General features: G+C 70.9%; 54 protein-coding genes and 2 pseudogenes (1 of these 56 running past the window's edge). 22 read left to right on the top strand and 34 right to left on the bottom strand.

The window, feature by feature from the left end:
- The 3 genes from ACFHWS_RS05095 to aspS all read right to left on the bottom strand — a co-directional run.
- Positions 1 to 689: the 5' portion of an MFS transporter gene (locus ACFHWS_RS05095; protein WP_416556754.1), read on the bottom strand. 586 nt of this gene lie to the left of the window's left edge; 689 of the gene's 1275 nt are visible here — the first part of the coding sequence; it begins with the start codon at positions 687 to 689; its stop codon lies off the left edge, out of view.
- Positions 686 to 1315: a helix-turn-helix domain-containing protein gene (locus ACFHWS_RS05090; RefSeq protein WP_416556755.1), complete on the bottom strand. Its 630-nt coding sequence runs from the start codon at positions 1313 to 1315 to the stop codon at positions 686 to 688. The genes ACFHWS_RS05095 and ACFHWS_RS05090 overlap by 4 nt, the downstream gene beginning before the upstream one ends.
- Positions 1316 to 1459: 144 nt before the next feature.
- Complete coding sequence (gene aspS, locus ACFHWS_RS05085; RefSeq protein WP_416556756.1) at positions 1460 to 3280, bottom strand: aspartate--tRNA ligase; 1821 nt, start codon at positions 3278 to 3280, stop codon at positions 1460 to 1462.
- Between the two features lie 150 nt (positions 3281 to 3430).
- Here aspS and ACFHWS_RS05080 point away from each other — a divergent pair, with 150 nt between their 5' ends.
- The gene (locus tag ACFHWS_RS05080) at positions 3431 to 4684 is read left to right on the top strand and encodes a cation:proton antiporter (protein ID WP_416556757.1); all 1254 of its coding nucleotides are present in this window, start codon (positions 3431 to 3433) and stop codon (positions 4682 to 4684) included.
- A 31-nt stretch (positions 4685 to 4715) separates the two neighbouring features.
- On the opposite strand, the gene ACFHWS_RS05075 is transcribed toward ACFHWS_RS05080, so the two are convergent.
- Positions 4716 to 5411 carry a hypothetical protein gene (locus ACFHWS_RS05075; protein WP_416556758.1) on the bottom strand — a complete coding sequence of 232 codons (696 nt, stop codon included), beginning with the start codon at positions 5409 to 5411 and terminating at the stop codon, positions 4716 to 4718.
- 254 nt (positions 5412 to 5665) lie between these two features.
- On the opposite strand from ACFHWS_RS05075, the gene ACFHWS_RS05070 reads away from it, so the two are divergent.
- From ACFHWS_RS05070 to ACFHWS_RS05040, 7 genes are all read left to right on the top strand, one after another.
- On the top strand, positions 5666 to 6349 hold the full coding sequence (locus ACFHWS_RS05070; RefSeq protein WP_416567720.1) for a hypothetical protein: 684 nt from the start codon (positions 5666 to 5668) through the stop codon (positions 6347 to 6349).
- 130 nt (positions 6350 to 6479) lie between these two features.
- A complete protein-coding gene (locus ACFHWS_RS05065; RefSeq protein WP_123601150.1) occupies positions 6480 to 6782 on the top strand; it encodes an urease subunit gamma in 303 nt (100 codons plus the stop codon).
- A gap of 8 nt (positions 6783 to 6790) precedes the next feature.
- On the top strand, positions 6791 to 7222 hold the full coding sequence (locus ACFHWS_RS05060; RefSeq protein WP_416556760.1) for an urease subunit beta: 432 nt from the start codon (positions 6791 to 6793) through the stop codon (positions 7220 to 7222).
- On the top strand, positions 7219 to 8955 hold the full coding sequence (locus ACFHWS_RS05055) for an urease subunit alpha (protein ID WP_416556761.1): 1737 nt from the start codon (positions 7219 to 7221) through the stop codon (positions 8953 to 8955). The genes ACFHWS_RS05060 and ACFHWS_RS05055 overlap by 4 nt, the downstream gene beginning before the upstream one ends.
- Positions 8956 to 8994: 39 nt before the next feature.
- The gene (locus tag ACFHWS_RS05050) at positions 8995 to 9681 is read left to right on the top strand and encodes an urease accessory protein UreF (protein ID WP_416556762.1); all 687 of its coding nucleotides are present in this window, start codon (positions 8995 to 8997) and stop codon (positions 9679 to 9681) included.
- Positions 9671 to 10429: an urease accessory protein UreG gene (ureG, locus tag ACFHWS_RS05045; RefSeq protein ID WP_416556763.1), complete on the top strand. Its 759-nt coding sequence runs from the start codon at positions 9671 to 9673 to the stop codon at positions 10427 to 10429. The genes ACFHWS_RS05050 and ureG overlap by 11 nt, the downstream gene beginning before the upstream one ends.
- Positions 10429 to 11211 carry an urease accessory protein UreD gene (locus tag ACFHWS_RS05040; RefSeq protein WP_416567719.1) on the top strand — a complete coding sequence of 261 codons (783 nt, stop codon included), beginning with the start codon at positions 10429 to 10431 and terminating at the stop codon, positions 11209 to 11211. Before ureG ends, ACFHWS_RS05040 begins: the two co-directional genes overlap by 1 nt.
- Here the strand turns inward: ACFHWS_RS05040 and ACFHWS_RS05035 are convergent.
- The 4 genes from ACFHWS_RS05035 to ACFHWS_RS05020 form a co-directional block, all read right to left on the bottom strand.
- Positions 11196 to 13583 carry an ATP-binding cassette domain-containing protein gene (locus ACFHWS_RS05035; protein WP_416556765.1) on the bottom strand — a complete coding sequence of 796 codons (2388 nt, stop codon included), beginning with the start codon at positions 13581 to 13583 and terminating at the stop codon, positions 11196 to 11198. The two genes, ACFHWS_RS05040 and ACFHWS_RS05035, sit on opposite strands and share 16 nt — an antisense overlap.
- Positions 13584 to 13595: 12 nt before the next feature.
- A complete protein-coding gene (locus ACFHWS_RS05030) occupies positions 13596 to 14006 on the bottom strand; it encodes a VOC family protein (RefSeq protein ID WP_416556766.1) in 411 nt (136 codons plus the stop codon).
- 5 nt (positions 14007 to 14011) lie between these two features.
- Positions 14012 to 14449, bottom strand: a complete 438-nt coding sequence (locus tag ACFHWS_RS05025; protein WP_416556810.1) for a helix-turn-helix transcriptional regulator — start codon at positions 14447 to 14449, stop codon at positions 14012 to 14014.
- 64 nt (positions 14450 to 14513) lie between these two features.
- Positions 14514 to 15392 (bottom strand): maleylpyruvate isomerase N-terminal domain-containing protein, encoded by an 879-nt coding sequence (locus ACFHWS_RS05020; protein WP_416556767.1) that lies wholly within the window; start codon positions 15390 to 15392, stop codon positions 14514 to 14516.
- Positions 15393 to 15756: 364 nt separating this feature from the next.
- On the opposite strand from ACFHWS_RS05020, the pseudogene ACFHWS_RS05015 reads away from it, so the two are divergent.
- The 5 genes and pseudogenes from ACFHWS_RS05015 to ACFHWS_RS04995 all read left to right on the top strand — a co-directional run.
- A pseudogene (locus ACFHWS_RS05015) lies at positions 15757 to 15969 on the top strand (hypothetical protein); the annotation flags it as partial.
- A 163-nt stretch (positions 15970 to 16132) separates the two neighbouring features.
- Entirely contained in the window at positions 16133 to 17689 is a 1557-nt protein-coding gene (locus tag ACFHWS_RS05010) for an ABC transporter substrate-binding protein (protein ID WP_416556768.1), read from the top strand.
- Positions 17686 to 18726 carry an ABC transporter permease gene (locus ACFHWS_RS05005; protein ID WP_416556811.1) on the top strand — a complete coding sequence of 347 codons (1041 nt, stop codon included), beginning with the start codon at positions 17686 to 17688 and terminating at the stop codon, positions 18724 to 18726. The genes ACFHWS_RS05010 and ACFHWS_RS05005 overlap by 4 nt, the downstream gene beginning before the upstream one ends.
- Positions 18723 to 20702: a dipeptide/oligopeptide/nickel ABC transporter permease/ATP-binding protein gene (locus ACFHWS_RS05000; RefSeq protein ID WP_416556769.1), complete on the top strand. Its 1980-nt coding sequence runs from the start codon at positions 18723 to 18725 to the stop codon at positions 20700 to 20702. Before ACFHWS_RS05005 ends, ACFHWS_RS05000 begins: the two co-directional genes overlap by 4 nt.
- 3 nt (positions 20703 to 20705) lie before the next feature.
- Positions 20706 to 21491 (top strand): ATP-binding cassette domain-containing protein, encoded by a 786-nt coding sequence (locus tag ACFHWS_RS04995; RefSeq protein ID WP_416567718.1) that lies wholly within the window; start codon positions 20706 to 20708, stop codon positions 21489 to 21491.
- Between the two features lie 2 nt (positions 21492 to 21493).
- On the opposite strand, the gene ACFHWS_RS04990 is transcribed toward ACFHWS_RS04995, so the two are convergent.
- From ACFHWS_RS04990 to ACFHWS_RS04980, 3 genes are read right to left on the bottom strand one after another with little or no spacing between them, the layout of a single operon-like run.
- Positions 21494 to 22252: a class I SAM-dependent DNA methyltransferase gene (locus ACFHWS_RS04990; protein ID WP_416556771.1), complete on the bottom strand. Its 759-nt coding sequence runs from the start codon at positions 22250 to 22252 to the stop codon at positions 21494 to 21496.
- Between the two features lie 19 nt (positions 22253 to 22271).
- Positions 22272 to 23495 (bottom strand): ATP-grasp domain-containing protein, encoded by a 1224-nt coding sequence (locus ACFHWS_RS04985; RefSeq protein WP_416567717.1) that lies wholly within the window; start codon positions 23493 to 23495, stop codon positions 22272 to 22274.
- On the bottom strand, positions 23492 to 24271 hold the full coding sequence (locus ACFHWS_RS04980; protein ID WP_416556773.1) for a class I SAM-dependent methyltransferase: 780 nt from the start codon (positions 24269 to 24271) through the stop codon (positions 23492 to 23494). The genes ACFHWS_RS04985 and ACFHWS_RS04980 overlap by 4 nt, the downstream gene beginning before the upstream one ends.
- A 254-nt stretch (positions 24272 to 24525) precedes the next feature.
- Here ACFHWS_RS04980 and ACFHWS_RS04975 point away from each other — a divergent pair, with 254 nt between their 5' ends.
- Complete coding sequence (locus ACFHWS_RS04975; RefSeq protein WP_416567716.1) at positions 24526 to 25647, top strand: pyridoxal-phosphate dependent enzyme; 1122 nt, start codon at positions 24526 to 24528, stop codon at positions 25645 to 25647.
- A gap of 6 nt (positions 25648 to 25653) precedes the next feature.
- Here the strand turns inward: ACFHWS_RS04975 and ACFHWS_RS04970 are convergent, their stop codons facing one another.
- From ACFHWS_RS04970 to ACFHWS_RS04955, 4 genes are all read right to left on the bottom strand, one after another.
- Positions 25654 to 26883 carry an MFS transporter gene (locus tag ACFHWS_RS04970; RefSeq protein ID WP_416567715.1) on the bottom strand — a complete coding sequence of 410 codons (1230 nt, stop codon included), beginning with the start codon at positions 26881 to 26883 and terminating at the stop codon, positions 25654 to 25656.
- A complete protein-coding gene (locus ACFHWS_RS04965; protein ID WP_416567714.1) occupies positions 26883 to 27968 on the bottom strand; it encodes a mandelate racemase/muconate lactonizing enzyme family protein in 1086 nt (361 codons plus the stop codon). Before ACFHWS_RS04965 ends, ACFHWS_RS04970 begins: the two co-directional genes overlap by 1 nt.
- A 59-nt stretch (positions 27969 to 28027) precedes the next feature.
- A complete protein-coding gene (locus tag ACFHWS_RS04960) occupies positions 28028 to 28828 on the bottom strand; it encodes a class I SAM-dependent methyltransferase (RefSeq protein ID WP_416567713.1) in 801 nt (266 codons plus the stop codon).
- An 83-nt stretch (positions 28829 to 28911) separates the two neighbouring features.
- The gene (locus ACFHWS_RS04955) at positions 28912 to 29115 is read right to left on the bottom strand and encodes a hypothetical protein (protein WP_348650086.1); all 204 of its coding nucleotides are present in this window, start codon (positions 29113 to 29115) and stop codon (positions 28912 to 28914) included.
- A 68-nt stretch (positions 29116 to 29183) separates the two neighbouring features.
- Here ACFHWS_RS04955 and ACFHWS_RS04950 point away from each other — a divergent pair, with 68 nt between their 5' ends.
- The 5 genes from ACFHWS_RS04950 (at position 29184) to ACFHWS_RS04930 (ending at position 34347) form a co-directional block, all read left to right on the top strand.
- Positions 29184 to 30131 (top strand): helix-turn-helix domain-containing protein, encoded by a 948-nt coding sequence (locus tag ACFHWS_RS04950; protein WP_416567712.1) that lies wholly within the window; start codon positions 29184 to 29186, stop codon positions 30129 to 30131.
- Between the two features lie 230 nt (positions 30132 to 30361).
- On the top strand, positions 30362 to 31543 hold the full coding sequence (locus ACFHWS_RS04945) for an agmatinase family protein (RefSeq protein WP_416567711.1): 1182 nt from the start codon (positions 30362 to 30364) through the stop codon (positions 31541 to 31543).
- A 52-nt stretch (positions 31544 to 31595) separates the two neighbouring features.
- Positions 31596 to 32633 (top strand): aliphatic sulfonate ABC transporter substrate-binding protein, encoded by a 1038-nt coding sequence (locus ACFHWS_RS04940; RefSeq protein WP_416556780.1) that lies wholly within the window; start codon positions 31596 to 31598, stop codon positions 32631 to 32633.
- Positions 32630 to 33502 (top strand): ABC transporter permease, encoded by an 873-nt coding sequence (locus ACFHWS_RS04935; RefSeq protein ID WP_282230397.1) that lies wholly within the window; start codon positions 32630 to 32632, stop codon positions 33500 to 33502. The genes ACFHWS_RS04940 and ACFHWS_RS04935 overlap by 4 nt, the downstream gene beginning before the upstream one ends.
- A complete protein-coding gene (locus ACFHWS_RS04930) occupies positions 33499 to 34347 on the top strand; it encodes an ABC transporter ATP-binding protein (protein ID WP_416567710.1) in 849 nt (282 codons plus the stop codon). Before ACFHWS_RS04935 ends, ACFHWS_RS04930 begins: the two co-directional genes overlap by 4 nt.
- 43 nt (positions 34348 to 34390) lie before the next feature.
- Here ACFHWS_RS04930 and ACFHWS_RS04925 read toward each other — a convergent pair.
- Together ACFHWS_RS04925 and ACFHWS_RS04920 are read right to left on the bottom strand one after the other, a co-directional pair.
- A pseudogene (locus tag ACFHWS_RS04925) lies at positions 34391 to 34782 on the bottom strand (VOC family protein).
- Positions 34783 to 34799: 17 nt separating this feature from the next.
- Complete coding sequence (locus tag ACFHWS_RS04920) at positions 34800 to 35282, bottom strand: winged helix-turn-helix transcriptional regulator (RefSeq protein ID WP_416556782.1); 483 nt, start codon at positions 35280 to 35282, stop codon at positions 34800 to 34802.
- A gap of 56 nt (positions 35283 to 35338) precedes the next feature.
- Here ACFHWS_RS04920 and ACFHWS_RS04915 point away from each other — a divergent pair, with 56 nt between their 5' ends.
- Complete coding sequence (locus ACFHWS_RS04915; RefSeq protein ID WP_281554496.1) at positions 35339 to 35872, top strand: PaaI family thioesterase; 534 nt, start codon at positions 35339 to 35341, stop codon at positions 35870 to 35872.
- Positions 35873 to 35903: 31 nt separating this feature from the next.
- Here ACFHWS_RS04915 and urtE read toward each other — a convergent pair whose 3' ends face one another.
- The 8 genes from urtE to ACFHWS_RS04875 form a co-directional block, all read right to left on the bottom strand.
- Complete coding sequence (gene urtE / locus ACFHWS_RS04910) at positions 35904 to 36596, bottom strand: urea ABC transporter ATP-binding subunit UrtE (protein ID WP_282234643.1); 693 nt, start codon at positions 36594 to 36596, stop codon at positions 35904 to 35906.
- A gap of 5 nt (positions 36597 to 36601) precedes the next feature.
- Complete coding sequence (gene urtD, locus ACFHWS_RS04905) at positions 36602 to 37423, bottom strand: urea ABC transporter ATP-binding protein UrtD (RefSeq protein ID WP_416556784.1); 822 nt, start codon at positions 37421 to 37423, stop codon at positions 36602 to 36604.
- Positions 37420 to 38628 (bottom strand): urea ABC transporter permease subunit UrtC, encoded by a 1209-nt coding sequence (gene urtC, locus ACFHWS_RS04900; RefSeq protein ID WP_416567709.1) that lies wholly within the window; start codon positions 38626 to 38628, stop codon positions 37420 to 37422. The genes urtD and urtC overlap by 4 nt, the downstream gene beginning before the upstream one ends.
- Positions 38625 to 39500: an urea ABC transporter permease subunit UrtB gene (urtB, locus tag ACFHWS_RS04895; RefSeq protein ID WP_416567708.1), complete on the bottom strand. Its 876-nt coding sequence runs from the start codon at positions 39498 to 39500 to the stop codon at positions 38625 to 38627. The genes urtC and urtB overlap by 4 nt, the downstream gene beginning before the upstream one ends.
- A gap of 33 nt (positions 39501 to 39533) precedes the next feature.
- Positions 39534 to 40709 carry an urea ABC transporter substrate-binding protein gene (urtA, locus tag ACFHWS_RS04890; RefSeq protein WP_282230390.1) on the bottom strand — a complete coding sequence of 392 codons (1176 nt, stop codon included), beginning with the start codon at positions 40707 to 40709 and terminating at the stop codon, positions 39534 to 39536.
- A 281-nt stretch (positions 40710 to 40990) separates the two neighbouring features.
- Positions 40991 to 41908 (bottom strand): acyl-ACP desaturase, encoded by a 918-nt coding sequence (locus tag ACFHWS_RS04885; protein WP_416567764.1) that lies wholly within the window; start codon positions 41906 to 41908, stop codon positions 40991 to 40993.
- A 140-nt stretch (positions 41909 to 42048) separates the two neighbouring features.
- The gene (gene hisS / locus ACFHWS_RS04880; RefSeq protein WP_416556787.1) at positions 42049 to 43389 is read right to left on the bottom strand and encodes a histidine--tRNA ligase; all 1341 of its coding nucleotides are present in this window, start codon (positions 43387 to 43389) and stop codon (positions 42049 to 42051) included.
- Between the two features lie 13 nt (positions 43390 to 43402).
- Entirely contained in the window at positions 43403 to 44152 is a 750-nt protein-coding gene (locus ACFHWS_RS04875; protein ID WP_416556788.1) for an MBL fold metallo-hydrolase, read from the bottom strand.
- 305 nt (positions 44153 to 44457) lie between these two features.
- Between ACFHWS_RS04875 and ACFHWS_RS04870 the strand changes: the two genes are divergently transcribed.
- Together ACFHWS_RS04870 and ACFHWS_RS04865 are read left to right on the top strand one after the other, a co-directional pair.
- Positions 44458 to 45411 (top strand): peptidylprolyl isomerase, encoded by a 954-nt coding sequence (locus ACFHWS_RS04870; protein ID WP_416556789.1) that lies wholly within the window; start codon positions 44458 to 44460, stop codon positions 45409 to 45411.
- A 35-nt stretch (positions 45412 to 45446) separates the two neighbouring features.
- Positions 45447 to 46277 (top strand): peptidylprolyl isomerase, encoded by an 831-nt coding sequence (locus ACFHWS_RS04865; RefSeq protein WP_416556790.1) that lies wholly within the window; start codon positions 45447 to 45449, stop codon positions 46275 to 46277.
- A 91-nt stretch (positions 46278 to 46368) separates the two neighbouring features.
- On the opposite strand, the gene ACFHWS_RS04860 is transcribed toward ACFHWS_RS04865, so the two are convergent.
- The 9 genes from ACFHWS_RS04860 to ACFHWS_RS04820 all read right to left on the bottom strand — a co-directional run bounded on the left by ACFHWS_RS04860 (position 46369) and on the right by ACFHWS_RS04820 (position 56380).
- Complete coding sequence (locus ACFHWS_RS04860) at positions 46369 to 48840, bottom strand: RelA/SpoT family protein (protein ID WP_416556814.1); 2472 nt, start codon at positions 48838 to 48840, stop codon at positions 46369 to 46371.
- 181 nt (positions 48841 to 49021) lie between these two features.
- Positions 49022 to 49585, bottom strand: a complete 564-nt coding sequence (locus ACFHWS_RS04855) for an adenine phosphoribosyltransferase (protein WP_416556791.1) — start codon at positions 49583 to 49585, stop codon at positions 49022 to 49024.
- A 79-nt stretch (positions 49586 to 49664) separates the two neighbouring features.
- On the bottom strand, positions 49665 to 50873 hold the full coding sequence (gene secF, locus ACFHWS_RS04850) for a protein translocase subunit SecF (protein WP_416556792.1): 1209 nt from the start codon (positions 50871 to 50873) through the stop codon (positions 49665 to 49667).
- Position 50874: 1 nt separating this feature from the next.
- Positions 50875 to 52788, bottom strand: a complete 1914-nt coding sequence (gene secD, locus ACFHWS_RS04845) for a protein translocase subunit SecD (protein ID WP_416556793.1) — start codon at positions 52786 to 52788, stop codon at positions 50875 to 50877.
- A gap of 184 nt (positions 52789 to 52972) precedes the next feature.
- Positions 52973 to 53317 carry a preprotein translocase subunit YajC gene (yajC, locus tag ACFHWS_RS04840; RefSeq protein WP_416556794.1) on the bottom strand — a complete coding sequence of 115 codons (345 nt, stop codon included), beginning with the start codon at positions 53315 to 53317 and terminating at the stop codon, positions 52973 to 52975.
- A 145-nt stretch (positions 53318 to 53462) separates the two neighbouring features.
- Positions 53463 to 54569, bottom strand: a complete 1107-nt coding sequence (gene ruvB, locus ACFHWS_RS04835) for a Holliday junction branch migration DNA helicase RuvB (RefSeq protein ID WP_416556795.1) — start codon at positions 54567 to 54569, stop codon at positions 53463 to 53465.
- Positions 54566 to 55168 (bottom strand): Holliday junction branch migration protein RuvA, encoded by a 603-nt coding sequence (ruvA, locus tag ACFHWS_RS04830; protein WP_289212706.1) that lies wholly within the window; start codon positions 55166 to 55168, stop codon positions 54566 to 54568. Before ruvA ends, ruvB begins: the two co-directional genes overlap by 4 nt.
- Complete coding sequence (gene ruvC / locus ACFHWS_RS04825) at positions 55165 to 55692, bottom strand: crossover junction endodeoxyribonuclease RuvC (protein ID WP_416556796.1); 528 nt, start codon at positions 55690 to 55692, stop codon at positions 55165 to 55167. The genes ruvA and ruvC overlap by 4 nt, the downstream gene beginning before the upstream one ends.
- 115 nt (positions 55693 to 55807) lie before the next feature.
- Positions 55808 to 56380, bottom strand: a complete 573-nt coding sequence (locus ACFHWS_RS04820) for a DUF4352 domain-containing protein (protein ID WP_416556797.1) — start codon at positions 56378 to 56380, stop codon at positions 55808 to 55810.
- Positions 56381 to 56540 lie beyond the last annotated feature (160 nt).

Genomic DNA, 56540 nt, shown 5'->3' with positions numbered 1-56540 from the left:
AGCAGAATCCGGGACCGCCGCAGCAGCCCCAGTGCGCCGAGCACAACGGACGGCACCTGCCGGACCGAAGCGGTGAGCGTCAGTGCCCCGCCCGCCGGCCGCACCTCGACCAGCAGCAGCGCCAGGCCGACCAGGCCGACGACCTGCAGCACCCCGGCAACCACGACCGGCCCGATCAACGCGCTGACCGGACCGACCGGCCCAAGCGCCACCAGCGCACCGCTGACCAGGGCGCCGGCGGCGATCGCTAGACCGCCCACAACTCCCCCGTGGCTCAACCCACCTTCGTATCGTGCATCGGGGTCGGTGGCGAGCATGGCGTCGACGTACCAGGAATCCAGCGGCCCGCTCTCCAATGCCCGGTAGAGGCCCTGCAGCAGCATCACGGCGAAGAACAGGGCGAAGGAGTCCGCGACGACCAGCAGCGCCAGCGCCAGCAGGTTCGCCGCCGCCGCGCCGATCAGCACCGGCTTGCGACCAACCGCGTCGGCCAGGCCGCCGGTGGGCAGCTCCAGCAGCAGTACGGCGAACCCCTGCGCGGCGACGACCAGGCCGATCTGCGGCAGCGTCAGTCCGCGCTCCAGCATCAGCAGCACCGTGACGGGGATCAGCAGTCCGGTCGGTGCCCAGCGCAGGCCGTGCAGGATCAGGTAGCGCCGGCGCACCTGCCGGGCGGCCAGGGCGGTCACGGCTGGTCTCCGACCAGCTCATTCCCGGCCGACCCGGCCCGGTCCGCGCCACCGCCCTTGGCCACGCGTGGGAAGGCGTACATGTACAACATCACCTGCTCGGCCGGCCCGTCACCCGGGCCGGGATCGGTGCGGTACCGCTCGATGACCTCGTCGAGGTCGGCGTTGAGTCGCCGCAGCTGGTCGACGGTGAGGGTCAACCGGGTGTCGGAGTACTCCGCGGCGTCACGCCATTCGGTGGAGTAGCCGTCCCGGGCGGTGTGCCAGTCCTCCGCCCAGCGGACGAACTGCTGCACGAAGTAGCTGTTCAGCCAGTCGGCCGCGGCGCGGGCGTCTGGGTCGTCATCGAAGGACGTGTTGCGCCACGAGCTGACCTGGTGCACCGCCCGCCACCACCGCTCCCGGCCGGTGCCCCGGGCCGGCTCCTCGCGGACCAGCCCGGCGTCGGCGAGCTTGCGCAGGTGGTAGCTGGTGGCGCCGGTGTTGGTGCCCAGTTCGTGAGCGAGGCTGGTGGCGGTCGCCGGGCCGTCCAGGCGCAGCGCGCCGAGCAGCCGCAACCGCAGCGGGTGGGCCAGGGTGCGGACCTGGTCCCCGGTTAGCCAGACCGTCGACTGTTGCTCTTCCATATTCTGCACAATAAACCTGCAAATAAAGTGTGCACAATATATGTGCATAGTTTCTCTGGAACCGGTGGGGGCATGGGCCGCAGACATGCGTGGGCCCGGGGTGCACGTGCACCCCGGGCCCACGGCCGAAGGACAGTTACCCGGTCAGGACGGCTCCACCAGGGCTGCCACCCCGGCCGTTCCGGCTGCTGGGGTCGGCGCGACACCGGCCGGTGGCTTCGGCCTGGCGTCCACCCCGGCCTCGACCCGCTGCTGCGCCGTGATCGGCGTCGGCGCCTGGGTCAGCGGGTCGAACCCGCCACGCGTCTTCGGAAACGCGATCACCTCACGGATCGAGTCCACGCCGGCCAGGAGCATGCAGATCCGGTCCCAGCCGAACGCGATGCCGCCGTGCGGCGGCGGGCCGTACTTGAACGCCTCCAGCAGGAAGCCGAACTTGTCGGCCGCCTCCTGTTCGCTGATGCCCAGCAGGTCGAACACCCGTCGTTGCACGTCGGCCCGGTGGATACGGACCGAGCCGCCGCCGATCTCGTTGCCGTTGCAGACGATGTCGTACGCGTACGCCAGGGCCTCCCCGGGCGCGCCGTCGAAACGGTCCAGCCACTCGTCGGTCGGCGAGGTGAACGGGTGGTGCACCGCCGTCCAGCCGCCCTCCTCCGTCGGCTCGAACATCGGCGCGTCCACCACCCAGCAGAACGCCCACGCGCTCTCGTCGACCAGGTTGGCCCGCTGGGCGATCTCGATGCGGGCCGCGCCGAGCAGCTCCTGCGCCTCCCGCCGGTTGGTCGAGGCGGCGAAGAAGATCGCGTCGCCGGGCTTGGCGCCGACCGCGTCGGCCAGCCCGCCCAGGTGCTCGGCCGACAGGTTCTTCGCCACCGGGCCGCGCGGCTCACCGGTTTCGGCGTCCAGCACCACGTACGCCAGGCCCCGCGCACCGCGCGCCTTGGCCCAGTCCTGCCAGCCGTCCAGCTCCTTGCGGGTCTGCGCGGCACCGCCAGGCATCACCACCGCCCCGACGTAGCCGCCCGCGTCGATCGCCCCGGCGAACACCCGGAACGCCGTGCCGCGCAGGTAGCCGGTCAGCTCGGTCAGCTCCACGCCGTAGCGCAGGTCCGGCTTGTCGGAACCGTACCGGTCCATCGCCTCGTGCCAGGTGATCCGCGGCACCGGTCCGGTGATCTCGTGCCCGGCCAGCTCCCGCCACAGCGCGCCGACAATCGACTCGCCCAGCTCGATCACGTCGTCCTGGGTGACGAACGACATCTCGATGTCCAGCTGGGTGAACTCCGGCTGCCGATCGGCCCGGAAGTCCTCGTCGCGGTAGCAGCGGGCGATCTGGTAGTACCGCTCCATCCCGGCGACCATCAGCAGCTGCTTGAACAACTGCGGCGACTGCGGCAGGGCATACCAGGTGCCGGGCTGCAGCCGCACCGGCACCAGAAAGTCGCGGGCCCCTTCCGGCGTGGACCGGGTCAGCGTCGGGGTCTCGATCTCCACGAAGTCACGGTCGTGCAGCACCGTACGGGCGATCTGGTTGGCCCGCGACCGCAGCCGCAGCGCCCCGGCCGGACCGCTGCGACGCAGGTCCAGGTAGCGGTACCGCAGCCGGACGTCGTCGCCGGCGTCGACCTGGTCGTCGATGGGCAGCGGCAGCGGCGCGGCCTCGGACAGCACGGTCAGCTCGGTCGCGGTGACCTCGACCTCGCCGGTGGCCAACTCCGGGTTGTCGTTGCCCTCCGGGCGGCGGTCCACGACACCGGTCACCCGTACGCAGAACTCGTTACGCAGCGCGTGGGCCAGCTGCATCTCCTCGCGGAACACCACCTGCGCCACGCCGGAGGCGTCGCGTAGGTCGACGAAGATGACCCCGCCGTGGTCGCGCCGGCGGGCCACCCACCCGGCAAGCGTCACCGTCGTGCCGGCGTGCGTGGCGCGCAGGCCGCCGGCGTCATGGGTACGAATCACGGCACGGAACTCCTCATCGCGGGTATGGGACTGCTTCCGCATTGTGTCAGCCCGTCCGGTACCGGTCCGCGCCGATCCCGACCCCGCCGGCACGTACCATCACCGGGCCCGACACCATCGCCACCGCTCGCCGCCGGTCCCGGAGTTCACATGCTGCTGCTGAGTTTCGCCGCCGTACTGCTACTCGCCGTGCTGGTGTCGGCGCTGGCCCACCGCACCATCCTGTCCACGGCGGCGTTGTTCCTGGTCGCCGGCTTCCTACTCGGGCCGCAGACCACCGGCGTGCTGGACGTGCAGGCCGACTCGTCGATCGTCAACACCCTCGCCGAGCTGGCGCTGTTCGCCGTGCTGTTCACCGACGGGATGCGGGTCGGCTGGCAGGACCTGCGCTCCGCCTGGCGGCTGCCCGGCCGGGCGCTGGGCTGGGGGCTGCCGCTCACCTTGTTGATCACCGCGGTGCTGGCCCACTACGTAGCCGGGCTGGGCTGGGCGGAATCGCTGCTGATCGGCGCGGTGCTGGCCCCGACCGACCCGGTGTTCGCCGCCGCGCTGGTCGGCAACGAGAAGGTGCCGTACCGGCTGCGGCATCTGCTCAACGTCGAGTCCGGGATCAACGACGGCCTCGCGTTGCCGTTCGTGATCCTGTTCCTGGCGATCGCCACCGGCTCCGGCGACCTGCACCTGAACGAGCTGGCCACCGAACTCGCCGTCGGCCTGGCCATCGGAGTCGCCGTTCCCGCACTGGCGATCGCCCTGGAACGGACCCGGTGGTTCTCCGCGTCGGCCCTGTACGCACCGCTCAACGGGGTGGCGATCGGGCTGCTGGTGCTGGCTCTCGGCCAGGCCACCCACGGCAACCTGTTCCTGGCCGCGTTCGCCGCCGGCAGCACCATCGCCACCTTCGGCCCTCGTCAACGGGCCGCCTTCGAGCACTTCGGCGAAAGCGTCTCCGAGCTGCTGAAGCTGGCTGCCCTGCTGGTCTTCGGCGCGCTGATCTCGATCGAGTTCCTCGGCGAGATCTCCTGGCCGGGGTGGGTCTTCGCAGTGTTGGCCATCTTCGTCGCCCGGCCGGTGGCGCTGGCCATCGCATTCATCCGCTCCGGGTTGGCGCCCCGGGAGCAGGCGGCGGCCATGTGGTTCGGGCCGAAGGGCTTCGCCTCGGTGGTGTACGGCCTGATCGTGCTCAAGTCCGGCATCGACGCCGCCGACGAGGTGTTCCATCTGGTCGCCCTGACCATCGTGATCTCGATCCTGCTGCACTCGTCGACCGACGTGGTGATCGCCAACGCCTTCGACGACGAACGGGAGACGCCGGCCTGGCACGACCGCTTCCGGCGTACCCCCGACACCCCCGACCCGCCTGCGGCTGCCGGCACCGACCAGGACGGGGGCCATCCGAACTGACGACGGATGGCCCCGTCATGGAATCATGGACTCATCCCGGAATCTTCCAGGCATCCATCCGCAGGCTGACCGCTCCGTCAGCGGACACTCCAGTGATCTCCAACTTGACGACAAGCTGCGCAATGCCCGAGTTGATGGCCGCCGCACGGCTCGTCCAGAGGCAGAGCACCACGCCCTGGCGGACCGGCACCTGGGCCTCGGCACCGAGGGGCGCGATGCGGATCTGTTCCGAGCAGTCGTGCGGGGTGAGTCCCGACTCGGCTACCTGGCTGCCACGTACGTCCTGGCCGAGCACCAGGTTCGCCGGTGCGTTGCTGTAGCCGCCGCGTAGCGTGATGTCCGCCACGGCCGCCGGAGCATCGGCCAGTGGCTCGTCCAGATCGGCGTGCATGCTCCTGTTGTTGCCGGACAGTCGCAGCGTCAACGTCTGCTGCGAGTAGTGGACCACGTACTGAGTCTGCGCGTCGAGCGGCGGCTGCGCGGTCGGATCAACTGACGGATCACCGCCGGGCGGCGTGGTGGGCTCCGACCATTCCGGCGTCGCGGGCCCGTCGGGAGTCGCCGGCGCCTCGATCGTCGGCGCGCTGCCCGGCCCCGGCTCCTCGTCACCACCGGCCGACGTTGCCATCGCATCGACACGGTCCGCCGTCCGCAGGGCGATCACGATCGACGTGGCGGCGAACACGAACGCGGCCGCCGCGAGCACTACCGCCCCCGCGACCAGCAACCGCTGGAGCCTGCCGGCCACTTGACCCGGCCGGCGAGCACCGGGAGCCTTTGGCGCATTATCTCCGGAAATCGACATCTGATTCCTCCATACATCCTCGTCCAGGCACTCTCGACAATCACTCGGGGACCCCATGGGCGCACACACGATCCGTTGTCGACACGCCTGGAGGGCCACCGATCCACTTGATTGATCGAGTAAGGTAATGGTGGCATGCTGCCGCAATCATCTTCCGCTACCCCGATGGACGAACCATGCCCGACAATGGCAAATCTGCAGGTGAAGGCCCCTCCCGACCGCATCGGCCAGTGCGGAAAATATCCGAACGGCTGGCGCTGGCCGGCCTCGTGGTCGCCATACTTGGGGTGATCGTCGCAGTGTTCGACTGGCGCTTTCCGGTCGGGCAGCAGGAGACGCCTGCGCCGACCGCGTCCCCTGGCGCCCCAGTGACGGTGCCGGCGGCCACGTCGCCCGACGCCACCCAAGGCGACTCCCCAGGCACGACCAGGGTCGAATATCTTTCCGCACTCCAAGCCCACGCTGGCACCACCAATTTGGTGGAACTTCCACGGGAGCTACGGGAGAGCGCCGGATTCGAGCGCGCAATCGTGATCAAATGCCCGAGCAACCAGAGCAATGACAAGATCACCAAGGTCACCTATCAACTTCTCGGCCGATTCGACACCTTTCAGGCGACTGTTCGGCCACATTTCGACAGCCAACCGGAGGCCCAGATGCACGTCGAGGTCCTGGTTGGCGAACGTGCCCGTGACGGTGGCCTGGTGTGGGACGTCGGCGGCAGGCAGTATCAGGCGACCGCCGAACAGCCGGGCCCGATCAGCGCGGTCGTCGAGGGCATGCAGGAGCTGGAAATCCAGGTCCAGTGCCAGTTGCCGGACGGGGTAGCGATCCTGGTGGACGCTGCCCTGCACGAATGACCGCCGCCGCCCACCGCCGCAGGTCCCGCCGCCGACCCAGTGAGCCCGATACGCGTACGTAACGTGATTGAAATGTCAGAATGCCAGCATCTGCCACGACCCAGGTCTCGATCGCTCATGGAGGTCCGGCTTGTTTCTCACCCGGCACGAGCAGGAGCGACTGCTCATCCACGTCGCAGCCGACGTGGCCTGGAAGCGCCGTGAGAGGGGCATCCGGCTCAACCACCCGGAGGCGACCGCGGTGATCACCGCCTTCCTGTTGGAAGGTGCCCGGGACGGCCGCAGCGTGGCGGAGCTGATGGAGGCCGGGCGCACCGTGCTCGGCCGCGAGGACGTGCTCGACGGAGTGCCGGAGATGCTCCCCGAGGTGCAGGTGGAAGCCACCTTCCCTGACGGGACGAAGCTGGTCACCGTACACGAGCCGATCTCCTAGGAGCGAGATTGACTGCACCTTCCGCGCCGTCGGGCACCGACGGCGGCACAGTCGTTCCCGGTGAGCTGATCCCCGGCGACGGGCCGGTCACCCTCCATCCCGGCCGTCCGGTGCTGACCCTGCCGGTGGTCAACACCGGCGACCGGCCGGTGCAGGTCGGCTCGCACTACCACTTCGCCGAGGCCAACCCGGCGTTGGACTTCGACCGGTCCGCCGCGTGGGGGCACCGGCTGGCGGTGCCGGCCGGCACCTCGGTGCGCTTCGAGCCCGGCGTCGACCGGGAGGTCACCCTGGTGCCGTTCGGCGGCCGACGGATCGTCGCCGGGCTGCGCGGCGAATGCGCCGGCGAGCTGGACGGACGCGCCCCGGCCGACGCTGCGGGCACCGGGCGCGGCCCGGCCGACCAGGCGGGCACCGGCGAGACGGGAGACACGGCGTGAGCACCCTGGACCGACGGCGGTACGCCGCCCTACTCGGCCCGACCACCGGTGACCGGATCCGGCTGGCCGACACCAACCTGCTGATCGAGGTCGAGGAGGACCGCTGCGCGCCGCCCGGCGGCGACGGCACCCCGGCGTACGGCGACGAGGTGGTCTTCGGCGGCGGCAAGGTGATCCGCGAGTCGATGGGCCAGTCCCGGGCCACCCGGGCCGAAGGGGCACCCGACACGGTGATCACCGGCGCGGTGGTGCTGGACCACTGGGGCGTCGTCAAGGCCGACGTCGGCCTCCGCGACGGCCGGATCGTGGCGATCGGCAAGGCCGGCAACCCGGACACGATGGACGGGGTGCACCCCGACCTAGTGATCGGACCGGGCACCGAGATCATCGCCGGCAACGGCAAGATCCTCACCGCCGGGGCGATCGACAGCCACGTACACCTGATCTGCCCGCAGCTGCTGGAAACCGCCCTCGCGAACGGGATCACCACCATCATGGGCGGCGGCACCGGGCCGGCCGAGGGCAGCAAGGCGACCACGGTCACCCCCGGTCCGTGGCACCTGGGCATGATGCTCGCCGCGCTCGACCCGTGGCCGGTCAACGTGCTGCTGCTCGGCAAGGGCAACACGGTCAGCGAAGAAGCCATGTGGGAACAGCTGCGCGGCGGTGCCGGCGGGTTCAAGCTGCACGAGGACTGGGGCACCACCCCGGCCGCGATCGACGCCTGCCTGCGGGTCGCCGACGCCTCCGGCGTGCAGGTGGCGATCCACACCGACACCCTCAACGAAGCCGGGTACGTGGAGTCCACCCTGGCCGCGATCGCCGGCCGGTCGATCCACGCGTACCACACCGAAGGCGCCGGCGGCGGGCACGCGCCGGACATCATGCGGGTCGCGGCCGAGCCGAACGTGCTGCCGTCGTCGACCAACCCGACCCGCCCGCACACCGTCAACACCCTCGACGAGCACCTCGACATGCTGATGGTCTGCCACCATCTGAACCCGAGCGTGCCGGAGGACCTGGCGTTCGCCGAGAGCCGGATCCGGCCCAGCACGATGGCCGGCGAGGACATCCTGCACGACCTCGGCGCCATCTCGATGATCGGCTCCGACTCGCAGGCGATGGGCCGCATCGGCGAAGTGATCATGCGGACCTGGCAGACCGCGCACGTGATGAAGGCCCGACGTGGGTCGCTGCCCGGCGACGGGCCGGCCGACAACATGCGGGCCCGGCGGTACGTCGCCAAGTACACGATCTGCCCGGCGGTGGCGCACGGCGTCGAGGGCGAGATCGGCTCGGTCGAGCCGGGCAAGCTGGCCGACCTGGTGCTGTGGGATCCGGCGTTCTTCGGCGTACGGCCGCATCTGGTGATCAAGGGCGGCATGATCGCCTGGGCGCAGATGGGCGACGCGAACGCGTCCATCCCGACCCCGCAGCCGATGCTGCCGAGGCCGATGTTCGGCGCGTACGGCGCCGTGCCGGCCGCGACCAGCCTGGCGTTCGTCGCGCCGGCGGCGATCGACGCGCTGCTCGGTGACCGGCTCGGCATCCGTCGCCGGCTCGCCCCGGTCGCTGACACCCGGCGGCGGGGCAAGGCGGACATGCCGCTGAACGACGCGACCCCGCGGATCGAGATCGATGCGGACACGTTCACGGTGCGCATCGACGGGGAGACGGTCGAGCCGGCCCCGGCGACGGAGCTGCCGATGGCGCAGCGCTACTTCCTGTTCTGACGACCGGCCGATGATGACGTGTCCCGTCCGGACCCGCCGATGAGTGGGCTTGCCACGCTGCTGGTGCTGGCCGACGGCCGGCTGCCGGCCGGCGGGCACGCCCACTCCAGCGGGCTGGAGGCGGCCGTCGTCGCCGGTCGGGTCCGCGACCTGGCCGGCGTGGCGGCGTACCTGACCGGCCGGCTCACCACCGGTGGACGTACCGCCGCCGCGTTCGCCGCCGCGGCTGCAACAGCCGCGACCGCCGCCGGGGCGACCGCCGCCGGGGCCGACCCTGGCCGGCTGGACGCGCTCGACGAAGGCATCGACGCCCGCACCCCGTCACCCGCGGTGCGCCGCGCGTCGCGGGCCCAGGGTCGGGCGTTGCTGCGCGCCGGACGCGGCATCTGGGCGCTGCCGGCGGGCGGACCCCGGGACCGGCACCAGCCGGTCGCGCTCGGCGTGGTCGCCGCCGCCGCCGGCCTCGGCCCGGCCGAGGCGGCGCTGGCGGCCGCGTACACCACCGTCACCGGACCGGCCAGCGCCGCCGTGCGACTGCTCGGCCTCGACCCGTACGCGGTGCACGGCCTGCTTGCCCGGCTCGCGCCGGACATCGACGCGGTCGCCGCCGGGGCGGCCGCCCTGGCCGACCGGCCGGTCGACGACCTGCCTGCCGGCTCGGCCCCGATCCCGGAGGTCGACGCCGAACACCACGCCACCTGGGAGGTGCGTCTCTTTGCGTCCTGAACCACACACCCACGTCCACGGCGGGTCCGCCGAACCGCACGCGCACACCGACGGGGAGGTACCACACACTCATCCTGATCCGGGGGTCGACCCGCACCCGCCCCGGCTGCCGGACGGCTCCCCCGCACTGCGGATCGGCATCGGCGGTCCGGTCGGCTCCGGCAAGACCGCGCTGGTCGCCGCGCTGTGCCGGGCGCTCGCCGAGGAGCTGCGGCTGGCCGTGGTCACCAACGACATCTACACCACCGAGGACGCCGACTTCCTGCTGCGCAACGGCGTACTGCCGGCGGAGCGGGTCCGGGCGGTGGAGACCGGCTGCTGCCCGCACACCGCGATCCGCGACGACATCTCCGCCAACCTCGACGCCATCGAGGACCTGTCCGACCAGTTGGGCACCCTCGATCTGGTGCTGCTGGAGAGCGGCGGGGACAACCTGACCGCCACGTTCAGTCGGGGCCTGATCGATCGGCAGATCTTCGTGGTGGACGTGGCCGGCGGCGACAAGGTGCCCCGTAAGGGCGGGCCGGGAGTGAGCACCGCCGACCTGCTGGTGATCAACAAGACGGACCTGGCGCCGCTGGTCAACGCCGACCTGTCGGTGATGGAGCGCGACGCCGCCGCCCGCCGGGGCGAGCTGCCGACGGTGTTCCTGTCGCTGGTGCAGGACCGGACGGCGACGCCGGTGGCCGACTGGATCCGGGGGCTGCTGCGGACCCGCGCCCAGACCCCGGCGGAGGTCGCCGGCTGATGCGGGCCCACGCCCGGCTGGTCGCCGAGGTCGACGCCGCCGGGCGCACCCGGCTGGTCCGCCTACGCGGCGAGCCGCCGCTGGTACTGCGCCGCACCGGTCCGTCGGCGGCCGGCGGCGGCGACGGCGGCGAAGTCCAGGTGCATCTGGTCGGCGCGGCGGCCAGCCCGCTCGGCGGCGACGACCTGCGGCTGGACGTCGAGGTCGGGCCGGGGGCGCGGGTGCGTCTGCGTACTGTCGCGGCGTCGCTGGCGTTGCCCGGACCCGGCGGCCGGCAGTCGACGCTGGAGATGCTGGTCCGGGTTGCGACCGGCGGCGAGCTGCGCTGGCTGCCGGAGCCGCTGATCGCCGCCGCCGGCTGCCACCACCTGTCCCGGTCGGTGGTGGAGCTGGCCGACGGCGCGGCCCTGGTATGGCGGGAGGAGCTGGTCTGCGGGCGCGACGGCGAGCCGTCCGGCGACGCCCGGATCGACACCACAGTTCGGTACGCGGGCCGCACGGTGCTGCGTACCGACCTGGCGGTGGGGCCGCACGCCGACGGCTGGGCCGGACCGGCGGTGCTCGCCGGAGCGAAGGCGACCGGTTCGGTGCTGGCGGTCCGGCCGAAGTGGGCGGCCGGCGGGCCCCCGGCAGCCGCTCCGCTCGGCCCCGGTGCGGCCCGGCTGCCGCTGGCCGGCGGACCGGCGGTGCTGGTCACCGCGACCGGTCCGACCGCCCGCGGCGTCCGCGCCGAACTCGACCGAGTTGAACCGGACCACGCCGGGGCTCAGCCACCGACGTAGGCCGCGAGGTGCTCGCCGGTCAGCGTCGAACGGGCCGCGACCAGGTCGGCCGGGGTGCCCTCGAAGACGATCCGACCACCGTCGTGACCGGCACCCGGCCCCAGATCGATGATCCAGTCGGCGTGCGCCATGACCGCCTGGTGGTGCTCGATGACGATCACCGACTTGCCGGCGTCGACCAGCCGGTCGAGCAGGCCGAGCAGCTGCTCGACATCGGCCAGGTGCAGGCCGGTGGTCGGCTCGTCGAGAACGTAGACGCCGCCCTTCTCCGCCATGTGGGTGGCCAGCTTGAGCCGCTGCCGCTCGCCGCCGGACAGGGTGGTGAGCGGCTGACCGAGGGTGAGGTAGCCGAGCCCGACGTCGGCGAGCCGACGCAGGACGGCGTGCGCGGCCGGGGTGCGGGCATCGCCGGCCACGAAGAACTCCTCGGCCTCGGCCACCGACATCGCCAGCACCTCGCTGATGTCCCGACCGCCGAGGTGGTACTCCAGCACCGCCGACTGGAACCGCCGCCCCTCGCAGTCCTCGCAGACAGTGGCGACGCCGGCCATCATCGCCAGGTCGGTGTAGATGACCCCGGCACCGTTGCAGGTCGGGCAGGCGCCTTCGGAGTTGGCGCTGAACAGCGCCGGCTTGACCCCGTTGGCCTTCGCGAACGCCTTGCGGATCGGGTCGAGCAGCCCGGTGTACGTCGCCGGGTTGCTGCGCCGTGAGCCACGGATGCCGGTCTGGTCGATCGACACCACCCCCGCGTCGGCCGGGGTCGACCCGTGCAGCAGCGAGCTCTTGCCGGAGCCGGCGACGCCGGTGACCACGACCAGCACGCCGAGCGGGACGTCGACGTTGACGTCGCGCAAATTGTTGGCGTTCGCGCCACGGATCTTCAGCGTGCCGGTGGGCTCGCGGACTGACTTCTTCAGGCTGGCCCGGTCGTCAAGGTGGCGGCCGGTCACGGTGACGCTGGCCCGCAGCCCGTCCACGGTGCCTTCGAACATCACCTCGCCGCCGGCGGTGCCCGCACCGGGACCGAGGTCGACGACGTGGTCGGCGATCGCAATCGTCTCCGGCTTGTGCTCGACGACCAGCACCGTGTTGCCCTTGTCCCGCAGCCGCAGCAGCAGGTTGTTCATCCGGGTGATGTCGTGCGGGTGCAGCCCGATGGTCGGCTCGTCGAAGACGTAGGTGACGTCGGTCAACGACGACCCGAGATGCCGAATCATCTTGGTGCGCTGCGCCTCGCCGCCGGACAGGGTGCCGGCCGGGCGGTCCAGGGAAAGGTAGCCGAGGCCGATCTCGACGAACGAGTCGAGGGTGTGCCGCAGCGCGGTCAGCAGCGGGGCGACCGACGGCTCGGTCAGATCCTGGACCCACTCGGCGAGGTCGCTGATCTGCATCGCGCAGGCGTCGGCGATGTTGATCCCGTTGATCTTCGACGACCGGGCCGCCTCGTTCAGCCGGGTGCCGGCGCAGTCCGGGCAGGTGGTGAAGGTGATCGCCCGTTGCACGAACGCCCGGATGTGCGGCTGCATCGCGTCGACGTCCTTGGCCAGGAACGACTTCTGAATCCGCGGGATCAGGCCCTCGTACGTCACGTTGATGTTGTCGACCTTGATCCGGGTCGGCTCCTTGTAGAGCAGGTCGTGCAGCTGCGACTTGGTAAAGTTACGGATTGGTTTGTCCGGGTCGAAAAAGCCGCAGCCGCTGAAGATTCGCCCGTACCAGCCGTCGACGCTGTAGCCGGGGATGGTCAGCGCGCCCTCGTTGAGCGATTTGCTGTCGTCGTACAGCGCGGTCAGGTCGAAGTCGGTGACCGACCCCCGGCCCTCGCAGCGCGGGCACATGCCGCCCAGCCGGGTGAAGGTCTGCTTGGTGGTCTTGCTGGCGCCGCGTTCGACGGTGATCGCCCCGCTGGCCCGCACCGAGGCGAGGTTGAAGGAGAACGCGTTGGGCGGGCCGACGTACGGCTGCCCGAGCCGGCTGAACAGGATCCGCAGCATCGCGTTGGCGTCGGTGGCGGTGCCGACCGTGGACCGCGGATCACCGCCCATCCGCTCCTGGTCGACGATGATCGCCGTGGTCAGCCCGTCGAGCACGTCGACCTCGGGCCGGGCCAGCGTCGGCATGAACCCCTGCACGAAGGCGCTGTACGTCTCGTTGATCAGGCGCTGCGACTCGGCGGCGACCGTGCCGAACACCAGCGAACTCTTGCCCGAACCGGAGACCCCGGTGAACACCGTCAGCCGGCGTTTCGGGATCTCGACGCTGACGTCCTTGAGGTTGTTCACCCGCGCGCCGTGCACCCGGATCAGGTCGTGACTGTCGGCGGGGTGCGGGGTGGACGGCCGCTCCCCCGACGCGGTGGCCCTGCTCATCGGATTCCCAATCTATCGAGTCTGCTGGATGCGGATCAGGTTGCCGGCGGGGTCCCGCACGGCGCAGTCGCGGACCCCGTACGGCTGCTCGGTTGGCTCCTGGACGATGTCCGCGTCGCCGGCCTGCAGCCGATCGAAGACCCCGTCGAGGTCGCTGGTGGCCAACAGGATGCCGGCATAGGTGCCCTTGGCCATCATCTCGGTGATGGTACGGCGCTCGTCGTCGGTGATGCCGGGGTCGACACCCGGCGGGTGCAGCACGATCGCGGTGCCGGGCTGGTCAACCGGGCCGACAGTGAGCCAGCGCATTCCGTCGTAGCCGACGTCGAGGCGCAGCTCGAAGCCGAGCAGGTCGCGCCAGAAGGCCAACGCGGCGGCGGCGTCGGCGTGCGGCAGGAAGCTGGAGTGAATCGTGATGTCCATGGCGGTCACGCTAGTCGCGCCGCCGGGGCCCGTGCTTCTCGATTCCTGATCGGTCTGGTGACCTGTTTTGCCAGGCAGGCGGGCATCTCCGGGCGGGCGGAGCCGGCCCGGCGCCGGTAGACGCTGGGCGGGACGCCGACCAGCTCGGTGAACCGGGTGCTGAAGGTGCCCAACGAGGAACAGCCGACCGCGAAACAGACGTCGGTGACGCTCAGGTCGCCCCGGCGCAGCAGCGCCATCGCGCGTTCGATGCGCCGGGTCATCAGGTACGCGTACGGCGACTCGCCGTACGCGCGCCGGAACTCGCGGCTGAGGTGCCCGGCCGACATGTGCACGCCACGGGCCAGGGCCTCGACGTCGAGTGGCCGGGCGTACTCCCGGTCGATCCGGTCGCGCACCCGGCGCAGCAGCGCCAGGTCGCCCAGGTGCTGCTCCTGTCTCATGCTGCCGGTCACCCGCGCGATGCTGCCACACCCCGCCGACAGATGCCGCCCGGTGCGGCCCAACCTACGGTGCGGCGGGAGCGTAGCGCGCGTTCGGCATGTGAACGACACGCAGGAAGGCGGGCAGGCGCCACGGTCGCGGCCCGCCGACGACGACGTCGCGACGCATCGCGGCGACGGCGGGACCGGTCCGACCGAACAGCATCAGGTTGAACCGGGCCGGACGGAACCGCAGCCGAACGTCGACCGGATCGTCCGGTGGGGCGAGCCGGATCCGTCCGTCACCGAGCACGACGGTCGCGGTCGGGGTGTACGCGGAACGGAACTGCACCGCGATCGGCCGTTTCGGCATTGCCCGCGAGGTGTCCAGCAGGACGCCGTAGTCGTGGTGCAGCATGCCGAGAAAGAACTGGTCGAAGTACAGCGACGCGTAGTCGTCGGGCATCGACCAGGGGCGGCGCAACACCCGGGCGATGTCCCAGCCGTGCACCAGCAGTTCGTTGACCAGGTGCGCCACCATGCCGGCGATCGGCACCCGCGCGTCACCCAGCCACTGGACGGTCTTCTCCGGCGGCAGCCGGGTGGTCGCCGCGAGGACCGCGTCGGTCGCCTCGCCGAGCAGCTCGGCGAGGCGAGCCGGGTCGCGTTCGGTGAAGTGCCGCAGCACGTAATCGTTGACGTCGGCGACGGTGTCGACGTTCGCGGCGGACAGGGCCGCACGGATGTCGGGGATCTGCAGCGGCGGCTCGTCACCCTCGACGAGGGTGACGTACAGCATCGCGATACTCACCACATGCGCGGCGGTGTCCGACACCGTCCAGTCGCGGGTCGCCATCGCCTCCGGCTCACTGTCGACTGTCAGCAGTGATCGGAATCGGTCGGAGGAGACACTCAGCGCCGTCCGGGCGAGGGTCCAGCGGTCGACGGGCACGACGAAGCTCATCCGGTGATCGTGGCACCGGCAGCATCGACAGTGTTCCTTGAAGTTGCGCGATTCAGGCGCGATTTCCGACGAGCCGGCCCTGGCCGGTGTCGCGCCTGGCGACGACCCGGGCGAGGGTGCGCAGCATGGTACGGATGAAGCAGTCGAAGCCACGGTCGGGCAAAATTCGCCGGGCCGCCAGGATCACCTTCGCGCCACGGCCGACGGGGTAGCGGGTCCGTGGCCGGCGAGCACGGACCGCTCTGGCGACGGCGGCGGCGACCACCGACGGCGGCGATGCCGGGCCGCCGTCCTCGACCGCGAGGATGACCGCGCCGAGTGCGACCTGATCGGCGTACGGGCCGTGCCCCGAGGTGGCGAGGAGATGCTGGCCGGCGATGGCGGGCCACTCGGTTTCGACTTCGGCGTCGCGCACCCGGACCTGCTCCGACTGCTGCAGTGGCACACCCTCGAACGTCCCGGCGAGCTCGCCCGGATGGAGCAGAACCACCAGACGACGCGACGCAAGCTGGCCGCCCTGGCCGAGGCCCAGGCCGCCGGCCGGGTCGACGACACGCTCCCGCCCGCCGAACTGCTCGCCGTCGTCCTCGCCGTCGCCCGGGCTTACGACGATCCGGCACCGACTGTCCACCGGCCCGCAACATCGGCACGAGTGTGCCGGGAACCAGCGAGGCCATCGCGCCGACTACTCCTATCGAACGCCAGGACGTATTATCGACCTACATCTATCTGGAGTCCTCGTGCCGCGACCCCGCATGCTTGCCGCCGTCCTCGCCGCGTCGATCGGACTCACCACAGCCTGCAGCGCGGACTCCGGTGGTGGCACCACCTCGACGACGTTGCGGATCGGGTTGGGCACCGAGTCGGGTGCACTGGACCCGCACGCGTTCACCGGCAACTTCTTGCTCCTCGACGCCATCTACGAGCCGCTGGTCAGCTACGGCGAGGACGGGCAGCTGGAGCCGGGCCTGGCCGAGTCCTGGACGGTGACACCGGACGGCCGGCAGGTGAGCTTCGACCTACGCGACGACGTGCACTTCACCGACGGAACGCCGGTCGACGCCGCGGCCGTCAAGTGGAACTTCGACCGGTGGGTGGGCAACGAACGCTTCTCGTTCTTCCGGGCCTCGCAGATCGTCTCCGCTGTGGACGCCCCGGACCCGGACACCGTCGTACTCACCCTGTCCGAACCGTACGAGCCGCTGCTGCAGGAGATGTCGATCGTCCGTCCCGTCCGGCTACTCAGCCCGCAGTCCGCCGGCACCGACGGCACCTTTCAGGACCCGGTAGGTACCGGAGCGTGGATACTGGTGTCCAACGGCGCCACCGGCACAGTGCTGGAGCGCAACGACGACTACTGGGGGCCGAAGCCGAGTCTGGAGCGGCTCGAGTTCAAGGTGATCCCAGATTCGCAGGCCCGCGTCGACGCGCTCACCAACGGGGAGATCGATCTGATCGGCGGTGCCTACCTGGCCCCGATCACGCCGGTAGAGGCGCAGTCCTTGCGCGAGCGGGCCGGCGTACGACTGCTCACCGGCGCGGCCGACGTCTCGATCCTGCTCGGGTTCAACCCCGAAGGCCCCGCCGGCGACCGGGCGGTGCGGGAAGCCGTCAGCCGGGCGATCGACACCGAGGCCCTGGCGACCGCGTTGTTCCTGGGCCATGCGGAACCGGCCCGCCGGGTGTTCCCGCCGAACGTGCCGGACTCCGGGACGGATCTGCCGGTCGCCTTCGACCGGGCTGCCGCAGAGGAGGTACTCGACGCCGCCGGCTACCTCCGCGAAGGGGAGATCCGGACCCGCGACGGGGAGCCGCTGTCGTTGCGGCTGCTCATTCCCGCCGCACCGGCAGAGGGGCAGCTCGATCCGCGCACCATGGCCGCCGCGATCGCCGACGCCCTGCAGGAGGTGGGGATCGGCGTGGAACTGGTCCCGGTCGATGCCGCCGTCTACTACGACGAACGCGCCGAAGGCAGGTACGATCTGACCTTCTTCGAGACCCTCGGCGCACCGTACGACCCGTCCAGCTCGGTCGTGTCCCTGTTCACCAACGGGGCGCGGGCGCCACTGTGGGTGACGCCGACCATCGAGGACCTGGTCGACAAGGCGCTGTTCGCCGCCGACCCAGCCGCTCGCACCGAGGCCTATCAGGACCTCTACGAGGCGGTGGCCGCCGACACCGGGTTCGTCCCGTTGGTGTACCGGCCCCGGCTCTGGGCGGTGCGCGACGAGGTGAACGGCTTCGCGGTGCCGCCCACCGACGTGGATCTCGAACTGACCGGGGTCACCGTCGGGTGAGCGCGTCCCTGCGGCCACGGTCCGTCGACGGCCACCTCTTACGGTGGACCGTCGACACCGTCGGTGTGCTGCTCGCGCTGTCGGCCGGAACGTTCGCGCTGGTGCTGCTGGCCCGTGGCGATCCCGCCGCAGTGCTGGCGGCCACCCGGGCCGGCCGGCCGGCGACGCCAGAGCAGGTCGAGGCCGTCCGCTCCGAACTGGGGCTGGACGCTCCCGCCCCGGTACGGTACCTGCGCTGGCTGGCTGACGCGAGCACCGGCGACTTCGGACTGTCGCTGCGGACGAATCTGCCGATCGGCCCCGAGATCGCCGACCGGCTGACCGTGACGGCGGGCCTGGTGGCGGGATCGGTCGTGGTGGCCGTCGTGGTCGGGATGACCGTCGGAGTCGCCGGGGCGGTGGCCGGGCGGGGGCCGCTGCGCGGGGTCCTGCGGGTCGGGGCGCTGCTGGCGACGTCGGTGCCGGCGTTCTGGCTGAGCTACCTCCTGGTTCTGCTGCTGGCCCTACGGTGGCAACTGGTGCCGACGTCAGGCATGGCCGGTCCCTCGACCTGGGTGATGCCGATGGCGGTGCTCGGGCTGCCGGCGGCCGGAGTGCTCAGCCGGGTGGTGGCGGTCACGTTACGAGAAGCGATCGACCGGCCGTACGTACTGGCGGCGATGGCCCGGGGCAGCGGGCCACTGTCGATCGTGCTTCGCGACGGGCTGCCGAACGCGGCCGGGCCGATCCTGTCCGTCGCCGGGATGATCGTCGGCGGCCTGCTGGTCGGCACGGTCGTGGTGGAACAGATCTTCGGCTGGCCCGGTCTCGGGGCGTACTTCGTCCACGCGGCCGCCACCCGGGACGTCCCAGCTCTGCAGGCCAGCGCGCTCGTGCTCGGCGGAGGCTTCATCCTGGCCAACCGGCTCGCCGACGTCGCGCAGGTCCTCGTTGATCCCCGGTCCCGTCGGACCTCCGGTGTCAACACCGACGTCACGGCGTCCTCGTGGAGTCGGGGCGGCGGGCACCCGCACCGGGCCAAGTCGGAGACCGGATGACGGTCGTACGCGGTAGGCGGAAGATCCCCGCGCCGGTCCGGACGGCGCTGGTCGGCCTGCCGTTGGCCGGGTTCGCGGTCGTGGGGCTGCTGGCACCGGCGCTGGCACCGGCCGACCCGGCGGCCAACGATCTGGCGGCCAGCCTGCTGCCACCATCGGCGGACCATCCGCTCGGCACTGACCAGCTCGGCCGCGACCAGCTCAGCCGACTCCTGCACGGCGCACGAATCTCACTCGCCGTCACGGCGGCGGTCCTGGCGGTCTCGATGACCGTCGGGGTGCTCGCCGGCACCGTCGCCGGATACCTTGGGGGCTGGGTCGACCGGATCGTCGCCCGGATCGTCGACATGGCGGTCTCGTTGCCGGGAATGCTGGTGGCGCTGGCGGTCATCGGCATACGCGGCCCCGGTGTGGAGAATCTCGTCGTCGCGATGTCGCTGTGGGCGTGGGCCCCCTATGCCCGGATCGCCCGCGCCCGCGTCGCGGGTCTACGGGCCAGCCCGCACCTGGACGCGCTACGGCTGCTCGGCGCCGGCCCGGTGCGCGTCATCGGCCGTCATCTGCTGCCGCCCGCCCTCGCCCCGTGCCTGGTCTACGCCAGCACCGACGTCGGCTCCATCGTGCTCGGCGTCGCCACGCTGAGTTTTCTCGGCCTCGGCATCCCACCACCGCAGGCGGAGTGGGGCCAGATGCTCATCGAAGGCCGGCCCTACCTGGCCTCGGCCTGGTGGCTGGCCTACCCGCCCGGCATTGCGATCACCGCCGTCGTGTTCGCGAGCAACCTGCTCGGCGAACGGCTGGCGGTCGGCGACGAACGGCCGTCGGTGCTGCGCTGGGTCCTTCCGTCCCGGCTGCGCTTGCCGCGCCCCCGGCGACCGGCACCCGGAACGCCGGCCACAGCCGAGTCGAGGAGATCAGCCGAGTCGAGGACCACGGTCGACGACGACATGCTGCTGCGGGTGCGCCACCTGTCCGTCGCCTATCCACGCGACGGCGGCATCCGACGCGCCGTCGCCGACGTCTCCTACGCGGTACGCCGCGGCGAGACGCTGGCGATCGTCGGCGAATCCGGCAGCGGCAAGACCACCTCGGCGTTGGCGCCGTTCGGTCTGCTGGACCCGGACGCGTTCGTCACCGGTTCCGCGCTGCTGCGGACCGGATCCGAGGCACGTGAACTCGTCGGACTCACTGTTCAGCAACGCCGCCACGTCAACGGCCGCCGGGTCGGGGTGGTCTTCCAGGACAGTCTCGCCGTATTCGATCCGCTGCGCAGCATCGGTGCGCACGTCGACGAGGCGGTCCGCAACGCGGGCGGCCGGGGTCGGCGATCCGCGGTCCGCCGGATCAGCGAGGAGCTGCTGCGCCTGGCCGGTCTGCCCGACCCGGCGACGGTCGCCGGCCAGTATCCCCACCAGCTCTCCGGCGGAATGCGGCAACGGGTCCAGATCGCCGTCGCGATCGCGGGTGAGCCGGAGCTGCTCGTCGCCGACGAACCGACCTCCGCGCTCGACGTCACCGTCCAGGCACGGCTGCTCGACCTGCTCGGGCAGCTCCACGACGAGTTGCGCATGGCCATGGTCGTCGTCAGCCACGACCTGGCGGTGGTCACCCGGCTGGCCGACGCCGTGGCCGTGATGTACGCCGGCCGGATCGTGGAGTACGGGCCGCTCGACTCCGTGGTCCGTCACCCCGACCATCCGTACACCCGGGGTCTGCTCGACGCCGTGCCGCGTCCCGGTGTGGCACCGGGCACCCGGTTCCGCACCATGCCGGGACGCTCCGGTGCCGGGCCGGACGACGCGTCAGGTTGCGCGTTCGCTCCCCGGTGTCCGATCGCCGTAGCCGGATGTGGGCACGAGCAGCCGACTCTGCTGCCGGTGGAACCCGGCCCGGCGCACCGGTCGGCGTGCCCCCGTACCCGTGCGGCCGGAGCGTCGCCGCCCCTTCTGGCACTCGGCGATCTGGACGGAAGCTGACCGATGCTGCAGATCGAACAGCTCACCGCCGACCACCCCCGGCGGTACGGCCGGGGCCGGCAGAGTGTGGTCGAGGACGTCACGCTCCGGGTCGCCGCCAGCGAGATCGTCGGGCTCGTCGGCGAATCGGGCTGCGGCAAGACGACCCTCGCCCGCGTGGTCACCGGACTGCACCGGCCCCGGGCCGGATCGGTGCGGTTCGACGGCGCCGACGTCCACGCCCTGCGCGGTCGCGCGCTGCGGGCACACCGGCGACAGGTCCAGATGGTGTTCCAGGACCCGTACCTGACCCTCAGCCCCGCTCAGACGGTGCGCCAGGCCCTCGCCGAGCCACTGCACATCCACCGGATCGGCAACGGCCGGTCCCGCGCCGCACGGGTGGACGAGCTGCTCGACCTCGTCGGGCTCGGTCCTGCGGTCGGCGGACGCCGGCCCCGGCAGCTGTCCGGCGGTCAGCAGCAACGGGTGGCGATCGCCCGCGCGCTGGCGCTGGGACCACGCTTGCTGGTGTGCGACGAACCCGTCACCGCGCTCGACGTATCGGTGCAGGCGAAGATCCTCAATCTGCTGTGCGATCTGCGCGACCGGCTCGGTCTGGCCTGCCTGTTCATCTCCCACGACCTCGCCGTCGTCCGGCAACTCGCCAACCGCGTCGCGGTCATGCGGCACGGCCGCATCGTCGAACAGGGACCGACCGGGCAGGTCACCGGCGACCCGCGCCACCCGTACACCCGGGCGTTGCTCGCGGCGACCCCCGCCATCGACCTCGGCGGCACCGACCGGTCTTGACGTCACGCGTCCGGCCCGGCCGGCTTGTCGTAGACGGTGACGTGGGTGCCGGTGCCGAGGTAGGGCTGCCGACGCCAGCCACCCCACCGGTGTCGACGGCGCAGGCCGGCGAGGCGGGCCATCAGGTCGAGTTCGGAGGGCCAGGCGTAGCGCATCGACACCGGGGCAAGCCGCATGCCGTCGTTGCTGATCAGGATGTGCTGTCCGTCGAAACGCTGGTCGACGGGGTCGTGGCGGACCGCGACCAGGCGGACGTGGTCGTGGTCGACGCGGTGGGCGTCGACGCTCTGCTGCCGCTGGTAGCGGGCGAGGTCGGGCACCAGACACTCCAGCACGAACAGCCCGCCGGGCAGCAGCCGCCGGGCGACGTTGGCGAAGCACCGTACCTGGTCCTCCTGGGTCATCAGGAAGAAGAAGGTGGTGAAGACGACGAACACCATGGCGAACTGATCGTCGGTGCCGGGATCGACGTCGGCCATGTCGCCGATGGTGACAGGAATCCGGTCACCGCCCGGTTTGGCCCGCATGCGGGCCACCATCGCCTCGGAAGCGTCGATGCCCCGCAGATCGATTCCTCGACCCGCCAACGGGATCGTGACCCGGCCGGTGCCGACGGCCAGTTCGAGGACCGGGCCGACCGGACCGTGCCCGATCAGGTCGGCCAGGCAGTCGACGACGTCGGTCGGGTCAAGGTCGGCGTGCCACTCGTCGTAGACGTCGGCGTTGCGGTCGCCGTAGGTCTCCGGTCCGTACGTGCTCATGGGGCTCCTGTCCGGGTCTTCAGTCCAGCGGTCGCATCTCGTGGGTGACGGTGCCGGCGGCGGCCAGCGAGTGGTAGAGGCCGATCTCGGCGGTGGACCCCTCGGCCATCACCAGGGCGGTGCAGCCGCGTTGGTCGGCGAGGTGGACGATCCGGTCACCGACCTGGGCGGTCGGAAAAAACTCCGGGCCCCCGGGGAACAGCGGTAGCCGCTCGGGTCCGCGCCAGCCGGCGAGTCGGCCCGGCGCTGGTGGGTGCAGGAACGTCATGCCGTAGCCACGGTCGGCGCCCAGTGGGGCGTCGAGCAGCCGGGGCCGGCGGCCGAGCGCGATGTCGGTCACCGCGGCGTACACGTTCACTCCGAGCGACCGGCACATCATCTCCCCGATGACCGCGCCGGCGATCCGGCCGTTGATCTCCACGACCTCCGGGCCGGCCGGAGTGTGGGCGAACTCGGTGTGTGCCACGCCGTCGGTGAATCCGACCGCGGCGAGGACCTCGCCGATCCAGGTCGCCAGCCGGTCCGACTCGGCCGGCGGGAGCGCGACTGGAAAAGCGACGGCCTCCTCCCGACGGACCGGCTCGGGGGTGTGGATGTGCACGGCGATCCCGAGCAGTCTGGTGTGCCCGCGCCAGCTGACGGTCTCGGCGCTGTACACCGGGCCCGGGAAGTACGGTTCGACCACCAGGTGTCGACCAATCAGGGCGGCGTCGGCGACCTGGCGGGCGGTCCGGTCGCGTTCGGCGTCGTCGCGGACCAGCCACACCGACCGGGACGAGGTACCCGCCGAGTCCTTGACGATCACCGGGTAGCCGGTCGCCGCGACCGCTCCGACAACCGCCTCTCCGGCGGGCTCCACGCGGAGCGCGTCGGCGCGGCTGAGCCCGGCCCGGTGCAGCAAAGTACGGACCTGCGCCTTGTCCCGTAATCTCCGCGCCATCTGTGGCCCGAGCGTGGCCAGGCCGTACCGGGCCGCCAACGTCGCCCCGGGCAACATCCACGTATCGGTCGAGTTGACCAGGCCGGCGAGGTCGGGCAGTCGGTCAAGGGCGGCGGCACAGGCGGCCACATCGGTGGTGTCGACGTCGATCACCGTCACGTCGTCGGGTCCGAGCCGGTCGAGTTCGTACGCGTAGACCGACCGGTCACCGGTGAGCAGGCACAGCCGGTGTCCGCCCTCGGCGGCGGCGTCACGCAGCCGGGTGAGGCCGAACGTCAGCGACTCCAGCGACACGATGGTCACGTCCCCGCCTCCTCGGCCCGCCGGGGACGCGTCGCCTGCACGGGACGGCTCGCCTGCACGATCAGCCGCTGCGCGTGATTGTCGTACGGTTCACCGGCGAAGCCGCCAAAGCAGGTGATGCCGGTGAATCCGGCGGTATCCAGCATGGCGCGGATCTCGGCGGCGCTGTAGACGAACTGTTCGAAGTACGCGTGCCGGGCGGTGTCGCCCCGGATCAGGGTCCAGTCGCTGCGGAACCGGGTCCAGTCGTCCAGGACGGTATCCCGCATGACCAGGTATCCGCCGTCCACCTCGACGATTTTCGGGGTTCCCGCCCACCGGGCGAAGATCTCCTTGCTGAACAGGTCCAGCAGCAGGCGACCGCCCGGCACCAGGCTCTGCCAGGCATTGCGCAGCACGAGCTGATTCTGCGCCGGATCGGTGAAGTACCCGAACGAGGTGTACATACTGATGATCAGGTCGTAGCGGTCCCGTTCCACGAACTCCCGCATGTCGGCACGGACCAGACGTACCGGCACGCCGGCCTGGGCACTGGCCCGGTCGGCACGGTCCAGCATCGCCGCGCTGAGGTCCACCCCGGTGACCCGGGCACCGCGTGCGGCGAGCGGGACGGCGTAGGTGCCCGGACCGCAGCCGAGGTCGAGCACGCTGGTCCCAGCCGTGACCTCCAACAGCGGAGAGGTCGCCACCCAGCTCCGGGCCTCCTGCTGACGGTGCGGGGCGAACAACGCGCCAGCGAAGTCCACCCAGAACCCGTCGTCTGCAAACCACTCCATCGGCAGCTCCGAACTCGCGCGACGACTGACGCCTTACAGGTCGCTCGACGATGTACGGAAGTTCCCCGTTGATCGAAGAAAACTGACCACTCACGCAACGGGGTAGAGCACAGGAACCAATCCGCCTTCCGGCGCGACCAACCTGTCAGCAGAACAACTCGACACGCCTCCACACCGGATCGACAGGAGCCTTCCACCAAGACACGCACATCCACCAGGGACAATGCGACAAACGTCAGAGGAGCGATCAGCCCATGCCGTCCACGGGCCCGTCGACGACCCCGCCACCGGTGCACTCGCACGTCACCGACGCCATCAAGGCACCGAGCCTCATCCGCCTGTCGGACACCATGGTCCTGGCCCGGTTCGAAACTCTGAAGGTCTACGCCGCCCTCGGCGCGGTACGGGCGCTGCTGGCGGCGGGGACCGTCCGCCCCGGCGACACTCTCGTCGACAGCTCCAGCGGCATCTACGCCCTCGCGTTGGCCATGGCCTGTCACCGGTACGGACTGCACTGCCACATCGTCGCCTCGACCACGGTGACCCCGACCATCCGGTCGCAGCTGGAGATCCTCGGCGCCACCGTGCACCAGATGCCCGTCGAGAGCGATCTGCGACTGGACCAGCACCGACGGGTGGCGCGGGTAAAGGAGTTGCTGGGTGCCAACCCCGGCATGCACTGGATGCGCCAGTACCACGACCCGCTACACCGACTCGGCTACGCCGAACTGGCGGCCCTCGTCCGGGCCGCCGTACCCCAGGTCCCGCTGACCGTCGTCGCCAGCGTCGGCACCGGCGCGTCCAGCGCCGGGCTGATCCAGCCGATTCGCTCCCACGAGCCGTCGACCCGACTCGTGGGGGTCCAACCGTTCGGCAGCGTCAGCTTCGGCAGCGAACAGTTTCCGGATCCGGACGCGATCATCGCCGGGATCGGCAGCGCCATCCCCTTCGACAACATCCGCCACGAACTGTACGACCAGGTGCACTGGATCGGCTTCCGCCATGCCATGGCCGGCACCATCGCGCTGATGCGGTCTCATGCGGTCTTCGCCGGCCTCTCCACCGGCGCGGCGTACCTCGCAGCGCGGTGGGAGGCCCGACGCCACCCGGAACGGGTGCATCTGCTGATCGGAGCCGACACCGGCCATCGGTACGTCGACAAGGTCTTCGCCCGCCACCGCGAAGCCCTCGACATGGAGACGTTGGAGCCGGTGGAGATCGCCTCTCTCGACGAGCTGGCCCCGCCCTGGTCGACCATGCCGTGGGCGCGACGTGCCCATCCGCCGTCAGCCAGCCAGGACCTGCGCCCCGCCGCCGTCACCGCCGGCCCAGGAACTGACCGGACCGCAACCGACCGGACCGCGTCGGCCGGATGAGCGCGGCTAGGAACCCTGCGGCGGTACGCGGCGTCCCAGCCATCGCCCGACAGTGAGCACCAGCACCGGAAGGACGACGCACTGGGCCGCGACGAACAGCCAGAAGCCGGGCAGGAACCCGCCGCGTTCGAACGCCCCGTACACACTGCCCCCGGCGACGCCGCTGAGGAACGAACCGACCCCGACCGCGAGCCGTTGCTGACCGAAGGCCACCGTCGCCGACCTTCTCGACCCCGCCAACGCTTCGAGGTCGTTTTTGAGGAACAACACGGCGCTGCCGACGCTGATCGCGGCGACCCCGCCGACGACCGCCGGACCGTTTCCACCTGCGAACGCGGCCATCCCGGTCGCCAGGGCACCGAATCCGATAGCCATCGCCGCCGGGTAGCTCATCCTCCCCACCCGCTCGGCGACCATGGGCTGTACCACCACCAGGCCGAGCGAGTAGCCCATCATCGCCGCCCCGAACAACAGGGTCGCCATCCGGCCCTGGGCGTAGCTGGAGAGGTACTGGTAGAACTGCATGTGCACGTAGAACGACACGGCGGTGACGACGAACGGCAGCACCGCCACCCCGTGCAGCATCCGCCGGAACGGCTCCACCGGTGGTGCGTCGGCGACCCGCCGCTCCCGGCGGAGAAAGACGTGACCGAGCGCCACACCGGCGTACACCGTCGTCACGGCAGCGAACATCACGGCCGGACGGTGCACGAACAACGCCCCCACCACCGGCCCCACCGCGATGCCGAGGTTGCCTGCAGCGTTGCCCGCCGACACCAGCCGGGGTCGGTGCTCGTCGCCCACGTCGTGCAGCAGATAGCTGCGGTACGCCGGCGAGTACAGTGATCCGCCGCCGGAGATGAGCAACAGGCCGGCGACGGTCAGCACCGGGAACCGCTGTCCCGCGAGGAACGCCGCCCCGCCGAGGCTGTACAGCGTGAGGGCCGCCACCAGGGCCCGCTTGAGACCGACCCGCTCGGCCACCGCAGCGGTCGCCGGGGCGCTGGCGAACTGCACCAGGGTCGCCGCCCCGAGCACCACCCCGACCTGCGCCATGCCCACGCCCATGCGTTCCCGCAGCAGCACGGCCAGGTACGGATAGATCGAGAACGAGCCGACGTTGACCAGGAATCCGCCGATCAGCACGGCCCACTGGGCACGGGTGAAGGAACCCCTGCGCAACGCCGACCAGGGGCGGTTGCCCGCAGCCGCGCGGGGGGTGGCCGGTGCGGCCATCAGTCGGCCGGCCCGCCGTCGGATCGGACACCGACCCCGGTCGACGGGTCGACGCCGCCGAAGGCATGCTGGTCGGACGGCAGCACGCCCAGCCCTGGGGCGTCGCCGAGGACGATCCGCCCCTGGTCGAGGCCCAGCCCCCGGAACGGGGGGTCGCGCAGGAGGAACTGGCTGTCGATGTCGATGCGCTCGGCCAGCGGGGCCAGTAGGGCGGCCTGGCTCAGCGCTAGCTCCGACTCGCAGTTGCAGCTGAGCATCACCGACAGGCCCGCCTGGCGGGCGGCCTCCATCACCCGTCGGGTGGCCCGGACCCCGCCGGACTTGGCCAACTTGACCACCACCCCGTCGGCCAGGCCGGCGGCCGCCCGGACACTGTCCACGTCGGTGCAGCCCTCGTCCAGGAAGACCGGCAGCCGGTCGGGCAGCTCACGGTAGCGGCGGTACGCCTCGACCGCGTCTCTCGGGAACGGCTGCTCGACGAGCTGGATGTCGAGGGCACGCAGGGCCGGGGTCAGTTCCTGCGCGGTCCGCAGGTCCCACGCCTCGTTGGGGTCGATCCGCACCGGCAGGTCGGTGACCGCGCGGACGGCGGCCAGCCGGTCGAGGTCCTCGGCGCCGCGCACCTTGATCTTGAACGCGCCGACCGGCGGCGCGTTCGCGACCAGTTCCAGGGTCTGCGCGACGCTGCCGAGCCCGATCGTGTACCCGGTCGGCTCGGGCATGGTGCGCGGTACGCCGTACAACTGCCATGTCGGCACGCCGGCGGACCGGCCCACCCAGTCGTGTACCGCGCCGTCGAGTGCCATCCGCGCGCCGACCGGTCCGTCCCAGTCGGCCACCCGGTCCAGGACCCGGTCCGGATCGGACAGGTCCGGGCCGAGGACGTCTCTGCCGTGTTCGGCGACCGCCGCGACGACCTGCTCGACGGTTTCGCCGTGCGCCCAGGCCGGTGTGCCCTCACCCAGGCCGGTGACGCCGTCGTGGACGACGGCGACGAGGCAGGTGTCCGTCGAGTCGTAGGAGTGCTGTGAACTCCGGAACACCGTCAACAGGCGCAGGGTCATCCGACGGACGTCGAGCTCCATGCGAATCAGCTTGTCACGCCCCACGTCGATAATCCATGTTAATCGATCCGCCGTCCAAGTCAGGGACGGCAGAGGATCTCGCCGTGCAGGATGGCGAACCAGCCGTCGGGTGTGTCGGCCCAGCGGAGCCAGCCAGCGGAGAGGCGTTGCAGGTCGGCGGGGGTGGCGGTGCCGGCGGCGAGGATCTGCCGGGCCATCTCGGAGGCGACGATGCGCTCCGACCACATGGTCCCCCACCAGCGGCGGTCCTCGTCGGTGGCGTAGCACCAAGCGGAAGCACCGGGCGTGACGTCGCCGAACCTGGCGGCCCGCGCCCAGGAGAGCAGGCGGCGACCGGCGTCCGGTTCGCCGCCGTTGGCGCGGGCGGTCGCCCGGTAGAGCGCGAGCCATTCGTCGAGCTCGGGTACGGCGGGGTGCCAGGCGAAGCGGTCGTAGTCACTGTCGCGGGCCGCGACCACTCCCCCGGGCCGGCAGACGCGGCGCATCTCGGCGAGCGCGCGGACCGGGTCGCCGACGTGCTGGAGGACCTGGTGGGCGTGGACCACGTCGAACGCGTCGTCGGGGAAGGGCAGATCGTGTACGTCGGCCGTGGTGAAGTCGACAGTCGTGACGCCCCGGGCCTGCGCCTCGGCGCGGGACAGGGCGAGCGCTTCGTCGGTGACCTCGGTGGCGGTGACCCGGCCGGGAGCGACGAGCGCGGCGAGGTCCATGGTGATGGTGCCGGGACCGGCGCCGATGTCGAGCAACGCCTGGCCGGGCCGCAGGTGCGGCAGCAGGTACGCGGCCGAGTTCTCGGCGGTACGCCAGCGGTGGGAGCGCAGCACCGACTCGTGATGACCGTGCGTGTATACAGCTGACATGCTCCGACGATAGACCGGCCGTCTCGCAATTCGGGAGCAGCTTCCCACATTATGGCCACCGCGGGATCACGACGGTACGCGGCTCAGCTGACCCGGGGCGGCCGGTTCTCCTGAATCCACCGCTCGACATCGGCGCGAAGCCAAACCTCACCCTGTTTGAGCTTCGCAACCGGCAGCGGGAAGGTTCGAGACCTGGTGATGGTGTACGTGCGTTGACGGGACAGCGGGCCGCCTGGCTGGCCCAGCATCTCGGCTATCTCAGCGCTGCCGACCAGGTCGATGTCCACACTCTCGCAAGTTAGGCTGCAGGCAACCGCACTTGACGGTTGCCCGTAATTGTTTCACCCTGTTGGGTATGACTGGCAGGGGTGACGGCCGACGGGCCGGGGCGTACAACGGGAGAGCCGCCCGGACGGCGGGCATCAACGCGCAGGCCGGCGGGACGGCCCTGCTGCGGCGGCAGGTGGGACGGTGCCTGGCGGCGTTGCGGTACGAGGCCGGGCTGTCCCAGGACGTCGCCGCCGACAAGCTGCGACGCGGCAACAGCACGCTCTGGCGAATCGAGGCCGGCGACCCGCGGGTGCGCTGGACCGAAGCGGACATGTCAGCGATGTGCCGGCTGTACCGGGCCGACGACGAGACCCGGGAACGGCTGCTCGCCCTCGCGGCGGAGATCGACCGCCCCAGCGGCGGGCGCTGGTGGCACGACGGGCTGGCCGGACTGCCGATCGACGCCGACCCGTACCCGGTGTTCGAACAGTCCGCGACGCTCATCCGCTGCTACGGCCAGGCGACGCTGCCGGACCTGCTGCAGACCCCGGGGTACGCCGAGGCGCTGCTGCGCTGCCCGGCCGGTCTGCGCAGCGACGACGACATCGCCGCCCGCCTCGACCAGCTGGCGGCGCGGCAGCGGCACCTGCTGACCCACCCGCATCCGCCGGCGGTGCAGGCGATCGTCGGCGAGGGGGCGCTGCGGCGTACCGTCGGCAACGACGCGACGGCGCGGGCGCAACTCGACCACCTGCGGGCGCTCGCGATCAGGCCGGGGATCTCGGTACGGGTGCTGCCGCTGGCCGGCGGCGCGCACGCCGGCATGACCAACCCGTTCACCCTGCTGCGCTTCGCCGCCGCCACGACGGTCCCCGGACGGCGGCCGGCCGGGTCGGGGCTGGTCCGGCTCGACACCCTGACCGGGACGATGCACCTCGACCAGCCGGCGCACGTCGTTGCGTACGAGCGGGTCTGGTCCGACCTGGCCGCCCGGGCGCAGCCGATACCCGACGGCAACGGGTCGGCAAAGTGACCGAAACCACAGCGGCGTCTACTCCGGGGTGACTCACCAACGGTGAGGCGCACCTAGGGTTCCGCCGCCGCCGGGCAGCCAGGCACGGGCAGCCGGGGACGGGACAGGTCCGAGAGGTGCAGGCGTCGGGCCGCCAGCGTGGCGGGCGGCGTTCCACGGCGGGACAAAAGCCCGGGAGGCAGCCGGATGTCTGGCTGTGCCTCAGCCAGGCCCTCATTCGGAGGTGCCCCGTGGGCTTGCACCACCATCATCACCACAATCACCAGCACCGCGACCAGCAGCCCAGCGACCAACCCGAGCTGCACGGCAACTACGGCCCGGAGGCAGCGTACGCGGTCGCCCGCGAGGCCGAACTGCCCACCACCAAGTGGGAAGAGGAGATCGCCCGGGGCCTGGAGTACGGCCTGCCCGGTGCCGATTCGATCGTCGACAAGCGGATCCCGACGTTCTCCCGTGGCGAGCTGCCGCACTTCGCCGGGATCAACACCTTCCTGAAGGCACCGTACGTCGAGGACGTGCGCCGCTGCGGCGAGTACGACGTGGCGGTGCTCGGCACGCCGTTCGACGGTGGCACGACGTACCGCTCGGGAACCCGGTTCGGGCCGCAGGGTATCCGCAAGATCTCCGCGCTGTACGGGCCGTACTCGTTCGAACTCGGCGTCGACCTGCGCGAGTCGATCACGATCGCCGACCTCGGTGACGTCTTCACCATCCCGGCGAACATCGAGAAGACCTTCGACCAGATCTCCAAGGCGGTCAGCCACGTCTACTCCTCCGGGGCCTTCCCGGTGGTGCTCGGCGGGGACCACTCGATCGGCTACCCGACGGTGCGCGGGGTCGCCGAACACCTCGACGGCAACCTGGGCATCATCCACTTCGACCGGCACGTCGACACCCAGGAGACCGACCTCGACGAGCGGATGCACACCACCCCGTGGTTCCACGCCACCGACATCCCGAACGTGCCGCCGAAGAACCTGGTGCAGATCGGCATCGGCGGCTGGCAGGCGCCCCGCCCCGGGGTCAAGGTCGGCCGGGAACGCGGCACCACGATCATGACGGTCACCGACTGCGTCGAGATGGGCATCGAGGCCGCCGCCGAGAAGGCCCTCGAAGTCGCCTGGGACGGCGCCGAGGCGGTCTGGCTGTCGTTCGACGTGGACTGCCTGGACGCCGCGTTCGTGCCCGGCACCGGCTGGCCCGAACCGGGCGGCTTCCTGCCCCGCGAAGTCCTCAAGTTCATCCAGCTGATCGCCGAACGGCCGTTGGCGGGCATCGAGGTGGTGGAGTGCTCGCCGCCGTACGACAACGCCGAGATCACCTCGCTGATCGCCACCCGGGTCATCTGCGACACCCTCGGCTGTCTGGTCCGCGCCGGGCACCTGCCGCGCCATCGAGCCACTGAGCGCTGAGCCGACGCGGCGCCGATCCCCCGTAGTTTCCCTTCCGCAGGAGGACATAGAGATGCGACGTACCCCCAAATTTTCCCGCCGTTCCACCACCCGGAGGCTGATCGCCGCCGCCTGCGCGACGACGCTGCTGGTGAGCGCCGCCGGCTGCGCCGACGACGACGGTTCCACCACCGACGGCGACGGCTCGACCACCGTACGGCTGGGGTTCAGTGCCTGGCCGGGCTGGTTTCCCTGGCAGGTCGCGCAGGAGCAGGGGCTGTTCGGCGACAACGGCGTCGAGGTCGAGTTGACCTACTTCGACAGCTACACCGACAGTCTGACCGCGCTGGCCACCGGCAATCTGGACGCCAACAGTCAGACCCTCAACGACACCCTGTCGTCGGTGAGCGGTGGCGCAGCGCAGACCGTGGTGCTGGTCAACGACAACTCGACCGGCAACGACCAGATCATCGCCGCGCCCGGGATCGACTCGGTGGCCGATCTGGCCGGCAAACGGATCGCGATCGAGGAGGGTACGGTCGACCACTACCTGCTGCTGTTGGCGTTGGCCGAGGCCGGCCTGAGCGCCGACGACGTCGAGATCAGCCCACTGCTGACCGACGCGGCCGCCGCCGCGTTCCTGGCCGGGCAGGTCGACGCGGTGGGCGCGTTCGCCCCGTTCACCACCACCGCGCTGGGCCGCGAGGGCAGCCGGGCGATCGCCACCTCGGCGGAGCACCCCGGCGCGATCCCGGACCATCTGGTGTTCGACTCGGAGTTCGTGGCCGCGCATCCGGAGCAGGTCCAGGCGGTGGTGGACACCTGGTTCGACACCCTGGACTGGATCGCCGACAACCCGGACGAGGCGGTCGAGATCATGGCGGCGCAGGCCGGGGTCAGCGTCGAGGACTACCGCACGTACGACGCCGGGACGACGATCTTCGACCTGGCCGACAACCAGGCGGCGTTCGAACCGGGCGACACCCCGGCCAACCTGGACTTCCAGGCCCGGTCGATCGCCGAGTTCCTGGTGGCGACCGGTCTGGTGGACGAGGCACCGCCGCTGGACGGGCTGCTCGACGGGCAGTTCGTCGCGGCGGTGTCGCCGTGACCGTCACCCGGGAACCGGCTGCGGCCACCGACCGCGCGGACCGGGCGTCGTGGGGGCCGCTGCCCCGGCGGCGTCCGGCCCGCCGGGTCCCGGCGCTACTGGCCATCCGGACGCCGATCCCGGCGACCGGCCGGTGGACGCTGACCGTCGCCTCGATCGTGGTGCCACTGGCCGCCTGGCAGATCGGCAGCATGCTGGTCGACGGGCAGCCGGACTTCCTGCCGTCGCCGCTGGAGTCGGTGGCCGCCGGGGTGGAGATGGCCCGGACGGGTCAGCTGTGGACCGACACCGCAGCGACCGTCGGCCGGGTGCTGCGCGGTTTCGGCTTGGCGGTGGCGGTGTCGGTGCCGCTCGGACTGCTGATGGGCAGTTTCCAGGCCGGTCGGGCGGCGCTGGAGCCGATGATCGGCCTGCTGCGGTACCTGCCGGCCAGCGCGTTCATCCCGTTGCTGATCATCTGGCTGGGGCTGGGCGAGCCGTCCAAGGTCGCGTTGATCTTCATCGCGACGGTCTTCTTCAATACGTTGATGACCGCCAACGTGGTCCGCACCGTGCCGGCCGGGCTGATCGACGTGTCGTACACCCTCGGCGCCCGCCGGTTCGAGGTGCTGCGCAAGGTGATCGTGCCGCACTCGCTGCCCGGCATGATCGACGCGATCCGGGTCAACGCGGCGGCGGCGTGGAACTTCGTGGTGGTCGCCGAGCTGATCAACGCCCAGTCCGGGCTGGGCTACCGGATCGTCCGGTCGCAGCGGTTCAATCAGCTCGACAACATCTTCGCCGTACTGATCGTGATCGCCCTGATCGGGGTGGCGATCGACCTGGCGCTGCGGACGACCCGCGACCGGGTCGGGAGGTGGGCATCGTGACCGTGACCGAAGGTTCGGTTGCCACTTCGGGCCCAGGCCCGTCGCTGGTGCGCCTCGACGGCGTCGGCAAGGACTTCCGGACCATCGCCGGCGGCTCGCTGCGCGCACTCGACGGCGTGGATCTTACGGTACGTCGGGGCGAGTTCGTCTGCCTGGTCGGCGCATCCGGGTCGGGCAAGTCCACCCTGCTGTCGCTGATCGCCGGGCTGTCCACGCCGAGCCGGGGCACCGTGCTGCTCGACGGTGCGCCGGTCACCGGGCCGGGTCCGGACCGGGGGCTGGTGCTGCAGAGCGGTGCCGTGTATCCGTGGCGGACGGTGGAACGCAACGTCGCGTTCGGGCTGGAGCTGCTGCCGGTCAGTCGGGCCGAACGGGCCCGGCGGGTCGCCTGGTACCTGGCTGAGACCGGGTTGACCGGGCTACGACACGCGCTGCCGAAGCAGCTCTCCGGCGGGCAGCGCCAGCGGGTGGCGATCGCCCGGGCGCTGGCCTGCGAACCGCGGGTGCTGCTGCTCGACGAGCCGTTCGGTGCCCTCGACGTGCAGACCAAGGAGGACATGCAGCTGTTCGTCCGCCGGGTGTGGGCGGACACCGGCACCACGGTGGTGATGGTGACCCACGACGTCGAGGAGGCGGTCTTCCTCGGTCAGCGGGTGGTGGTGCTGGCCAGCGACCCGGGCCGGGTCGCCGCCGACCTGCCGGTGGAGCTGCCGCCGGACCGGGACGGCGGGCCACGGGACCTGGCCGTCAAACGGCTGCCGGAGTTCCTGACGCTGCGCGCCGAGGTGGAGGACCAGGTCCGCGCCTACCACCAGCGGCACGCCGCCACCGGGTCCGGCGGCTGACAGTGACCGCCGGCTGACGTCGGCCGGGTTCGACGGCTCGGGCTCAGGCAGGGCCGATCAGGTCCCACCGGTTGCCGGCGATGTCGACGAAGACCGCCACCCGGCCGTACGGTTCGGTGCGCGGCACGGTCACGAACCGCACATCGTGGTCCACCATCCGCTGGTACGCGGCCTCGAAGTCGTCCACCCGGAGGAAGAAGCCGACCCGACCGGCCGTCTGGTTGCCAACCGCCGCCCGCTGGCGTCGCCGTCGGCGCGGGCCAGCAGGATGCCGGTCTCGGCACCGGGCGGCCGCACCACCACCCACCGCTTGGGGCGACCGTCGTTGGTCGTCGACGGGGAGTCCTCGACCAGATCGAAGCCGAGGACGGTGGTGAAGAAGTCGATGGCCGGGTCGTAGTCGTCGACGACGATGGCGGTGAGCGAGATGTGCACGCCCGCAGCGTAGGGCTTCAGCGGGCCGGTTCGCGGCGGCGGGCACCGGGGCCGGGGCGGGGAAGTACGTCGCGGGGGTCGGCGACGTCGTGGCCGGCGGCGCAGCGCATCGTGACGCCGACCTCGGCCCCGCAGTCGCGGTGCGCGACGGCGAGCGGGGAGCCGTCCGGGTCGACGCAGTACCGGTCGCCCCACTGCAGCAGGGCGACCAGCACCGGCCACAGGTCGAGGCCCTTGCCGGTGAGCCGGTACTCGTAGCGTTGCCGCTCCCCCGGTTCCTGGTACGGGTGCCGGCGCAGCAGGCCCTGGTCGACCAGCATGGTGAGCCGGTTGGTCAGCACCTGGCGGGGCACGCCGGTGCGCTCGCGCATCTGGTCGAACCGGCGTACGCCGTTGAAGACCTCGCGGAGCACGACGACGGTCCACCGCTCGCCGATGATCTCCATGGTGCGGGCGATGGTGCAGTTGTCGATGGACCAGTCGAGTGCGGTAGGTCTCACCCCGACCAGGCTAGGTCTTGTTGACAGACCTAGCAACCGACTGCCAGGCTGCGTCTATGACACAGACTCAGCAGCCGGCGCCGGACGCGGCGCAGCGCAGCCGCACCTTCTCGTGGACCGACCCCGCCACGGTGCGGCTGGCGGCGTTGAACGGCCTCGACGGGCTGGGCCAGTTACAGGCGATGGCCTCCGGTGAGATCCCCGCCCCACCGGTGATGGTGATGCTGGGCCTCGAAGGCTTGGAGCCCGAGCACGGCCGGGTGGTCACCGTGCTGACTCCGCAGGAGTTCCACTACAACGCCCTGGGCACGGTGCACGGCGGTATCATCTCGACCCTGCTGGACACTGCGGCCGGCTGCGCGGTGCACTCGGTGCTGCCGGCCGGGACGAGCTACACCTCGATCGACCTGAACGTGAAGTTCCTGCGCCCGGTGACGCTCGCCTCGGGCACGCTGCGCTGCGAGGGCACCGTGGTGCAGCGCGGTCGGCGCACCGCGTACGCCGAGGCGAAGCTGACCGACGCCGCCGGCCGGCTGACCGCCCACGCCACCTCGTCCTGCCTGCTGTTCGAGCTGCCACCGACCAGCTGACGGCAGGACTGGCCGACCGGTGCCGGCCGGGTCACACCGACAGCAGTTGGCGGACCGACTCGTCGCGCAGGTCCGCCTTGTCGCCGGCCCGGACCACCTCGCCGGCGTCGAGGATGACGAACCGGTCGGCCAGCCGCAGCGCCAGTTCGAGGTACTGCTCGACCAGCAGGATCGCCAGCCCGGCCTCGGTGTGCAGCCGTTCGATCGCCTCCTCGATCTCGATGATGATCGACGGCTGGATGCCTTCGGTCGGTTCGTCGAGCAGCAGCATCTTCGGCCGGGTGACCAGGGCACGGGCGATCGCCAACTGCTGCTGCTGGCCGCCGGAGAGGAACCCGGCCCGGCGGCGCAGCAGCCCGCGCAGCGCCGGGAACAGGTCCAGCGCCTCGTCGACCGCCGCCTTGTCGGTCCGGGCCGCCTCGACCGCCACCTGCAGGTTCTCGGCGACGGTCAGCTGCGGGAACGTCTCGTGGCCCTGCGGGACGTAGCCGAGACCGAGCCGGACCCGTTCGTGGGTGCGCAGCCTGGTGATGTCCCGACCGGCGAACGTCACCCGGCCGGACCGCACCGGCAGCACCCCGGTGATCGCCTTCAGCAGGGTGGTCTTGCCGACCCCGTTGCGGCCCATCACGCAGACCAGCGACCCGGCCGGGGCCTGCAGGTCGACCCCGAACAGCACCTGGGCCCGACCGTACGCGACGTCGAGCGACTCGACGGTCAACATGGCACTCACGACGACGCCTCCTGAGCGGCTGACGGTCCGGCAGCGGTCGACGGGACGGAAACAGCCGACGGTACGGCGGGTTCAGCACCCTCCTCACCGGAGCGCCCCAGGTAGACCTGCTGCACGCGCGGGTCGGCCTGCACCTGAGCGACGGTGCCCTCGCAGAGCAGTCGGCCCTCGTGCAGCACGGTGACGGTGCTGGCGAACCGGCGCAGGAACTCCATGTCGTGTTCGATCACCATCACCGTGTGGTCCTTGGCGACCTCGCGCAGCAGCTCACCGGTGCGGTCCCGCTCGCTGCGGCTCATCCCGGCCACCGGCTCGTCGAGCAGCAGCAGACTGGGCTGCTGCACGATCAGCATGCCAATCTCCAGCCACTGCCGCTGCCCGTGGGAGAGCACCCCGGCCGGCCGGTACGCCAGGTCGGCAAGACCGGTGGTGTCCAGCGCTCGGGACACCTGGTCGGAGACACCGCGCCGGCGGCGCAGCAGGCCGACCATCCGCCGGCGGAAGCTGGCCGCCAGGTCTAGGTTGTCCAGCACGGTGAGCTGCTCGAAGACCACCGACGTCTGGAAGGTCCGGCCGATGCCGAGCCGGACGATCCGGTGCTCACGGCGGCCGACCAGCTCCTGGCCGTTGAACCGCACCGAGCCGGACGCCGGCCGGGTCCGGCCGGTGACCACGTCGATCAGGGTGGTCTTGCCGGCACCGTTGGGGCCGATCAGGAAGCGCAGCTCCCCCGGCTCGACGGTCAGGTCGAGGTCGCTGATCGCCCGGAAGCCGTCGAAGACGACGTCGAGGCCGCGTACCTCCAGCTTGCCGCTCATGGTTTCGCACCCCCGACCCCGACGGTGGTCTCCACCGGTCGCCCGGCGGCGTCGGTGGTGGCACCGTCCGTGCCGGCCGCCGGGGAGACCGGTGCGGTCGGTCCAGCCGGTCCGGCGCGGCCCGGCCAACGGTGCCGCACCGCCGCCCAGCCGTCGGCGAGCAGCCCGGCGAGGCCGCGCGGCGCCCACATCATCACCGCGATGAACAGGCCGCCGAGCAGGTAGAGCCAGCCGGATGGCCACTGTTCGCTGAGCACGGTGCTGCCGTAGTTGAACAGGATCGCCCCGCCGACCGCACCGACCAGGGAGAACCGCCCGCCGATGGCGACCGCGACCAGCATCTCGATCGACGGTACGACGCCGAGGTCGGCCGGGCCGAGGATGCCGACCACCGGCACGAACAGCGCGCCGGCGATCCCGGCCATGGCCGCCGACAGCGCGTACACGATGGTCTTCACCACGGCCGGGTCGTAGCCGAGGAAGCGGACCCGGTCCTCACCGTCGCGGATGGCGACCAGCAGCTTGCCGAACCGGGAGTGGGTGAGCTGCCAGGCGGCGAGGAAGACCAGGCCGAGCGCGACGACCGCGACGTAGTAGACGATCCGTTTCTGCGTCGGGTCGTACAGGTCGAGGCCGAAGAAGAACTGCACGTTGGTCAGGCCGTTGGTGCCGCCGGTGAGGCCCTGCTGGCCGACCAGCAGGATCACGAACGCGGCGGCCAGGGCCTGGGACAGTACGGCGAAGTAGGCGCCGCGCACCCGTTGGCGGAACACCAGGGTGCCCAGGATCAGCGCCACCACGGTGGGCAGCACGACCACCATGACCAGGGCGAACGCCGGGCTGCGGAACGGCCCCCAGATGGCCGGTAGGGTTTCCACCCCGCTCCACACCATGAAATCGGGCAGGTTGCCCTCGCCGGCGTCGGCAAGTTTGAGGTGCATGCCCATCGCGTAGCCGCCGAGGCCGAAGAACACGCCCTGGCCGAGGGTCAGCATGCCGCCGCGCCCCCAGGCCAGGTAGATGCCGACCGCGACGATCGCGTAGCAGAGGTACTTGGCGAGCAGGTCGAGCCGGAACGGGCTGAGCACCAGCGGTGCCACCACCAGCAGCAGCACGCCGCCGGCGACGAAGCCGACCGGTCCGGGCCAGCGGCTGGCCGGCCGGGCCGGCCCGGTGGCGGGGGTGGTCGTCCGGGCGGCGCTCATGTCAGCGCCCGGGAACGGAGGACGAACATGCCCTGCGGACGGAACTGGAGGAAGGCCACGATCACTGCGAAGACCACCACCTTGGCCAGGCTCGCATCGGTCCAGAATTCGACGAAGCTGTTGATCGCGCCGAGGGCGACCGCCGCGATCACCGCCCCGCGCAGCTGTCCGAGTCCCCCGGCGACGACGACGAGGAACGCGTCCACGATGTAGTAGGTGCCCAGCGACGGCCCGACCGGGCCGATCAGGGTCAGCGCCACCCCGGCGACACCGGCCAGGCCGGAGCCGATGAAGAAGGTGAGCTGGTCGACCCGCTGGGTGGCCACCCCGGTCACCGCGGCCAGCTCGCGGTTCTGCATCACCGCCCGCATCCGCCGGCCGTACGACAGTTTGCTGAGGTAGAGCGAGATCGCCACCACGCAGCCGACCGCGAGCGCCATGATGAAGATCCGGTTGTACGGCAGCTGTACGCCGGCCACGTCGATCCCGCCGGTGAGCCAGCCGGGCGCGGTGACCTGCACGTTCGGCGCACCGAAGATGTCCCGGGCCAGTTGCTGCAGGATCAGGCTGACTCCGAAGGTGAGCAGCAGCGTGTCCAGCGGCCGACCGTAGAACCGCCGGATCACCAGCCGTTCCAGGATCAGGCCCATGGTGCCGGCGATGAGGAACGCGACCGGCAGGGCGGCCGGGACGGCCTGCGCCCCGACCAGCCCTTGCATCATGTACGCGGTGTAGGCGCCCGCCAGGATGAACTCCCCGTGGGCCATGTTGATGACGCCCATCTGTCCGAAGGTGAACGTCAGTCCCAGCGCGATCAGGAGCAGCACCGCTCCGATGCTCGCGCCGATGACCAGTTGGTTGAGTACCGCCATGGCGGGCACCTCCCTCCGCTTGCTACTAGCCTGTTACGACAGGCCTTCGGCCCAGTCGTAGCCGGTCAGGTACGGGTCCGGCTTGATCGGTTCACCGGAGTTCCACACCTCCTGGATCTGCCCGTCGGGCTGCACCACGCCGATCCGGGCCGTCTTGAAGACGTGCTGGTTGTCGCCGTCGATGGTGACGGTGCCTTCCGGTGCCTCGATGCTGATCCCGCCGGCGGCCTCCTTGACCGCCTCGACGTCGGTGCTGCCGGCCGCCTCGACCGCCGCCGCCCACAGGTAGACCGCGTTGTAGCCGGCCTCCATCGGGTCGGAGGTGACCTTCTCCGCCCCGTACTTGGCCTTGAATGCCTCGACGAAGGCGGTGTTCCGCTCACCTTCGGTGGTCTGGTAGTAGTTCCAGGCCACCAGGTGGCCGGCGACGTTGTCCGGGCCGATGCCGACGACTTCCTCCTCGGCGACGCTGACCGACACGGTCGGCATCGTCTCGGCGGTGACTCCGACGCTGGTCAGCTGCTTGAAGAAGGCGACGTTGCTGTCGCCGTTGAGGGTGTTGAACACCGCGTCGGGCTGAGCCTGCTGCAGCTTGTTGACCACGGTGCTGTACTCGGTGTGGCCCAGCGGGGTGTACTCCTCGCCGACGATCTGCATGCCGTTGGCCTCGGCGTACGCGGTGATGATCTTGTTGGCGGTACGTGGGAAGACGTAGTCGCTGCCGACCAGGAAGATCGTCTGATGGCCCTGCTCGGCGAGGTAGTCCAGGGCCGGGACAATCTGCTGGTTGGTGGTGGCCCCGGTGTAGAAGATGTACTCGGAGCTCTCCAGCCCTTCGTACTGCACCGGGTACCACAGCAGCGCCTTGTTGCGTTCGAAGACCGGCAGCATCGCCTTGCGGCTGGCCGACGTCCAGCCACCGAAGACGGTGGCGACCTTGTCCTGGGATATGAGCTTCTGCGCCTTCTCGGCGAAGGTGGGCCAGTCCGACGCGCCGTCCTCGACGACGGGTTCGATCTGCTTGCCCAGCACGCCACCGGCGGCGTTGATCTCCTCGATCGCGAGCAACTCTGCGTCGCGTACGGTGACCTCGCTGATCGCCATGGTGCCGCTCAGCGAGTGCAGGATACCGACCTTGATGGTGTCGGAGTCACCGCCGCCACCGGCCGAGGACGTGGGGTCCTCCGCACAGGCGGTCGCGGCAACCAATGTCGACAATATACAGAGTGCGGCGAGGCCGCCCCGGAAGCGTCGTGGCATCCAACTCCCCTTCAGCCGAAATCGTGGTGCCACGAAACGTAGGGACGCTGGGTTTCATGAATCTCGACCCATCGATTTCCAACGCGTTAAGCCCGTCTCACAACGAACCTGAACGGCTGTGCGGTCAGCAACTAGGACAGACACGGTGGACGGACTACACACGACGAAGGTCCCGTGGCCGACCAGCCACGGGACCCGTACTCACCGTTCCTGAAGCGCCGCGACGGCACTTACCGGCCGCGGGCGCGCCGTTCCTCCCGCCGGGTCTCGAACCGGGACGCGGCGGTGTCCAGTTGGGTCATCTGCGCGGCGATCTGGTCCCGGGCCGCCTCGCCGTCGGCGTCCAGCCCGGTGACGTTCCAGATGTCCCACTGGCGCAGCACCGGCGCGAGCACCTCGTCGCGGTGCTGACGCAGGTCGTAGATGCCGGCCATGGCGATCGCCACCGACTTTCGGGCGAAGCCCTCGATGCCCACGCCCGGCATCTGGAAGTTGGCGACCACGTCCGCCACCGCCCGCATCGCCTGGCTCGGCGCCAGCTCGAACGCCGCGCCGAGCAGGTTGCGGTAGAACATCATGTGCAGGTTCTCGTCGGCGGCGACCCGGGCCAGCAGCCGCTCGCAGAGCGGGTCACCGGTGGCTCGGCCGGTGTTGCGGTGTGAGATCCGGGTGGCCAGCTCCTGGAACGACACGTACGCCAGCGAGTGCAGCACCTCGTCGTCGTGCTGGTTAACGTACCCGTTGGACATGTGCACCATCCGGGCCCGCTCCAGCTCGACCGGGTCGACCGCCCGGGTGACGGTGAGGTAGTCCCGGATGGCGGTGCCGTGCCGGCCCTCCTCGGCGGTCCACCGGTGCACCCAGATGCCCCAGGCACCGTCGCGACCGAACAGGGTGGCGATCTCGTGGTGGTACGAGGGCAGGTTGTCCTCGGTGAGCAGGTTGACGATCAACGCGGTACGGGCGACGTCTGGGATCTGCGAGTCCTCCGGCGACCAGGGTTCACCGCCGAGCGGGCCGTCGAAGGTCCGTCCGTCGCTCCACGGCACGTACTCGTGCGGGAACCACTCTTTCGCCAGGCCGAGGTGCCGGTCGAGGTTCTCGGCGACCACCGGTTCGAGCTCGACGAGCAGCGCGGTCTGGGACATCGGGGTGGTGGCGGCGACGGTCAATGACGTTCTCCCTACCGGGGCAACCTACGACAGCGTAACTTACGCAACCGTAGGTTATGTCACGCCGAGCCGCCACTTTCCCCGACGATCTTGCGGCTATCGCCGCCGTATGTCCGCTATGCCGACTTGCCGGACACCGCTGGCCGGAGGTCCACCGACGGCGGTGACCAGGCGTCCGCAGCTGCCGGCACCTGATCCCCCGAGCGGATGTCCTTGACGCTGTCCGGCTCACCGTCGACCCCGAGGAACCAGACGTACGGGATGTCGCGGCGCTGGGCGTACCGGATCTGCTTGCCGAACTTGGCCGCCGACGGTGACACCTCGGTGGCGATTCCCCGCCGACGCAGCGCGTCGGCCACCCGGTTGCCGGTCGGCCGGTCGGACTCGGCCGGCAACGCCACCAGCACACAGGTCGGCACCAGCCGGGAGATCGCCAACGCGTCGGCGCCGAACAGCAGCCCCAGCAGCCGGGACACCCCGATCGAGATGCCGACGCCGGGGAAGCGGTCCGCCCCGGCCGAGGCGAGATCGTCGTAGCGGCCACCCGAGCAGATCGAGCCGAACCGCTCGTACCCCTGCAGCTGGGTCTCGTAGACCGTACCGGTGTAGTAGTCCAGACCCCGGGCGATGCGCAGGTCGGCGACGCACAGGCCGGGCGCGTGCGCGGCCGCCGTCTCCAGCACCGCGACCAGCTCGGTGAGCCCTTCATCGAGCAACGGGTGCTCGACGCCGAGGCCACGTACCGCGTCGGCGACCGAGACGTCCGGCGCGGAGATCTCCGCCAGCGACAGGCAGGCCTTCGCCTGGCTGTCGTTCGCACCGGCCGTCTCGGCCAGTAGCTCGGCCACCCGCTGCGGGCCGACCTTGTCCAGTTTGTCGATCGCCCGCAGCGCCGCATCCGGGTCGGTCAGCCCGATCCCCCGGTAGAAGCCCTCGCAGACCTTGCGGTTGTTCACCTGGATCCGCACCGGCGGGATCGGCAGGCTGGCCAGCGCGTCGCCGATGACCAGCGGCAGCTCGGCCTCGTGGTGCGGGGCCAGCTCGTCGCGGTCGACGATGTCGATGTCGGCCTGCAGGAACTCGCGGTAGCGGCCCTCCTGCGGCCGTTCGCCGCGCCACACCTTCTGAATCTGGTAGCGGCGGAACGGGAACTGCAGTTTGCCGGCGTTCTCCAGCACGTAGCGGGCGAACGGCACGGTCAGGTCAAAGTGCAGCCCGAGGGCGTCGTCACCGGCCTCGGCACCCGGATCGGCCTGCAGCCGGCGCAGCAGGTAGACCTCCTTCGAGGTTTCCCCCTTGCGCAGCAGCTGGTCCAGCGGCTCCACCGCGCGGGTCTCCAGCGGCGCGAACCCGTACAGCTCGAAGGTGTGCCGCAGCCGGTCGATGACGTACTGCTCGATCATCCGCTGCGGGGGCGACCACTCCGGGAAGCCGGAGATCGGCCTGGGCTTGCTCATCAAGGTGTCCTTGTCACAGTCCGGTACGTCGGGCCGAGGCGGCGGTGCAGCCGCCGGCAGCCTCGTGCGGGTGGGGCGCGGCCGCGCGGGCGACCTCCTGGAGATACGGGTTGCTCATGCGCTCCCGGCCGATGGTGGTGGCCGGGCCGTGGCCGGGCAGCACCACGGTGTCGTCGGCCAACGGCAGAACCTTGTCGCGCAAGCTGGTCAACATCGTCGGCATACTGCCGCCGGGCAGATCGGTACGGCCGATCGAGCCGGCGAACAGCACGTCACCGGAGAGGCAGACCTGCTCGGCCTCCCAGGCCGAGCCGGCGCCGGGCAGCCGGAGCAGCACCGAGCCTCCGGTGTGGCCGGGGGCGTGGTCGACAGTGATCTCCAACCCGGCGAGCACCAGCGTGGCACCGTCGGTCAACTCGGCCACGTCGTCCGGTTCGCTGTACGGCAGCCGGCCGCCGAACATCGCCGCCAGGTCCGCCGACAGGCCCTTGGCCGGGTCGGCCAGCAACTCCCGGTCGCCCGGATGCACGTACGCGGTGATGCCACGCGCCCCACAGACCGGCGCGACCGAGAAGGTGTGGTCAACATGGCCGTGGGTGAGCAGCACCGCCGCCGGATGCAGCCGGTGCTCGGCCAGCACCTGGTCCAGCTGGTCGAGCACCCCGATGCCGGGATCGACGACGACGCACTGCTCGCCCGGCCCGGCGGCCACCACGTAGCAGTTGGTGCCGAACGCCTGCGCCGGGAAGCCGGTGATGAGCACGCCTCTCCTCTCGGTAGGCCGGCCCGCGCGAGCCGCCGGAATCGTCTCCTCGTCGAGCCTAGCCGCCAGGACACGCCGGGCCGCCAGGGCACACCCGCCGGCCCTGCCCAGGCCGTGACGGCAGCGATGATCTCCGATTGGATACGGAGCGGACCTCGTACAACAATTTCCCAGCCGATACCCGTACACTCTTGCGGGCGTGTGGCGTGGCGCACCGCAATGGCGCCCGGGTCCGGCACGCCCTCCGCAGGACACGTACCGACCCGCCGCACGGCGCAGGGATTGATCAGGAAAGGGGAGCGCGGGTGGCCTCCAGCAGGGACCGGCAGCGCAAATTGGCGCGGGCGAAGCTCGACCGGCAGATGGCCCGGCGTGCCGCCGCGGCCCGGCGTAAGCGGCGGATCCGCGCCGGCGTGGGCGCCGGCCTCGCGCTGCTGCTCATCGCCGGCGGCTCGGCCTGGGCGCTCGGTGCCTTCGAGGGCGAGCCGGAAACTCCGGAGGCCGCCGGCATCTGCACCTGGACCCCGCAGGACACGGCCGCCAACAGCAACCTCACCGACGTCGGCACGCCGGAGACCACCGACCCGCCGCACCGCGGGGTCCAGCCGATGACGATCACCACCAACCAGGGTGAGCCGATCACCGTCGAGCTCGACCTGGCCGCCGCACCGTGCGCCGCCGCCAACTTCACCCACCTGGCCAGCCGCAACTTCTTTGACGACACGACCTGCCACGAGATCACCGACGAGGGCGCGATCCTGTGCGGCGACCCGAGCGGCACCGGGCAGGGCGGGCCGACGTACTCGTACTACAGCGAGAACGTGCCAGTCTCGCCGCAGCTGGACCCGTCGGCCGACCCGACGGAGGAGCTGGCCGACCATCCGCCGCTCTACCCGGCCGGCACGGTCGTCGCGGTCGGTGTGCCGCAGGGCACCAACGGCAGCCAGTTCAAGATCTTCTTTGAGGACTACACCACCGAGTTCCCCTCGTACCCGATCATCGGCAAGGTGACCTCGGGGATGGACACGGTCGAGGCGATCGGTGCGCTCCCACTGGTCAACAACGCCGCCGGCGCCCAGGTGAAGCCGGAGACCGACGTGGTCATCCAGAGCCTGACCGTCGGCGAGCCGATCGGGGCCGACGAGACCGAGGCGACCCCGTCGACCGACCCGAGCGCGTCGGCACCGGCGACCACCACCGACCCGTCGGCCACCGAGCCGGACGCGGAGGGCGCCGACGGCACCGCCGGCCAGTCCTGACCAGACCAGACAACCCGAATCCAGGAGGATCCACCGTGACGTCGACCAGGGAGCGGCAGCGTGCCGCGGCTCGGGCCCGCCTCGAAAAGGAGATGGCCCAGCGCGCCGAGGCGGCCCGCAAGCGCCGCCAGTTGCAGGCCGGCATCGGTGCCGGCGTCGCCCTGCTGCTCGTGGCCGCGGGCACGGTGTGGCTGGTCGCCAGCCTCGGGGACGACGAGACCGAAACCACGCCCCAGGCCGACGGCGGCGACGCCGGCGTGACCTGCGTGTGGAACGAGATCCCCACCGAGCAGCGCCGTGAGACGACCGTGGACGTCGGCGTGCCGCCGACCACCACGCCGCCGGACACCGGCACCCAGGTGATGACCCTGGACACCAACTTCGGTGAGATCCAGGTGGAGATGGACCTGGCCGAGGTGCCGTGCACGGCGGCCAGCTTCAGCCACCTGGCCAGCCAGGGGTTCTGGGACAACACCAAGTGCCACCGGATGTTCCCCGGCATGCTGCAGTGCGGTGACCCGAGTGCCAGCGGCGAAGGCTACCGGGACACCGACGGCACCGGCGGGCCCGGCTACCAGTTCGCCAACGAGAACCTGCCGGTCGACGACCGGCCCGCCTACCCGGCCGGGGTGGTGGCGATGGCCAACAGCGGCCCGGACACCAATGGCAGCCAGTTCTTCTTCATCTATCAGGACGTCGAGCTCAGCCCGGACTACACCGTGCTCGGCCGGGTCACCGAGGGCCTCGACGTCATCCAGGAGGCCACCGAGGCCGGTCACGACGGCGCGTTCGAGCCGTCGCCCGGCGGCGGCCACCCCAACAACGACATCCTGATCAACTCGTTGACGGTGAGCGAGCCGCAGTAGTCCACCGGGTTCGGCGGCCGGCAGCGCCGCCGAGCCCGCTGAGCCGGTACCAGTGCGCCAGGGCATCACCCGATGCCCTGGCGCATTGCTGTCAGGTGCCGGAGGTGACCCGGTAGGCGTCGAAGACGCCGTCGACCTTGCGGACCGCGTTGAGCAGATGACCGAGGTGCTTCGGGTCGGCCATCTCGAACGAGAAACGGCTGACCGCCACCCGGTCCCGGGTGGTGGTCACAGTGGCCGACAGGATGTTCACTCGTTCCTCGGAGAGCATCCTGGTCACGTCGGCCAGCAGCTTGTGTCGGTCGAGCGCCTCGACCTGAATGGCGACGAGGAACGTCGACGCCGAAGTCAACTTCCAGGTGACCTCGACCAGTCGCTCCTGCTGCGCCTTGAGTTCGGCCGCGTTGAAGCAGTCGTCGCGGTGCACACTGACGCCGCCGGACCGGGTGACGAAGCCGAACACCGTATCCGGCGGGACCGGGGTGCAGCAGCGGGCTAGTTTGATCCAGACGTCGGTGACACCGCGTACCACCACGCCGGGGTCGGCGCCGTTGTGCCGCGCCCGGGGCGGGCGGGTCGCGACGGCCGACTCGGCCAGGTCCTCGGCGGCCCCTTCCTCACCACCGAGGCTGACCATCAGCCGCTGCACCACCGACTGCGCGGACACCTGGCTGTCGCCAACCGCCGCGTACAGCGCGGCGACGTCGGCCAGGTGCAGGTCACGGGCGATCGCCATCAACGAGTCGGTGGTGAGCATCCGCTGCAACGGCATGCCCTGCTTGCGCATCGCCTTGGCGATCGCGTCCTTGCCGGTCTCGATCGCCTCCTCGCGGCGTTCCTTGTTGAAGTACTGCCGAATCTTGGTGCGGGCCCGTGGGCTCTTGACGAAGCCCAGCCAGTCCTGGGTCGGGCCGGCGGTCGCCGACTTGGAGGTGAAAATCTCGATGACGTCGCCGTTGGACAGCGTCGACTCCAACGGCACCAGCTTGCCGTTGACCCGCGCCCCGATGCACTTGTGCCCCACCTCGGTGTGCACGGCGTAGGCGAAGTCGACCGGCGTGGAACTGGTGGGCAGCGGGATCACGTCGCCCTTGGGGGTGAAGACGTAAACCTCCTGGCTGGACAGGTCGAATCGCAGCGCGTCGAGGAACTCGCTCGGGTCGCTCGCCTCCCGCTGCCAGTCGAGCAGTTGCCGCAGCCAGGTCATCTCGTCGATGTGCGCCGGCGGGCCGACGACAGTGGCGCCCTTCTGCTCCTTGTACTTCCAGTGCGCGGCGATGCCGAACTCGGCGGTGCGGTGCATCGCGTACGTGCGGATCTGCATCTCCACCGGCTTGCCGGTGGGCCCGATCACCGTGGTGTGCAGCGACTGGTACATGTTGAACTTCGGCATCGCGATGTAGTCCTTGAACCGGCCGGGGACCGGCTGCCAGTTCGCGTGGATCACGCCGAGCGCCGCATAGCAGTCGCGGACCGTGTCGACCAGGATGCGTACGCCGACCAGGTCGTAGATGTCGTTGAAGTCCCGCCCCCGGACGATCATCTTCTGGTAGATCGAGTAGAGGTGCTTCGGCCGGCCGGTGACCTCCGCCCTGATCTTCGCGGCGCGCAGGTCGACCTGCACCTTCTGGGTCACCTTGCGCAGCTGGGTGTCGCGCTGCGGCTGGTGCTCCCCGATCAGCCGGTTGATCTCCTCGTACCGTTTCGGGAACAGCGTGCCGAAGGCCAGATCCTCCAACTCCCACTTCACGGTGTTCATACCGAGCCGGTGGGCCAGCGGCGCCAGGATCTCCAGGGTCTCCTTGGCCTTCTGCTCCTGCTTCGCCTTGGGCAGGAAGGTCAGCGTCCGCATGTTGTGCAGCCGGTCGGCGAGTTTGATCACCAGGACCCGGGGGTCCTTTGCCATCGCCACCACCATCTTGCGGATGGTCTCGGCCTTGGCCGCGTCGCCCAGCTTGACCCGGTCGAGCTTGGTGACCCCGTCGACCAGCAGTGCCACCTCACCGCCGAAGTCGGCGCGCATCTCGTCGAGGGTGTAGTCGGTGTCCTCGATCGTGTCGTGCAGCAGCGCGGCGACCAGCGTCGTGGTGTCCATGCCGAGATTGGCGAGGATGGTGGCGACCGCCAACGGATGCGTGATGTACGGATCGCCGGATTTGCGGTACTGCCCGGAGTGCCACTTGGAGGCCATCTCGAAGGCACGCTGCAGCACCCGCGGATCGGCCTTCGGATGGCTCTGCTGATGGGTGGCGATCAGCGGTTCCAGCACCTCGGGGATGTGCGGCGCCTGCCAGGGGGAGTTGAACCGGGCCAGCCGGGCCCGTACCCGACGCCCGGTCGGCGCACCGTTGAAGCCGAAACCGTTGCCGGCCGCTGCCGCGCCGGGGTGGTCGACCGCACCATTCGCCGCCGGAGACCCCGCGCCGTTCGCCGCCGCAGGTGCGGCGCCGCGCTCGCCAGCGACGTCGGGGCCGCCCGAATTGACGGCAGAGCTGGGCGCCTCGTCGTTGGTCACGCCCGCAGTGGGGTTGACCTCGCCAGTCGGATGCACAGTGCCCTCCATGGAAGGAGCGACGACGTCGGGGGACACCGGCCTCCCTCACCTCTGCCGGAACTCAGCCGACCGTATCGGGCTGAGCTGCTACCGCGCTAGCCAGGAGACAGCGCCCCTGACTGACAGGGACCGCAATACTACCCGTCCAGACGGTGCTGTGCCCGGCGGCCGAGCGGCTCGGTCGGCCGGCTCACACCCGCCACACGGCGTGCACCGACCGGGGCGAGAGCCGGTCCCGCCCGGCGAGGAAACCCAGCTCCAGCAGGACGGTGAAGCCCACCACCGTGCCACCGGCCCGGTCGACCAGGTCCAGGGTAGCGGCGGCGGTTCCGCCGGTGGCCAGCACGTCGTCGACCACCAGGACCCGCTGACCGGCGGTGAAGGCGTCCTGATGCACCTCCAGGACCGCCTCGCCGTACTCCAACGCGTACGAGGCGGAGAACGATGCCCGGGGCAGCTTGCCGGCCTTGCGGACCGGAACCACCCCGGTGCCGGTGGCGTACGCGATCGCCGCTGCCAGCACGAAACCCCGCGCCTCGATGCCGGCGACCACGTCAAAGGAGTCCGCTCCGTGGTGGGCGATGATCCGGTCGGTGATCTCCCGGAACGCCGGCCCGTCGGCGAACAGCGGCATCAGGTCCTTGAAGACGATGCCAGGTTTGGGGAAGTCCGGTACGTCGATCACCCGACTGGCCACCAGCGCGGCCGTCTCGGCCCCACTGTCCCCGACGATCACTGCCTCGGTCTCCGTCACCTTGCGCCCTTTCCGTGCCGGATGGGACCGGTGGTGTTCCGGCGGCGACAGTGCCTCCGGAACACCACCGAGGGAATCGTCAGCGACGCTTCGCGCCGCTGGGGCGCTTACGGCCCCCGCCGCCGGGTCGGCCGCCGCGACCGCCGCCGGACTGGCGCTTGCCGGCCGGCCGGGCACCGGCCTTCGGCGCGGTGCCGGCCAGGGCGGCGTCGGCGGCGGGCTCGACCTCGGCCGGCTCGTCGCCCGCCGTCGTGGTCGAGGCACCGGCGCTGGTACGCGACCGCTTCGGCGCCCTGTCCCGCTCCGCCAGCGAGGACCGCTTGGCCTGCACCCGCTGGGTGTGCAGCTTGTACTTCGGCTCCTGCTCCTTGAGCACCGTCACCAGCGGCGAGGAAACGAAGATCGACACGAAGAAGGCCGCGCCCATGCCGACGAACAGCACCAGGCCGAGGTCCTTGAGCGTGCCGGCGCCGAGCAGCCCGGCGCCGATGAACAGCAGCCCGCCGACCGGCAGCAACGCGACGATCGACGTGTTGATCGACCGCATCAGGGTCTGGTTGACCGCGAGGTTGGCGGCCTCACCGTACGTCTGGCTGCTGCCGCCGGTGACGCCCCGGGTGTTCTCCTGGATCTTGTCGAAGACCACCACGACGTCGTAGAGGGCGAAGCCGAGGATGGTCAGGAAGCCGATGATCGTCGACGGGGTGACCTCGAAGCCGGAGGCCGAGTAGATGCCGGCGGTCAGCAGCAGGTCGAGCACCAGGCCGGCGACGGCCGCGATCGCCATCCGGTACTCGAACCGCAGCACCAGGTAGATGGTGACCAGCACCATGAAGACCAGCAGACCGAGCAACGCCCGCTGGGTGACCTGGCTACCCCAGGCACCGCTGACCCGACTGTCGCTGATCGCCGCCTGCTCGATCCCGAGCCGCTCGGCGAGACCCTGCTTGAACGCTTCGGTCTGCTCCGAGGTGAGCTCTGCGGTCCGGAACAGGTAGGTGGTACCGCCGACCTCCTGGCCGGAGACCACCTCGAGCGGCTCCTCGGTGTCGAGCTCGGCGAGCTCGGCGTCGAGGGCGTCCTCGGCCTGCAGCAGGGTGCCGACGCTCGCCGGCACCTGGAACTCGTTGCCACCGCGGAAGTCGATGCCGAGGTTGAAGCCCCGGATCGCGACGCTCGCGATCGCGAGGACCACGACCACCGCGGCGATCACGAACCAGGTGTTGCGCCGTCTGACGATCGGAAGGTTGGCCTCACCCCGGTAGAGGCGTCCGGCGAAACCGCTCATGTCAGGCCTCCTTGACGCGCGGGTTGCGGATCGGGGTCTCGTCCTCGGTCTTCACCGCACGGCCGAGGCCGCTGACCCGGGGAGACAGGAACGCCTTGGTCCGGGCCAGCATCGACATGATCGGGTGCCGGAACAGGAACACCACGACCAGGTCGAGCACGGTCGCCAGGCCGAGGGCGAAGGCGAAGCCCTTCACCGTGCCCACCGAGACGATGTAGAGCACGACCGCCGCCATCAGGGTGATGGCGTTCGCCGAGATGATCGTCCGCCGGGCCCGCAGCCAGGCCCGGGGTACCGCGCTGCGCGGACTTCGACCCTCACGTATCTCGTCCTTGAGGCGTTCGAAGTAGAGCACGAACGAGTCGGCCGCCACACCCAGCGAGACGATCAGACCGGCGATCCCGGCGAGGGTGAGGGTGAAACCGATCTGCCGGCCGAGCACCACCATCGCGCCGAAGACCAGCAGCGCCGAAAGGATCAGGCTGAGGAAGATCACGATGCCGAGCAGCCGGTAGTAGAAGAACGAGTAGACCGCAACCAGCAGCATGCCGATGCCGGCGGCGAGCAGGCCGGCGCGCAGGTGCTCGGTGCCGAGCGTCGCGGAGATGCTCTGCGCCTCCTGCGGCTCGAAGGTCAGCGGCAGGGCACCGTATCGCAGGTTGCTGGCCAGCTCGTTGGCGGTGGCGCTGGTGAAGTCGCCGGTGATCTGCGAGTCGCCGGTGAGTACGCCCTGGATCTCCGGTGAGGAGATCACCTCGTTGTCGAGGACCACCGCGACCCGGCACTTGCCGTCCTGGCCGAGCGCGCTCGCGTCGCACTCCTGGTCGGTGTTGTTGAACGCCTCACGGGTCAGCTCGGTCCAGGCGCGCTGGCCGGAGCCGGTGAAGTTGAGGCTGACCACCCACTGGCTGGTGGTCTGGTCGAGTACGCCGCTGGCGTCGCTGACGTCGGTGCCGACCACCTTCGCCTCGTCCAGCAGGTACTTGACCAGGCCCTCGCAGGCGACGACCTGCTGGGACTCGTCGCGGATCGAGCCGGCCTGGCGCAGCAGGAGCTTGTCGCAGGTCACGTACGGCACGTTGAACTGCACGCCGGCCGGCAGCACCCGGATCTCCGCCGGGGTCAGCTCGCCGAACGGGGCCAGGGTCTCGGCCAGCGTCGGGTCGGCGCTGAAGTCGGCCGGCGCCTGCAGGCCGGTCGCCGCCGCCCAGGCCGCCTCGCCGACCTTCGCCTGGACCTCGGCGAGGTCGGCCGGCCCGTCGGCGTCCGCGCCGGCGGCGGGCGTCGGGGACGCGCTCGGGCTCGCTTCGGGGCTGGGGCTGGCCTCAGGACTGGCAGAGCCGGTCGGATCCGGCTGGGCCATGCCGCCCTCGCCGCCGGCGGCTGGGCTCTGCTCCGCCTCCGCCTCCGGCGACGCCTCCGCGTCGGGCGAGGCACCGGGCGACGGCGACGCGTCGGCGCCCTCCTCGCCGGCGCCCTCGCTCGGCGTCGGGGACGGCTGCGGCTGGATCGGCTCACCGCCGTCGGTGGCCTTGAGCACCTTGCGGAACCGCAGCTCGGCCGCGTTACCGATCTCGGTCAGGTCGCGGTTCTGGCCGGGCAGCGAGACGACGATGTTGCGGTCGCCCTCGGTGACCACCTCGGCCTCGGAGACGCCGAGGCTGTTCACCCGGTTCTCGATGATGTCGCGGGCCCGCTCCAGCGAAGCGGCCGGCGGCGCGCTGCCGTCCTCGGTGGTCGCCTCCAGGGTGACCCGGGTGCCACCGATCAGGTCCAGGCCGAGTTTGGGCTCCAGCCGGTCCTGCCAGCTGCCGCTGGCTCCGGCGAAGAACACCATGAGGTAGAGGACGGCGAAGATGAGCCCGAGTGCGGCGAGTTGCCGCCCGGGGCGCATCTGTCCCTGAGGTGGTGCCACGGCGGTCCTGTCTCCCTGCGCGGTTCGGCCGCTGGTGCCCCGGGCGGCAGCGGTTGGTGCCACTGGTGCGAGCGGCGGTGGGGTGGTCGTCGTACCAGCCGCGACCGTCAGGTCGAGCGGTCGTGACCGGCAACACAACGATCAGTATCGTCGATGTAACTCGGGTCTGGCGACCCGGGGTGGCTCAGTCCTTGGTCGGCACCTCGTCCGCCGGGGCGGACTCGGTCGTCGCGCTGGCGTCGGTCTTCGGCACCACCCGGGCGATCGCCGGTCGGGCGTAGCGCTCGTGCACGCCGGGCGAGACCTCCAGCATCACCGTCTCGTCGTCCATGCTGGACACGGTGCCGTACAGGCCGCCGATGGTGACGACCTCGTCGCCGGCGCTGATCGACGACTGCATCTGCTCGGCTTCGCGGCGCCGCTTCTGCTGCGGCCGGATCATCATGAAGTACATGACGACGAAGAGCAGGCCGATCATCAGGATGGGCATGAAGCTGGCGCCGCCCGCGCCCTCTTGCGCCAAGAACACAACAACAACCTTTCGTCAGCCACTCGCGACGCCGTTGCGCTCTGCGGAGGCGAGATCTCACGTGCCGTACAGACCGCGGCGAGTCTAGTCGCTGTGACTGTGAACTCTGGGATCGGCACGGATCACGTTCAGATCACGAGATAATCTAAGCCTCATCTGAGAATAAATCTGGCATATTGGACGCCATGCCGCCTGCCGTACCAGCCCGGGACTGAACACCCGGCACGGCCGGACCGCCGAGCGTCCCCGGCGGCGGCACCCGGCCGAAATGCCGCCAGGTCGCCTCGGTCGCCACCCGCCCCCGGGGGGTACGGGCCAACAGCCCCGCCCGCACCAGGAACGGCTCACAGACCTCCTCGACCGTGTCCGGCTGCTCCCCCACCGCCACCGCCAGGGTGGACAACCCGACCGGGCCGCCACCGAACGAACCGATCAACGCGGTCAGCACCGCCCGGTCCAGCCGGTCCAGACCCAGCTCGTCGACGTCGTACACGGCCAACGCCGCCCGGGCGGTCTCCCGGTCGACCACCCCGGCCGCCCGCACCTCGGCGTAGTCACGGACCCGGCGCAGCAGCCGGTTGGCGATCCGCGGAGTCCCCCGGGACCGGCCGGCGATCTCCGCCGCCCCGTCCGGCGTGATCGGCACCGCGAGAATCCCCGCCGACCGGGTCAGCAGCACCTCAAGCTCGGTCGACTCGTAGAAGTCCAGATGCGCGACGAAGCCGAACCGGTCCCGCATCGGCCCGGTCAGCAGACCGGCCCGGGTGGTCGCACCGACCAGGGTGAACGGCTCCACGTCCAGCGGAATCGCCGTCGCCCCCGGCCCCTTGCCGACCACCACGTCGACCCGGAAGTCCTCCATCGCGCTGTAGAGCAGCTCCTCGGCCGGCCGGGCGATCCGGTGGATCTCGTCGATGAACAGCACGTCGCCCTCGGCCAGGCTGGTCAGGATCGCCGCCAGGTCACCGGAGCGTTCGATGGCCGGCCCGCTGGTCACCCGGATACCCGAACCCAACTCGGCGGCGACGATGTTGGCCAACGTCGTCTTGCCCAGCCCCGGCGGGCCGCTGAGCAGAATGTGGTCCGGCGGCGCCCCCCGGCCCATCGCACCCCGCAGCAGCAGGTCCAGCTGGTCCCGGACCCGGTGCTGGGCGATGAACTCGGCCAGCCGACGCGGCCGGACGCTGACCTCCGCGTCGCGTTCGGCGTCGCTGGCGTACGCCGACACCAGGCCCTCGACGTCGTCACTCACCGGCTCTTACCCAACAATCTGATCGCCTGCTTGAGCAGCACCGGGACCGGCGGCGGCGGACCGTCCAGGCTCTCCGCCACGGCGGCCACCGCCTGGTCGGCCTGCCCGGCGGTCCAGCCGAGCCCGACCAACGCCTGCCGGACCTGCTCCGGCCAGGCCCCGGCGGTCACCCCGGCCGCGCCGTCGGCACCCACCGGCACCGGCCCGACCCGGTCCCGCAACTCCAGCACCAGCCGCTCGGCGCCCTTCTTGCCGATCCCCGGCACCCGGGTCAGCGCCGCCGTGTCGGCGTTCGCGATCGCCTTACGCACCGCGTCCGGGGTGAGCACCGACAGCACCGCCTGGGCCAACCGGGGCCCGACCCCGCTGGCCGTCTGCAGCAGCTCGAACAGCTGCTTCTCGTCGTCGTCGGCGAAGCCGTACAGGGTGAGCGAGTCCTCGCGGACCACCAGGCTGGTGGCCAGCCGGGCCGGGCCGCCGGGCCGCAGGTTGGCCAGGGTGCCCGGGGCGCAGTGCACCGCCAGGCCGACCCCGCCGACCTCGATCACCGCACTGTCCGGCGCGACCGCCAGCACCACCCCGCGCAGACTCGCGATCATCGGGCCCCTCCGCTCCGGGCCGCCCGCTGTGCGGCGGCCAGCCGGTCATGCGTACCACCTCGCCAGATGTGGCAGATCGCCAGGGCGAGCGCGTCGGCGGCGTCCGCCGGGCGGGGCGGGCGGTCCAGCCGCAGCAGCCGGGTCACCATCGCCGTCACCTGGGCCTTGTCGGCCTGGCCGGAACCGGTCACCGCCGCCTTCACCTCGCTCGGGGTGTAGGTCCGCACCGGCAGCCCGGCCCGCGCGCCGGTCAGCACGGCCACCGCGCTGGCCTGCGCGGTGCCCATCACGGTACGCACGTTGTGCTGGCTGAACACCCGCTCGACCGCCACGCTGCGCGGCTGGTGTTCGGCGACCAGGGCGGTCAGCCGCTCGTCGAGGTACAGCAGTCGGTCCGGCAGGTCGTCAGCCGGGTCGGTCTGCACCACGTGGTACGCGACCAGCCGGCACGGCCGACCCGGCACACCCTCCACCACGCCGACCCCGCACCTCGTCAGGCCGGGGTCGACACCGAGCACCCGCACCGCCGATCCTCCCCCAGCCGACACCACCGCCACACGTACGTGTGTTCGACACCCTAGCCAACCGGCAGCGGGCCGGGACAGCCGACACGCGTACCGGAGCCAGCCGGCCGGTACGTCAGTTCAGCTGCACGACGATGACCGCGTCCTGGCTCAGATCGACCGCGTACTCCAGACGCAGGCCGGTGGTGCCGGCCGGGACCTCGAACGGGACGTACCCCTCGACCGAGTCACCGGGGGCGAGGGTGACCGCCTCCGGGGCTTCCCCGACCTCGGCGTCGTAGAAGGACGGTGCGTAGGTTTCGTCCGACTCGTCGAGGAGGAAGAACTGCACGACGTTCGACTCCCAGGGTTCGGCGTCGACGTTCTCGATCTTCACCTGGAGGTACAGCACTTCGTTGCCCTCGCCGACCTCCCACAGTGGGGAGCCTGCGGCGGAGGTGCCGAACGATTCGACGGTGAGCCTGCGCCCGTTGAGTTCCTCGGTGTACGGGAGTGGCTCCGCCGCGGTGCTGGTGTCACCGCCGGCATCGGCGCCGTCGGCCGGTTCGTCGGCCTGCGACGGCGCCGCTGTCTCGTCGACGCTCGACGACGGCGTCCCCTCCGTCGATGAACAGCCTGTGGCGAGGAGCCCGAGAACGCCGAGCACGGCGATCTGGGCAACTGCGGCAGCGAGTTTCCTGTTGGCCATCGTGTCCTCATTCGCGGCTACGTTTCGACTGGGTCTGCGCACCCGCATCACGCCAGCGGAAAGACCGCCGGTTCAGGTGATCTTCGGCGCTCCCGTGACGCTAGGGCGTGTATCAAAGTCGGCCGTGGGCGGGTGACGACTTTCGGCGTGTCGCTGCCCG

It is taken from the genome of Micromonospora sp. LOL_013 (genome assembly GCF_048060315.1).
In the GTDB taxonomy this organism is placed as follows: Bacteria; Actinomycetota; Actinomycetes; order Mycobacteriales; family Micromonosporaceae; genus Micromonospora_E.
The sequence above is the reverse complement of the archived record's forward strand: the minus strand, read 5'-3'. Positions and strand labels throughout refer to the sequence as shown.

Excerpts from the sequence above, each read along its gene's own strand:
- ACFHWS_RS05090 (WP_416556755.1), bottom strand. The coding sequence starts at position 1,315 with ATGGAAGAGCAACAGTCGACGGTCTGGCTAACCGGGGACCAGGTCCGC.
- ACFHWS_RS05080 (WP_416556757.1), top strand. The coding sequence starts at position 3,431 with ATGCTGCTGCTGAGTTTCGCCGCCGTACTGCTACTCGCCGTGCTGGTG.
- ACFHWS_RS05070 (WP_416567720.1), top strand. The coding sequence starts at position 5,666 with ATGCCCGACAATGGCAAATCTGCAGGTGAAGGCCCCTCCCGACCGCAT.
- ACFHWS_RS05050 (WP_416556762.1), top strand. The coding sequence starts at position 8,995 with ATGAGTGGGCTTGCCACGCTGCTGGTGCTGGCCGACGGCCGGCTGCCG.
- ACFHWS_RS05040 (WP_416567719.1), top strand. The coding sequence starts at position 10,429 with ATGCGGGCCCACGCCCGGCTGGTCGCCGAGGTCGACGCCGCCGGGCGC.
- ACFHWS_RS05035 (WP_416556765.1), bottom strand. The coding sequence starts at position 13,583 with ATGAGCAGGGCCACCGCGTCGGGGGAGCGGCCGTCCACCCCGCACCCC.
- ACFHWS_RS05030 (WP_416556766.1), bottom strand. The coding sequence starts at position 14,006 with ATGGACATCACGATTCACTCCAGCTTCCTGCCGCACGCCGACGCCGCC.
- ACFHWS_RS05025 (WP_416556810.1), bottom strand. The coding sequence starts at position 14,449 with ATGAGACAGGAGCAGCACCTGGGCGACCTGGCGCTGCTGCGCCGGGTG.
- ACFHWS_RS05020 (WP_416556767.1), bottom strand. The coding sequence starts at position 15,392 with ATGAGCTTCGTCGTGCCCGTCGACCGCTGGACCCTCGCCCGGACGGCG.
- ACFHWS_RS05000 (WP_416556769.1), top strand. The coding sequence starts at position 18,723 with ATGACGGTCGTACGCGGTAGGCGGAAGATCCCCGCGCCGGTCCGGACG.
- ACFHWS_RS04995 (WP_416567718.1), top strand. The coding sequence starts at position 20,706 with ATGCTGCAGATCGAACAGCTCACCGCCGACCACCCCCGGCGGTACGGC.
- ACFHWS_RS04990 (WP_416556771.1), bottom strand. The coding sequence starts at position 22,252 with ATGAGCACGTACGGACCGGAGACCTACGGCGACCGCAACGCCGACGTC.
- ACFHWS_RS04980 (WP_416556773.1), bottom strand. The coding sequence starts at position 24,271 with ATGGAGTGGTTTGCAGACGACGGGTTCTGGGTGGACTTCGCTGGCGCG.
- ACFHWS_RS04975 (WP_416567716.1), top strand. The coding sequence starts at position 24,526 with ATGCCGTCCACGGGCCCGTCGACGACCCCGCCACCGGTGCACTCGCAC.
- ACFHWS_RS04970 (WP_416567715.1), bottom strand. The coding sequence starts at position 26,883 with ATGGCCGCACCGGCCACCCCCCGCGCGGCTGCGGGCAACCGCCCCTGG.
- ACFHWS_RS04965 (WP_416567714.1), bottom strand. The coding sequence starts at position 27,968 with ATGGAGCTCGACGTCCGTCGGATGACCCTGCGCCTGTTGACGGTGTTC.
- ACFHWS_RS04960 (WP_416567713.1), bottom strand. The coding sequence starts at position 28,828 with ATGTCAGCTGTATACACGCACGGTCATCACGAGTCGGTGCTGCGCTCC.
- ACFHWS_RS04950 (WP_416567712.1), top strand. The coding sequence starts at position 29,184 with ATGACTGGCAGGGGTGACGGCCGACGGGCCGGGGCGTACAACGGGAGA.
- ACFHWS_RS04940 (WP_416556780.1), top strand. The coding sequence starts at position 31,596 with ATGCGACGTACCCCCAAATTTTCCCGCCGTTCCACCACCCGGAGGCTG.
- ACFHWS_RS04915 (WP_281554496.1), top strand. The coding sequence starts at position 35,339 with ATGACACAGACTCAGCAGCCGGCGCCGGACGCGGCGCAGCGCAGCCGC.
- urtE (WP_282234643.1), bottom strand. The coding sequence starts at position 36,596 with ATGTTGACCGTCGAGTCGCTCGACGTCGCGTACGGTCGGGCCCAGGTG.
- urtD (WP_416556784.1), bottom strand. The coding sequence starts at position 37,423 with ATGAGCGGCAAGCTGGAGGTACGCGGCCTCGACGTCGTCTTCGACGGC.
- urtC (WP_416567709.1), bottom strand. The coding sequence starts at position 38,628 with ATGAGCGCCGCCCGGACGACCACCCCCGCCACCGGGCCGGCCCGGCCG.
- urtB (WP_416567708.1), bottom strand. The coding sequence starts at position 39,500 with ATGGCGGTACTCAACCAACTGGTCATCGGCGCGAGCATCGGAGCGGTG.
- ACFHWS_RS04885 (WP_416567764.1), bottom strand. The coding sequence starts at position 41,908 with ATGTCCCAGACCGCGCTGCTCGTCGAGCTCGAACCGGTGGTCGCCGAG.
- hisS (WP_416556787.1), bottom strand. The coding sequence starts at position 43,389 with ATGAGCAAGCCCAGGCCGATCTCCGGCTTCCCGGAGTGGTCGCCCCCG.
- ACFHWS_RS04860 (WP_416556814.1), bottom strand. The coding sequence starts at position 48,840 with ATGGAGGGCACTGTGCATCCGACTGGCGAGGTCAACCCCACTGCGGGC.
- secF (WP_416556792.1), bottom strand. The coding sequence starts at position 50,873 with ATGAGCGGTTTCGCCGGACGCCTCTACCGGGGTGAGGCCAACCTTCCG.
- ruvA (WP_289212706.1), bottom strand. The coding sequence starts at position 55,168 with ATGATCGCGAGTCTGCGCGGGGTGGTGCTGGCGGTCGCGCCGGACAGT.
- ACFHWS_RS04820 (WP_416556797.1), bottom strand. The coding sequence starts at position 56,380 with ATGGCCAACAGGAAACTCGCTGCCGCAGTTGCCCAGATCGCCGTGCTC.